The organism is Pantoea rwandensis (genome assembly GCF_002095475.1).
Taxonomy (GTDB): Bacteria; Pseudomonadota; Gammaproteobacteria; order Enterobacterales; family Enterobacteriaceae; genus Pantoea; species Pantoea rwandensis.
The window spans coordinates 1-56,828 of the sequence record NZ_MLFR01000027.1 but is presented as its reverse complement, the minus strand read 5'-3'; the positions used below and the strand labels follow the sequence as shown (position 1 = coordinate 56,828).

Annotated in this window: 55 protein-coding genes, 1 other RNA gene and 1 pseudogene (1 of these 57 running past the window's edge); 35 read left to right on the top strand and 22 right to left on the bottom strand. The window is 52.6% G+C overall.

Annotated elements, in window-relative coordinates:
* Together HA51_RS20920 and HA51_RS20915 are read right to left on the bottom strand one after the other, a co-directional pair.
* A protein-coding gene (locus tag HA51_RS20920; protein ID WP_084936489.1) for an ABC transporter permease crosses the window boundary here: on the bottom strand, positions 1–103 show its start. The gene continues 950 nt to the left of window position 1, outside the view; 103 of the gene's 1,053 nt are visible here — the first part of the coding sequence; the start codon lies at positions 101–103; its stop codon lies beyond the left edge, outside the window.
* Entirely contained in the window at positions 103–1,671 is a 1,569-nt protein-coding gene (locus HA51_RS20915; protein WP_084936488.1) for an ABC transporter substrate-binding protein, read from the bottom strand. The genes HA51_RS20920 and HA51_RS20915 overlap by 1 nt, the downstream gene beginning before the upstream one ends.
* 792 nt (positions 1,672–2,463) lie before the next feature.
* Between HA51_RS20915 and mgtA the strand changes: the two genes are divergently transcribed.
* Positions 2,464–5,190, top strand: coding sequence for a magnesium-translocating P-type ATPase (mgtA, locus tag HA51_RS20910; RefSeq protein WP_084936487.1), 2,727 nt, complete (start codon positions 2,464–2,466; stop codon positions 5,188–5,190).
* Between the two features lie 129 nt (positions 5,191–5,319).
* Here mgtA and HA51_RS20905 read toward each other — a convergent pair whose 3' ends face one another.
* Positions 5,320–5,772, bottom strand: coding sequence for a hypothetical protein (locus tag HA51_RS20905; protein ID WP_084936486.1), 453 nt, complete (start codon positions 5,770–5,772; stop codon positions 5,320–5,322).
* Positions 5,769–6,491: a hypothetical protein gene (locus HA51_RS20900; RefSeq protein ID WP_084936485.1), complete on the bottom strand. Its 723-nt coding sequence runs from the start codon at positions 6,489–6,491 to the stop codon at positions 5,769–5,771. The genes HA51_RS20905 and HA51_RS20900 overlap by 4 nt, the downstream gene beginning before the upstream one ends.
* 234 nt (positions 6,492–6,725) lie before the next feature.
* On the opposite strand from HA51_RS20900, the gene HA51_RS20895 reads away from it, so the two are divergent.
* Complete coding sequence (locus tag HA51_RS20895; protein ID WP_084936484.1) at positions 6,726–7,403, top strand: SDR family oxidoreductase; 678 nt, start codon at positions 6,726–6,728, stop codon at positions 7,401–7,403.
* 39 nt (positions 7,404–7,442) lie between these two features.
* On the opposite strand, the gene HA51_RS20890 is transcribed toward HA51_RS20895, so the two are convergent.
* Positions 7,443–8,099, bottom strand: a complete 657-nt coding sequence (locus HA51_RS20890; RefSeq protein WP_084936483.1) for an epoxyqueuosine reductase QueH — start codon at positions 8,097–8,099, stop codon at positions 7,443–7,445.
* Between the two features lie 118 nt (positions 8,100–8,217).
* On the bottom strand, positions 8,218–8,574 hold the full coding sequence (locus tag HA51_RS20885; RefSeq protein WP_084936482.1) for a hypothetical protein: 357 nt from the start codon (positions 8,572–8,574) through the stop codon (positions 8,218–8,220).
* A gap of 284 nt (positions 8,575–8,858) precedes the next feature.
* On the opposite strand from HA51_RS20885, the gene HA51_RS20880 reads away from it, so the two are divergent.
* Positions 8,859–9,209, top strand: coding sequence for an NIPSNAP family protein (locus tag HA51_RS20880; RefSeq protein ID WP_084936481.1), 351 nt, complete (start codon positions 8,859–8,861; stop codon positions 9,207–9,209).
* Between the two features lie 94 nt (positions 9,210–9,303).
* On the opposite strand, the gene HA51_RS20875 is transcribed toward HA51_RS20880, so the two are convergent.
* From HA51_RS20875 to smpB, 3 genes are all read right to left on the bottom strand, one after another.
* Positions 9,304–10,158, bottom strand: coding sequence for a PA4780 family RIO1-like protein kinase (locus HA51_RS20875; RefSeq protein WP_084936480.1), 855 nt, complete (start codon positions 10,156–10,158; stop codon positions 9,304–9,306).
* A gap of 201 nt (positions 10,159–10,359) precedes the next feature.
* Positions 10,360–10,722: a transfer-messenger RNA gene (gene ssrA, locus HA51_RS20870) on the bottom strand.
* A gap of 43 nt (positions 10,723–10,765) precedes the next feature.
* Positions 10,766–11,248: an SsrA-binding protein SmpB gene (smpB, locus tag HA51_RS20865; protein WP_007886141.1), complete on the bottom strand. Its 483-nt coding sequence runs from the start codon at positions 11,246–11,248 to the stop codon at positions 10,766–10,768.
* Between the two features lie 158 nt (positions 11,249–11,406).
* Here smpB and HA51_RS20860 point away from each other — a divergent pair, with 158 nt between their 5' ends.
* Together HA51_RS20860 and HA51_RS20855 are read left to right on the top strand one after the other, a co-directional pair.
* Positions 11,407–11,841: a type II toxin-antitoxin system RatA family toxin gene (locus tag HA51_RS20860; protein ID WP_084936479.1), complete on the top strand. Its 435-nt coding sequence runs from the start codon at positions 11,407–11,409 to the stop codon at positions 11,839–11,841.
* Positions 11,834–12,124, top strand: coding sequence for an RnfH family protein (locus HA51_RS20855; protein WP_084936478.1), 291 nt, complete (start codon positions 11,834–11,836; stop codon positions 12,122–12,124). The genes HA51_RS20860 and HA51_RS20855 overlap by 8 nt, the downstream gene beginning before the upstream one ends.
* Positions 12,125–12,179: 55 nt before the next feature.
* Here the strand turns inward: HA51_RS20855 and bamE are convergent, their stop codons facing one another.
* The 3 genes from bamE to nadK all read right to left on the bottom strand — a co-directional run bounded on the left by bamE (position 12,180) and on the right by nadK (position 15,337).
* Complete coding sequence (gene bamE / locus HA51_RS20850; protein ID WP_084936477.1) at positions 12,180–12,527, bottom strand: outer membrane protein assembly factor BamE; 348 nt, start codon at positions 12,525–12,527, stop codon at positions 12,180–12,182.
* A 184-nt stretch (positions 12,528–12,711) separates the two neighbouring features.
* Positions 12,712–14,373: a DNA repair protein RecN gene (recN, locus tag HA51_RS20845; RefSeq protein WP_084936476.1), complete on the bottom strand. Its 1,662-nt coding sequence runs from the start codon at positions 14,371–14,373 to the stop codon at positions 12,712–12,714.
* An 85-nt stretch (positions 14,374–14,458) separates the two neighbouring features.
* Positions 14,459–15,337 (bottom strand): NAD(+) kinase, encoded by an 879-nt coding sequence (nadK, locus tag HA51_RS20840; RefSeq protein WP_084936475.1) that lies wholly within the window; start codon positions 15,335–15,337, stop codon positions 14,459–14,461.
* A 122-nt stretch (positions 15,338–15,459) separates the two neighbouring features.
* Here nadK and grpE point away from each other — a divergent pair, with 122 nt between their 5' ends.
* Positions 15,460–16,038: a nucleotide exchange factor GrpE gene (gene grpE, locus HA51_RS20835; RefSeq protein ID WP_084936474.1), complete on the top strand. Its 579-nt coding sequence runs from the start codon at positions 15,460–15,462 to the stop codon at positions 16,036–16,038.
* A 49-nt stretch (positions 16,039–16,087) separates the two neighbouring features.
* Here grpE and ung read toward each other — a convergent pair whose 3' ends face one another.
* Complete coding sequence (gene ung / locus HA51_RS20830) at positions 16,088–16,765, bottom strand: uracil-DNA glycosylase (protein ID WP_084936473.1); 678 nt, start codon at positions 16,763–16,765, stop codon at positions 16,088–16,090.
* Between the two features lie 264 nt (positions 16,766–17,029).
* On the opposite strand from ung, the gene grcA reads away from it, so the two are divergent.
* Positions 17,030–17,413 carry an autonomous glycyl radical cofactor GrcA gene (gene grcA, locus HA51_RS20825; protein ID WP_084936472.1) on the top strand — a complete coding sequence of 128 codons (384 nt, stop codon included), beginning with the start codon at positions 17,030–17,032 and terminating at the stop codon, positions 17,411–17,413.
* Between the two features lie 197 nt (positions 17,414–17,610).
* On the opposite strand, the gene srmB is transcribed toward grcA, so the two are convergent.
* Positions 17,611–18,939: an ATP-dependent RNA helicase SrmB gene (gene srmB / locus HA51_RS20820; protein ID WP_084936471.1), complete on the bottom strand. Its 1,329-nt coding sequence runs from the start codon at positions 18,937–18,939 to the stop codon at positions 17,611–17,613.
* 137 nt (positions 18,940–19,076) lie between these two features.
* Between srmB and trmN the strand changes: the two genes are divergently transcribed.
* Complete coding sequence (trmN, locus tag HA51_RS20815) at positions 19,077–19,826, top strand: tRNA(1)(Val) (adenine(37)-N(6))-methyltransferase TrmN (RefSeq protein WP_084936470.1); 750 nt, start codon at positions 19,077–19,079, stop codon at positions 19,824–19,826.
* Here trmN and nadB read toward each other — a convergent pair.
* A complete protein-coding gene (nadB, locus tag HA51_RS20810; RefSeq protein WP_084936513.1) occupies positions 19,811–21,430 on the bottom strand; it encodes an L-aspartate oxidase in 1,620 nt (539 codons plus the stop codon). The genes trmN and nadB overlap by 16 nt on opposite strands.
* Before the next feature lie 441 nt (positions 21,431–21,871).
* Here nadB and rpoE point away from each other — a divergent pair, with 441 nt between their 5' ends.
* The 11 genes from rpoE to acpS all read left to right on the top strand — a co-directional run bounded on the left by rpoE (position 21,872) and on the right by acpS (position 31,218).
* Positions 21,872–22,450, top strand: coding sequence for an RNA polymerase sigma factor RpoE (gene rpoE / locus HA51_RS20805; RefSeq protein WP_007886161.1), 579 nt, complete (start codon positions 21,872–21,874; stop codon positions 22,448–22,450).
* 27 nt (positions 22,451–22,477) lie between these two features.
* A complete protein-coding gene (rseA, locus tag HA51_RS20800) occupies positions 22,478–23,137 on the top strand; it encodes an anti-sigma-E factor RseA (RefSeq protein WP_084936469.1) in 660 nt (219 codons plus the stop codon).
* Entirely contained in the window at positions 23,137–24,093 is a 957-nt protein-coding gene (gene rseB / locus HA51_RS20795) for a sigma-E factor regulatory protein RseB (RefSeq protein ID WP_084936468.1), read from the top strand. Before rseA ends, rseB begins: the two co-directional genes overlap by 1 nt.
* Entirely contained in the window at positions 24,090–24,554 is a 465-nt protein-coding gene (rseC, locus tag HA51_RS20790) for a SoxR-reducing system protein RseC (protein ID WP_084936467.1), read from the top strand. Before rseB ends, rseC begins: the two co-directional genes overlap by 4 nt.
* Positions 24,555–24,771: 217 nt before the next feature.
* Positions 24,772–26,571, top strand: coding sequence for a translation elongation factor 4 (gene lepA / locus HA51_RS20785; protein ID WP_084936466.1), 1,800 nt, complete (start codon positions 24,772–24,774; stop codon positions 26,569–26,571).
* Between the two features lie 9 nt (positions 26,572–26,580).
* A complete protein-coding gene (gene lepB / locus HA51_RS20780; protein WP_084936465.1) occupies positions 26,581–27,552 on the top strand; it encodes a signal peptidase I in 972 nt (323 codons plus the stop codon).
* 111 nt (positions 27,553–27,663) lie between these two features.
* Positions 27,664–28,344: a ribonuclease III gene (gene rnc / locus HA51_RS20775; RefSeq protein ID WP_084936464.1), complete on the top strand. Its 681-nt coding sequence runs from the start codon at positions 27,664–27,666 to the stop codon at positions 28,342–28,344.
* 53 nt (positions 28,345–28,397) lie between these two features.
* On the top strand, positions 28,398–29,303 hold the full coding sequence (era, locus tag HA51_RS20770; protein ID WP_084936463.1) for a GTPase Era: 906 nt from the start codon (positions 28,398–28,400) through the stop codon (positions 29,301–29,303).
* 3 nt (positions 29,304–29,306) lie between these two features.
* Positions 29,307–30,035 carry a DNA repair protein RecO gene (gene recO / locus HA51_RS20765; protein WP_084936462.1) on the top strand — a complete coding sequence of 243 codons (729 nt, stop codon included), beginning with the start codon at positions 29,307–29,309 and terminating at the stop codon, positions 30,033–30,035.
* A 71-nt stretch (positions 30,036–30,106) separates the two neighbouring features.
* Complete coding sequence (gene pdxJ / locus HA51_RS20760; protein ID WP_084936461.1) at positions 30,107–30,838, top strand: pyridoxine 5'-phosphate synthase; 732 nt, start codon at positions 30,107–30,109, stop codon at positions 30,836–30,838.
* Positions 30,838–31,218 carry a holo-ACP synthase gene (gene acpS / locus HA51_RS20755; RefSeq protein ID WP_034825626.1) on the top strand — a complete coding sequence of 127 codons (381 nt, stop codon included), beginning with the start codon at positions 30,838–30,840 and terminating at the stop codon, positions 31,216–31,218. Before pdxJ ends, acpS begins: the two co-directional genes overlap by 1 nt.
* Here acpS and HA51_RS20750 read toward each other — a convergent pair.
* Positions 31,215–31,463, bottom strand: coding sequence for a YfhL family 4Fe-4S dicluster ferredoxin (locus HA51_RS20750; RefSeq protein ID WP_084936460.1), 249 nt, complete (start codon positions 31,461–31,463; stop codon positions 31,215–31,217). The two genes, acpS and HA51_RS20750, sit on opposite strands and share 4 nt — an antisense overlap.
* 141 nt (positions 31,464–31,604) lie before the next feature.
* On the opposite strand from HA51_RS20750, the gene HA51_RS20745 reads away from it, so the two are divergent.
* Complete coding sequence (locus HA51_RS20745; RefSeq protein ID WP_084936459.1) at positions 31,605–31,868, top strand: hypothetical protein; 264 nt, start codon at positions 31,605–31,607, stop codon at positions 31,866–31,868.
* 19 nt (positions 31,869–31,887) lie between these two features.
* On the opposite strand, the gene HA51_RS20740 is transcribed toward HA51_RS20745, so the two are convergent.
* The gene (locus HA51_RS20740) at positions 31,888–32,727 is read right to left on the bottom strand and encodes a MurR/RpiR family transcriptional regulator (RefSeq protein WP_084936458.1); all 840 of its coding nucleotides are present in this window, start codon (positions 32,725–32,727) and stop codon (positions 31,888–31,890) included.
* A 209-nt stretch (positions 32,728–32,936) separates the two neighbouring features.
* Here HA51_RS20740 and yfhb point away from each other — a divergent pair, with 209 nt between their 5' ends.
* A complete protein-coding gene (yfhb, locus tag HA51_RS20735) occupies positions 32,937–33,575 on the top strand; it encodes a phosphatidylglycerophosphatase C (RefSeq protein ID WP_084936457.1) in 639 nt (212 codons plus the stop codon).
* A gap of 57 nt (positions 33,576–33,632) precedes the next feature.
* Positions 33,633–34,127 (top strand): tRNA adenosine(34) deaminase TadA, encoded by a 495-nt coding sequence (tadA, locus tag HA51_RS20730; protein ID WP_084936456.1) that lies wholly within the window; start codon positions 33,633–33,635, stop codon positions 34,125–34,127.
* Here tadA and mltF read toward each other — a convergent pair.
* Positions 34,124–35,581, bottom strand: coding sequence for a membrane-bound lytic murein transglycosylase MltF (gene mltF, locus HA51_RS20725; RefSeq protein ID WP_084936455.1), 1,458 nt, complete (start codon positions 35,579–35,581; stop codon positions 34,124–34,126). The genes tadA and mltF overlap by 4 nt on opposite strands.
* Before the next feature lie 271 nt (positions 35,582–35,852).
* On the opposite strand from mltF, the pseudogene purL reads away from it, so the two are divergent.
* Positions 35,853–39,742: pseudogene (gene purL / locus HA51_RS20720) on the top strand (phosphoribosylformylglycinamidine synthase).
* Positions 39,743–39,906: 164 nt separating this feature from the next.
* Here purL and HA51_RS20715 read toward each other — a convergent pair.
* Positions 39,907–40,176, bottom strand: a complete 270-nt coding sequence (locus HA51_RS20715; protein ID WP_084936454.1) for a hypothetical protein — start codon at positions 40,174–40,176, stop codon at positions 39,907–39,909.
* A 159-nt stretch (positions 40,177–40,335) separates the two neighbouring features.
* Here HA51_RS20715 and HA51_RS20710 point away from each other — a divergent pair, with 159 nt between their 5' ends.
* The 4 genes from HA51_RS20710 to glnB all read left to right on the top strand — a co-directional run bounded on the left by HA51_RS20710 (position 40,336) and on the right by glnB (position 44,309).
* A complete protein-coding gene (locus HA51_RS20710) occupies positions 40,336–41,763 on the top strand; it encodes a sensor histidine kinase (protein ID WP_084936453.1) in 1,428 nt (475 codons plus the stop codon).
* A gap of 3 nt (positions 41,764–41,766) precedes the next feature.
* A complete protein-coding gene (qseG, locus tag HA51_RS20705) occupies positions 41,767–42,438 on the top strand; it encodes a two-component system QseEF-associated lipoprotein QseG (protein WP_084936452.1) in 672 nt (223 codons plus the stop codon).
* A 2-nt stretch (positions 42,439–42,440) separates the two neighbouring features.
* On the top strand, positions 42,441–43,772 hold the full coding sequence (gene glrR / locus HA51_RS20700) for a two-component system response regulator GlrR (RefSeq protein ID WP_084936451.1): 1,332 nt from the start codon (positions 42,441–42,443) through the stop codon (positions 43,770–43,772).
* 198 nt (positions 43,773–43,970) lie between these two features.
* Positions 43,971–44,309: a nitrogen regulatory protein P-II gene (glnB, locus tag HA51_RS20695; protein WP_039329891.1), complete on the top strand. Its 339-nt coding sequence runs from the start codon at positions 43,971–43,973 to the stop codon at positions 44,307–44,309.
* A gap of 47 nt (positions 44,310–44,356) precedes the next feature.
* On the opposite strand, the gene hmpA is transcribed toward glnB, so the two are convergent.
* Entirely contained in the window at positions 44,357–45,541 is a 1,185-nt protein-coding gene (gene hmpA / locus HA51_RS20690) for an NO-inducible flavohemoprotein (protein WP_084936450.1), read from the bottom strand.
* Positions 45,542–45,880: 339 nt separating this feature from the next.
* On the opposite strand from hmpA, the gene glyA reads away from it, so the two are divergent.
* The gene (glyA, locus tag HA51_RS20685) at positions 45,881–47,134 is read left to right on the top strand and encodes a serine hydroxymethyltransferase (RefSeq protein ID WP_084936449.1); all 1,254 of its coding nucleotides are present in this window, start codon (positions 45,881–45,883) and stop codon (positions 47,132–47,134) included.
* A 331-nt stretch (positions 47,135–47,465) separates the two neighbouring features.
* A complete protein-coding gene (locus HA51_RS20680) occupies positions 47,466–48,605 on the top strand; it encodes a 3-phenylpropionate MFS transporter (protein WP_084936448.1) in 1,140 nt (379 codons plus the stop codon).
* Here the strand turns inward: HA51_RS20680 and csiE are convergent.
* Positions 48,602–49,873 (bottom strand): stationary phase inducible protein CsiE, encoded by a 1,272-nt coding sequence (gene csiE, locus HA51_RS20675; RefSeq protein WP_084936447.1) that lies wholly within the window; start codon positions 49,871–49,873, stop codon positions 48,602–48,604. The two genes, HA51_RS20680 and csiE, sit on opposite strands and share 4 nt — an antisense overlap.
* 156 nt (positions 49,874–50,029) lie before the next feature.
* On the opposite strand from csiE, the gene HA51_RS20670 reads away from it, so the two are divergent.
* Positions 50,030–50,656: a DUF1007 family protein gene (locus HA51_RS20670; RefSeq protein WP_084936446.1), complete on the top strand. Its 627-nt coding sequence runs from the start codon at positions 50,030–50,032 to the stop codon at positions 50,654–50,656.
* Positions 50,647–51,630 carry a nickel/cobalt transporter gene (locus HA51_RS20665; RefSeq protein WP_084936445.1) on the top strand — a complete coding sequence of 328 codons (984 nt, stop codon included), beginning with the start codon at positions 50,647–50,649 and terminating at the stop codon, positions 51,628–51,630. The genes HA51_RS20670 and HA51_RS20665 overlap by 10 nt, the downstream gene beginning before the upstream one ends.
* 41 nt (positions 51,631–51,671) lie before the next feature.
* Here the strand turns inward: HA51_RS20665 and suhB are convergent, their stop codons facing one another.
* Positions 51,672–52,475, bottom strand: coding sequence for an inositol-1-monophosphatase (gene suhB, locus HA51_RS20660; RefSeq protein WP_084936444.1), 804 nt, complete (start codon positions 52,473–52,475; stop codon positions 51,672–51,674).
* A gap of 121 nt (positions 52,476–52,596) precedes the next feature.
* Here suhB and trmJ point away from each other — a divergent pair, with 121 nt between their 5' ends.
* The 4 genes from trmJ to pepB all read left to right on the top strand — a co-directional run bounded on the left by trmJ (position 52,597) and on the right by pepB (position 56,669).
* A complete protein-coding gene (gene trmJ, locus HA51_RS20655; protein ID WP_084936512.1) occupies positions 52,597–53,340 on the top strand; it encodes a tRNA (cytosine(32)/uridine(32)-2'-O)-methyltransferase TrmJ in 744 nt (247 codons plus the stop codon).
* A gap of 135 nt (positions 53,341–53,475) precedes the next feature.
* Positions 53,476–53,973 (top strand): Fe-S cluster assembly transcriptional regulator IscR, encoded by a 498-nt coding sequence (gene iscR / locus HA51_RS20650; RefSeq protein ID WP_084936443.1) that lies wholly within the window; start codon positions 53,476–53,478, stop codon positions 53,971–53,973.
* Between the two features lie 177 nt (positions 53,974–54,150).
* Positions 54,151–55,320, top strand: a complete 1,170-nt coding sequence (locus tag HA51_RS20645; RefSeq protein WP_084936442.1) for an IscS subfamily cysteine desulfurase — start codon at positions 54,151–54,153, stop codon at positions 55,318–55,320.
* Positions 55,321–55,382: 62 nt separating this feature from the next.
* Positions 55,383–56,669, top strand: coding sequence for an aminopeptidase PepB (gene pepB, locus HA51_RS20640; RefSeq protein ID WP_084936441.1), 1,287 nt, complete (start codon positions 55,383–55,385; stop codon positions 56,667–56,669).
* The last annotated feature ends 159 nt before the right edge of the window (positions 56,670–56,828 follow it).

Here is a 56,828-nt window from a genome sequence, read left to right as displayed (position 1 = left end):
AACCTATCAGCGTCACCAGCAGTGATAGCAGGCTGGTGATCAGACGGCTAAAGCGTTGCCAGAGTGGCCGGGCGAACCCGGCCTGTGAAGCGGATACTGCCATTACTTAGAAACCTGCGAGTAATAGACCATATCTGGGTTAATCCCCTGCACATAGCCTTTGAGATTGTCGCGAAGGGCAATCAGATTACGTGCCTGCAAGCCAATCACATACGGTGAATTCTTCAGAACTTCGCGCTGCATCGCTTGGTACAGTTCAACACGCTTGTTGCTGTCAGCTTCGGCAGTGGCGGCCAGCGTCTGCTTGCTCAGCTCTGGAATGTGCCAGTCAGAGCGATACGCGATCGTTTTGCTGCCATCTTCCGGGTTGTAAGCGAAGGAGGCGGCGTTGGTATTCGGATCGAAGTAGTCCGCGCCCCAGGCATTTAGCGTGGCTTCATACTGATGGGCTTTCACGCGGGTTGAGACTTCCGAGCTAAGTCCCGGCTGCACTTCCACCTTCACGCCACCCTTGGCAAAGCTGCCTTGCAACGCCTGTGCAATATCGAGATACGGCGGTTGGTTGCTGGTGGAGAGTTTAAAGCTGACGTTGGTCAGGCCGGCTTTCTTCAGAATCGCTTTGGCTTTTTCCGGATCGTAAGTGTAAGGCGTATCGTTCAACGCACCGAGGAAGCCTTTTGGCAGGAAGGTCTGATGCACTTCGAACTGGCCTTTCAGCAGGTCGTTGGCAATACCTTTATAGTCGAACAGGTAACGCGCCGCTTCCCACAGGGCAGGGTTCTTCAACACTGGATTCTCACCCACGTTGAACTGAATGTAGTAGAGCGATGCCATTGGGATCGCTTCGGTCTTCACGCCTGCTTTGCCTTTCAGCGCCGCAATTTGGTCAGCGCCGAGGTTACGTGCGATATCGACATCGCCCTGTTCCAGCAGCAGACGACGCGCAGCCGGCTCCGGTACGTTCTTGATCAGAATGTTTTTCAGCTTCGGTGCACCCGCCGGTGAGGTTGGGTTAGCGGTCAGCAGCACAACTTCATGCAGCACCACTTTACGAATCTGATACGGGCCGCTACCGGCAGAGTTGGTGCCCAACCAGGCGTGGCCGAAGTCGCCATTTTTCGCGTTGGCCTGTGCGGTTTTCTCATCCACAATCGAAGAGACTGGCGCAGACAGCAAACTCAGCACATAGGCCGGGCTGACGTTGGCGTTCCAACTGATCTGCACGTGGTTATCATCGACCTTCTTCAAGAAGGTATCGACGTTGTCTTTGTTCCAACCGAGCTGCGTCAGAATAAAGGAAGGATCGAGATTCAGTTTCACTACGCGACCCAGCGAGAAGATCACATCTTCCGGACGCAGCGGGTTGCCGCTGGCGAATTGGGCGCCTTTGCGCAGTTCAAAGGTCAGGCTGCGATTGTCACTGCCTGGCGTCCATGAGGTGGCCAGCGTGGGTTTCAGATCGGTAGGATTGGTTGGATCTGACTGCACCAAGCGTTGATAGATGTTAGTGAATGCTTGCACTGTGGTCAGTTCAAAGCCCTGCGCCGGATCGAAGCTATCAGCATCATCGGTCGACTGCGCAATCACCAGCGTATCCTTCGGTGTCGCGGCCTGAGAGGAGAAGGCGGCTACCAGCGACAACGCCAGCAGTGAGGGAATGATTTTTTTCATGTTGTTTCCTTGCCTTAAAAAAGTAACGCGAGTTTACGAGAGCGCCGTAATGAAGAATAGTCAATTTATGGCTATGCATATGCTTTACGGTTCTAAGCGCGAGGGATCGGTTATAAGCCTGTTAATTATGTTGATAATGTTATGCCGCAGCAGAGGATTAATCGCTTGGGGTTTATCAACCAATTCACAACGGAAATTAAACTCGTTGCTAAACGGAAATAATTAACTTTACATCGCTTCGCTCGGGAATATAATGACGCCAACTTCAAACAGGAGAATTCAGTTGGACAGTCACCCTTTTAGATGGCAACACAAGGCAAGCTGACGCGCGAATTCTTTTGTCGCTGCTTGCCAACACGGCGGGCAGCAATCCTCACTTCTCTCTGATGATTGTTCCCTATAAACGTACAGTAACGAGCTGATGCTCGTGGGAATTTCATCATGCACATGATTTTAAACGCACTTTTCCCTCCGCCTCGATGCGCGCGCTGATTTTCAGCGTGCAGAGCTAACCGCTGTCGTCGCGCGTTTTGGCACGTCCGTTGTCTGGCTAACTGGCAAATTTGGACTGCTTCAAGATCGCACGTTAACGGTGAAATTGACATCGTGATCTCTCTTTCTCGTTATTTTAGCGAGCGATTTTCTTCGTCTTTTATTTACGGGAGGTAATATGGAAATTCCCGACAGGTTATTTTTAATCATCTAACGCAACGTCGTTAATTTAATTTATCCCAATTTATGTGCTCCCTGCACAGGGACTTTTATTGCCGTAAGAAATAGAGGAATGTCATCATGACTGACATGAAACTCAACCAGGAAAAAAAAGCCTGGAACAACACCGTGCGCCAACCGCGCCAGAAAACCCCGCGCTATCTGATTGAAGACGAAGCCGGTTTCACCGCCGATGAAACCTTGGTGCGCTTGCGTAGTGATGCGCTGGGCCTCAGTGAACGTGAAGCCGAAGCGCGTCTGGCAGTGTATGGCCGTAATCAAGTGGAACACGACAAAGCGCCACCTGCACTGGTGCAATTACTGCAAGCATTCAATAACCCGTTTATTTATGTCTTGATGGCACTGGCCGCGGTGAGCTTTTTTACCGATTACTGGCTGCCGATGCGTAAAGGCGAGGAGACCGATCTGACCGGTGTCATCATCATTGTGACGATGGTAACGCTCAGCGGTTTGCTGCGTTTCTGGCAGGAGTTCCGCACCAATAAAGCCGCGCAGGCATTGAAATCTATGGTTCGCACCACCGCGACCGTGCTGCGCCGAGAGTCTGCTCAGGAAGCGCCCGTCAAACAGGAAGTTGATATTGCGACGCTGGTGCCGGGGGACATCATCTATCTGTCTGCGGGCGATCTGGTGCCTGCCGATGTACGCCTACTGGATTCGCGTGACCTGTTTATCAGCCAGGCCATTCTGACCGGTGAATCCCTGCCGGTTGAGAAGTATGACGTTACGGGCAATGTCACCAGCAAAGGCGCGGGGGCGAATGATCAGGGTGACTCGCTGCTGGAGTTGGGTAGCGTTTGTCTGATGGGCACCAACGTCTCTAGCGGCAGCGCGAAAGCGGTGGTGGTGGCCACGGGTGGTGAAACCTATTTTGGCAGCCTGGCAAAATCAATAGTGGGTAACCGCTCACAAACCGCTTTTGACCGCGGAGTTAACAGCGTGAGCTGGCTGCTAATCCGCTTCATGCTGGTGATGGTGCCGGTGGTGCTGCTGATCAACGGCCTGACCAAAGGCGACTGGCTGGATGCATCCCTGTTTGCGCTGGCCGTTGCCGTGGGGCTGACACCGGAGATGCTGCCGATGATCGTCAGCTCCAACCTGGCGAAAGGCGCTATCGCCATGTCGCGCCGCAAAGTGATTGTGAAACGACTGAACGCGATTCAAAACCTGGGTGCTATGGACATCCTGTGCACCGATAAAACCGGTACGCTGACCCAGGACAACATCATCCTTGAACATCATCTGGATTGTGCGGGGGTGGAGAACTCTCGCGTGCTGATGCTGAGCTGGCTCAATAGCCACTATCAGAGCGGTACGCCAAACCTGATGGACCGCGCGATTCTGCGTTATGGCAAAGATCGTGTGACGGCTGACATGGGCGAGTACTACGCCAAAGTGGATGAGTTGCCGTTTGATTTTGTGCGCCGTCGCGTATCCGTGGTGGTACGCGATCGTCGCCTCAATCAACAGATGTTGATCTGCAAAGGCGCAGTGGAAGAGATGCTGAGTATCGCCAGTGCTGAGCGCGAAGGCAAACTGATTCAGCCGCTGGACGAAAAGCGTCGTGCAGAATTGCTGGCACTGGCACATCAATATAATGAGCAGGGTTTTCGCGTCCTGCTGGTAGCCAGTCGTGTGCTGGAAGAGCCAGGTTTGCAGCAAGCGCTAAGCGTAGCGGATGAGCAAGGATTAACGGTTGAAGGACTGCTGACGTTCCTTGATCCGCCCAAAGAGAGCGCTGCCAAAGCCATTACCGCGCTGCGCGATAACGGTGTGAGCGTCAAAGTGCTGACCGGCGATAACCCGGTTGTCACGGCGCGGATTTGCCAACAGGTGGGCATTGATAGCGGCGAGATCGTCACCGGCGATCAGATTGCCATGATGAGCGACGAGCAACTGGCTGACGCAGCGGCTCACAGTGCAGTGTTTGCCAAACTGACCCCGTTGCAGAAATCACGTATTTTGCGTGCGCTGCAACAGCAAGGCCATACCGTTGGCTTCCTCGGCGACGGTATCAATGATGTACCAGCGCTGCGTGATGCCGATGTCGGTATTTCCGTCGACAGTGCAGCCGATATCGCGAAAGAGTCTTCTGACATCATCCTGCTGGAAAAGGATTTGATGGTGCTGGAAGAGGGCGTGATGAAAGGACGCGAGACGTTCGGCAACATAATCAAGTATTTGAACATGACGGCTAGCTCTAACTTTGGCAACGTGTTCTCAGTACTGGTGGCGAGCGCCTTTATTCCATTCTTGCCGATGCTGGCGATTCATCTGCTGATTCAGAACCTGATGTACGACCTGTCTCAACTGGCATTGCCATGGGACAAAATGGACCGCGAGTTCCTGCGTAAACCGCGCAAATGGGACGCGCGCAATATTAAACGCTTTATGCTGTGGATCGGGCCAACATCGTCCATCTTTGATATCTCCACATTTGCGCTGATGTGGTACGTATTTGCCGCCAACAAACCGGAAATGCAGTCTCTGTTCCAGTCTGGTTGGTTTGTTGAAGGATTGCTGTCACAGACGCTGGTGGTGCATATGTTGCGCACACAGAAAATTCCGTTCATTCAGAGTCGCGCCGCGCTGCCGGTGCTACTCACTACGGCGTGCGTGATGATTGCCGGCATTCTGCTGCCATTCTCTCCCTTGGGGCATATGGTGGGATTGGTGCCGCTGCCATGGGCGTATTTCCCATGGCTGGTGGCGACCTTGCTGGGCTACTGCGTGGTCGCACAGGGCATGAAAATGCTGTACATCAAACGCTTCGGTCAGTGGTTCTAATCGTATGGAGGCGTTATGCGGAAACGGAATCTCGATAAGGTGGTGTGCCATCTGCTGATCATTATGGTGGTCATCGTCGTGCTAACGTTGGTGTTTCGTTAGTCAACCAAGGGCAGGTTATCCTGCCCTTTAATCATTTAAAGTAATAATAAGCCGCTTGGTAAATCCAGCGTTGCGCTTGACGCCCTTTGGGTCGCCAATGAAAGGAAGGGTGAATTTGGGTGAGTCGGCTACTCTGAGCGACCAGAGCGTGTCCTTAAAAAATTGGAATTGGATGTGATCGTTGTAGATGTTGAGTGCTTCAAAAAATCCGGAGGTGTACGCATGCTCAATATAAATGATTTCCTGGACACCTTCATCGCGTTGGCAAAGCACAATAGTAAGAGACTCTTCATAAGCGATGCCATCCGTTACAAACAGCACATATCTTCCAGGGCTGACTTCGACGGCCGCTTCTAATACCGAACCGGGGATGACGATACCGCTAGGCTGCTGCTCAATAAAGACTTCGCTTCGCGCCTGAGCGGTTTCCGTGGCGGCATGCAGTTGTGCCAGAGAAAGATTAAAAACCTGATGCATCATCGCCAGATTGCTCCCATCTGCCAGGCGGCAAAGGCTGCGCCCACGAAACCGCCAATCATTACACACACGGGTGCTCCAGGACCGCATGCCAATCCCGCTAACGCCCCTCCAGCAGCACCGCCTGCAATGCCTGCGCTATTAATAGCTATTTGCCGGCCTGCTTCTGAAACTTTATTATCTGACTGATAAATCTCGTAAATCGAGATGGCAACAGAGAGGACAATCAGGCCGCGTCCCGCGCGCGACAGTTGCATCATTTTGAGGTTAATTCGTGGATTCGATTTCCCCGCGGACTCGACAATTGCGGCATAGACGCGATCCTGTTGGCTGCTGGATAGTTGATGAAACTGTACTTTGGCGCCATACAACTCTGTGGCCTTCTTAGCGATGAGCGCATTCAACGTTTTGCCAGACATTTTAATTTGTTCTGCCATGGCGCGACCAAGTGGCGTGCTGCGAGTCCGGATCATTTCCATGATTATATTGCGCGTTTCATGTGCTTCCTGCGCGGCCTTTTCCCAGGTAATCAATCCCATATTGGCACGTGAACGTAAGTCATCAGCCATTTTCTTGATAAGCTTTGAGTATTCCAGTCTGAGTTGGGGGTCGATGGAGAGCCGGGTGGCGGCAGTCGAAATATCGCCTTGTAAGACACTGATTGCCTCATCAAATTTTTCACGCCCGTTAATATCGAGCGATTGTAAAAGGGCGACATCCATGCTGATTCCTCGCAGTGAACATTAAATGGACTTTAACAAAGCCGTGTTCAGCGACGCAACAATGAACAATCTTTTGTGGAATGCAGAAAATACGAATAGGTTCACAAACCTGAATTTTAATTAACCTTCTGATTTTAATAATTAAAGTCAGGTGGGAAAGTTAGGTTGATTTGATTTAAGGTGCGTGATTGCTATCACTTTACTCTTTAGATATCAGACAGTTCTGAGGTGAAAATGAGCCAGTTAAAACGCGCGCTAATTATTGGTGCATCGAAAGGGATCGGACTAGCAGTCGTGCAGCAGTTGCTCGCTCAGGGCTGGGACGTCACCGCCACCTATCGCAGCACTGCCGTTTCGTATCAGCATGAAAAGCTGCGCTGGCTGCCATTGGACATCACCGTTGCTACTCAGCGTGAGCAGTTACTCCAGCAGTTGAAGGGTGAACAATTTGATCGGGCGCTGATCAACGCCGGGATCCTTGGCCCGGATTCGATGGGGCTGATCGCCACCAGTGATGATGAGTTGATGCAACTGTTTATGACCAACAGTGTTGAACCGGTACGTATGGCTGAAGGCCTGTTACCCTTGCTGCAGGAAAAGCAGGGCGTGTTGGGTATTACCACTTCTCGCCTCGGTAGCCTGACGGAAAATGCCGAAGCTATTCGACCGTATTACTCAGCCAGTAAAGTGGCGTTGAATATGCTCAGCCGTGCTTTGGTTCAGCAGATGGCTGCGCGGGGCACAACCTTGCTCTCATTGCATCCGGGTTGGGTTAAAACTGATATGGGCGGCGATGATGCGGATATTACCGCTGATGAGAGTGCGCAGGGGCTGGTGGCTCAGATGGATCGGTTTGCCGGTCAGGGTGGACATCACTATCTTGATTACAGCGGAGAACCGTTAGCCTGGTGATCATCAGCGCCTGCTGGTTAAAGCCAGCAGGCGCTACTGTCACTGATCGGGCTCGTAATACTGCACGCCGATCTCAATGCGCTCGCGACCGCTGGCCACGCGATGACGGTTACTGTCTCGCAGTGAATAGATGCAACCGCAATACTCCTGCTGGTAGAAACGTTCGCGCTTGCTGATTTCAATCATGCGCGAAGATCCGCCGCCTTTGCGCCAGTTAAACTCCCAGTAAAGCATGTCCGGATAGTGCGCTGCTGCGCGCACGCCGCAGTCATTGATCTGCTTCATATCCTTCCAACGTGAAATGCCTAATGAACTGGTGATCACCGGAAAGCCATTCTCATGCGCATACAACGCAGTGCGTTCAAAGCGCATATCGAAACACATGGTGCATCGCACGCCACGCTCAGGCTCCCACTCCATGCCGCGAGCGCGATCAAACCAGTTGTCTTTATCGTAATCTGCATCCACAAACGACACGCCAAACTGCTCAGCAAAGCGGATGTTCTCCTCCTTACGCAGTTCGTACTCTTTCAGTGGATGAATGTTTGGGTTGTAAAAGAAGATGGTGTAATCAATACCAGAAGCCAGCATGGCTTCCATCACCTCGCCCGAGCACGGGGCGCAGCATGAGTGCAGCAGCACTTTGTTGTGACCATTGGGTAAAGGCAGTGCTTGGCGTTTGAAGGTGTCAGACATAAGAGAAACGGGTTAATAGGGTGATGGGCGAAGTGTAAGAGGATATCGTTGAGGACGCAAAGACGTAGGCAACAAAAAAGGCCGCAATCGCGGCCTTTCAGGATTTAATCAGAAGACATTACTCGGTGACTTTCTTCTTCAGATCGCTGGCACCTTCTTTGGTTTTATTCCAGCCTTTAGTTGTACCTTCTTTGGTGGCATCCCACCCTTTTTCAGTACCTTCTTTGGTTTTGTTCCAGCCTTTCTGTGCGCCTTCGCTCACTTTGCTGCTGGTGCTGTCACTTTTACCTTCAACAGCATGCTTGGCTTTCAGCTTCTGCTCTTCACCTTGGTGCTGCGCTTGATGCAGCTTCTCTTTGGCGGTATTTGCGCCCGCTTGTGCGTTAGCGACAGTCTCGTCAGTTGCATGTGTGGTAGCGGCAAAAGCCGAAGAAGCCAGCAGCAGGGCAGATACAGCAATAATTGTCTTTTTCATGAATATTCCCTCATCAATCGCTCTATGAGTTATGAGCGTAGTTAACAATGGCACGCTCAGCCAGAATTGGCTCCAGGAATAACCTTAATTGAATCATCGGCTTTCACGGGTGGAAAAATGTGCAATTAGAATCATGTTGCCATGTTGATAGTTCGGAGGCCCTTTCAGCAAGCTAATGAACGTTGTGAATCGCCCCGTTTTGAGGGACATGACACTGCATTTTCATTTAATAACGGGTAAATTTAGGGCCGCAATAATTACAGAAATTATCTTAGGGATGGGATATGCAAAGTAGAGTTGTTGAAATCCTGCAATATCAGTTGAAAACAGGTACAGGCGTAACCTTCGATCACATCATGCGAGATATCAGTGTTCCTCTGCACCTCGAACAGGGGATTGAGGTTGTCACTTATGGTTGTTCTCGCCATGATTCTGATAGCTATTTTCTTCTTCGTGCATTTGAAAATGAAGAGGTAATGCAGAGTGTCCTGGACGAGTTTTATGCCAGCGAAGCGTGGCGTTCAGGACCGAGAAAAGCGATCCTCGAGCGTATTGAGGTGAGCCTTAAATCTGTGCTGCTGCTTTCACCCAACGCAATTGATGAGATAAGAAACAGCTTCCTGGCCCATCAATGAGATTGACGTGCAGCGCAATTTTAAGGTTGAGCAAACGAGATTGTATGAAGAATGGGTTCGCTATCATTTAAAGCCAGCGAATAAGGCTGGCTAACTATTCTTCATCCCGCTCTTTAGCAGCACGCTGGCGATCGTAATACTCATCTTCAGCAGAGATGATTTCGTCCAGCAGCGAATCCATGTCTACGTCATGAATTTCTTCAGCAAACTGTCCGGTTAATACTGTTTCCGGCGTTAGCTTGCCGTCTTCGAATAAATGCCAAATTTCCTTCGCATAACGCGTTTCTAAAATCTGCGGGGCAAACTGGCCGTAGTATTCGGTGATGTTATTCACATCGCGCTCGAACATCGATTCAGCGTGGTTGTTCGCTGAGGCATCCACCGCTTGAGGCAGGTCGATGATTACCGGGCCATGCTCATCTTGCAGCACGTTAAACTCTGACAGATCGCCATGCACAATGCCGGCACATAACATGCGCACAATATTGCGAATCATGGTGGCGAAATCAGTCAACGCTTCCTGTTCTGACAACATCACATCGCTCAGTCGCGGTGCCACTGCGCCATCTGCATCAGTGACCAGCTCCATCAACAGTACACCGTCGAGGCACATATAAGGCTCAGGCACGCGGACACCGGCTTTGGCTAAACGGAACAGCGCGTCGACTTCAGCGGTATGCCAGACTTCTTCTTGCTGCTTACGCCCAAATTTGGACCCTTTCTGCATCGCGCGCGCGCTACGGGAGTTGCGGACTTTACGCCCCTCCTGATACTGCACGGCTTGCTTAAAGCTGCGTTGCGATGCCTCTTTGTAGACTTTGGCACACTGGACTTTGCCACCGCACATGACAGTGTAAACGTCAGCTTCTTTACCGCTTTTTAGGCGCTGAAGCACGTTATCGATCAGGCCGTCATCGACCAGCGGTTGGATTCGGTTTGGAATTTTCATGCGGCTTTATACCTTATTTAAGAGGCTTTCCGCATCAAGAACATGGTGAGTTGCATGGGAAAAACCAAACGAGTATCGATAGTTGCAGAAGCCAGTTACATCATCCCACAAAACCACTGGCACAAAAAAGCCCGCAAGGCTTTCACCATGCGGGCTTTTAGGACTTCATCGGATGACTCTGGTGTCACCGATGGAGAATTTTGGTGGAGCTGGCGGGAGTTGAACCCGCGTCCGAAATTACTACACCGTCGGCACTACATGCTTAGTCAGTCTTTACATTCGCCGGCCAGCTGCGGACAGACACGCCACTGACAAACTAGCCTGATTAGATTTAGTGCTTCAACCCCAGGCAAGGCATCCACACGATCTCTTTTGGGTTTGACCTCTCTTGATCCCCGTCTTAAGAGCGGAAGCTAGGGAGAGAGGGCTTCAAAGCAGGTTATTAAGCTGCTAAAGCGTAGTTTTCGTCGTTTGCGACTATTTTTTTGCGGCTTTTTACGAGGCAAACCGCCCCTCGGCATGCTCCTAAGGCTTCACAATCCCGTCGAGTCCAGAATCAGCCCCAAGACTTTTTATACTACAGAAAGATGACGAACGAATCCAGTGCTTAACGCTTTGAATTCTTCATGATACGCGCTTTATCCATCTTCCATTCGCGTTCTTTCACGTCATCTCGCTTATCGTGCTCTTTCTTACCGCGTGCCACACCGATTTTCAGCTTGGCCCAAGCGTTTTTCCAGTACATCGACAGTGCTACTACAGTAAAGCCTTCGCGATTAACACGACCGTACAGCGAATCGAGTTCACGCTGTTTCAACAGCAGTTTACGGCTGCGCGTGGGATCACACACCACGTGCGTTGAGGCAACGGCGAGCGGCTGAAAGGTGGAACCAAACAGATAGGCTTCGCCATCACGCAGCAAAATGTAGCTGTCGCTGATATTGGCTTTACCGGCGCGGAGTGATTTAACTTCCCATCCTTGCAGCGACATTCCCGCTTCAAACTCTTCTTCAATGAAGTATTCGTGGCGAGCGCGCTTGTTGAGGGCAATAGTGGCTGAACCGGGTTTGTTAACTTTTTTCTTTGTCATAGTGCGGCGTAGTCTACATCACTCAGTCTGTGGGCGCATCCCCCTGTCCTGGGGGCGGTAAAAAACACTCTATTTTAGCACAGCTGGCAAACCCGTGAATTTTGTTTAGTGTCTGAAAATGGTATTATTCATTGGTTTTGTGATGAACAGGAACCATTATGGCCCAGATTAGCCGTTCGGCGTTGGTCCCCTATAGCGCTGAGCAGATGTACCGCCTCGTCAATGACGTTGATGCTTATCCTGAATTTTTGCCAGGTTGTACCGGCAGCCGTGTGTTAGATAACAGCGGAAATCAGATGACCGCAGCGGTAGATGTCTCAAAAGCGGGTATCAGTAAAACTTTTACTACGCGTAACACCTTAATCAGCAATCAAAGTATTTTGATGCAATTGGTCGACGGTCCATTCCGTAAGTTGACTGGTGGGTGGCACTTCACGTCACTGGGTGATGATGCCTGTAAGGTAGAGCTTAGCCTCGACTTTGAATTCACCAATATGTTGGTGGAAATGGCGTTCGGTCGCATTTTCAAAGAGCTGGCAAATAGCATGGTGCAGGCGTTCTCACAGCGCGCCAAAGAGGTTTACCGTGCCTGATATCAGTGTTGAAGTGGTTTATGCGTTGCCTGAAAAGCAGTATTCGCGTTCTGTTACGCTGGATGAAGGTGCAACGGTAGAGCAGGCGATTAAAGCATCGGGATTGTTATCACTGCGCAAAGACATTGATTTGAATAGCAATAAAGTCGGTATTTTTAGTCGCCCGGTGAAATTGGGTGATGCGGTGCAGGATGGGGATCGTGTAGAAATCTATCGTCCATTGATTGCCGATCCGAAAGAGATGCGCCGCCAACGTGCGGAGCGTTCCGCTACAAACAAGTAGCGAAATGGCAGACACAAAAAAAGGCGCTCAGGCGCCTTTTTTTGTTGCCGCTCACTTAGCCCTCTGAGCCAGTGAGTTTCGGTTTGTTGTCGATATTGATCAACGTACCGTTGCTGTCGAAGGTCAGCGTCAGCGTCTGCTGTTTTACACTTTCATGGCCAGGTTCCTGGCGGAAGATGTAGTACCAAACGTTGCTGCCAAACGGATCGTGCATCATCGGTGTGCCTAGCGTGTAGGCTACCTGCTGCTGCGTCATGCCGGTGTGAATCTTCGAAACATCGTTGGCGACCAGGTAATTCCCCTGATTGATATCCGGACGATACACAACGCGCTCAAGGGTGGAACATCCGGCGGTCATCATCAACATTACCACTGCCGCGGCAGTCAGCGTTTTACAGCGCATCTATACATTCCTTTTCTGGGGCCAAACGCCTTTCATCAGGCAGTTTTGTTGCCATCGAAATCTGAACTCTGCTTACGGCAGGCTTTATTATGGCGATATAACTGCCGATGATAATAAACCTTTGTCCTGTTGGAAACCTCTACAGAGCAAGCATATGACCATTGAGCCACAAAAAAGTGCGGTATCAAGCTGCTAAAAGTTCTTTGGCGTTGGCCAAGGTATTGCGCGTGACTTCGCTGCCACCCAGCAAACGCGCAAGTTCTTGCAGACGGGCGCGTTTATCCAACGGCTGCATATGGGTTTCTGTCATCGCGCCATCGGTCTCTTTACTGACGAAGAAGTGCTGATGCCCGCAACCCGCCACCTGTGGCAAGTGCGTCACACACATGACCTGCGTTGATTCGCCAAGCTGACGCAACATCTGGCCCACTACGGCTGCGGTGGGTCCGCTAATACCCACGTCGACTTCATCGAAGATCATCGCAGGCGTTTCCATTTTCTGCGCGGTAATCACCTGAATAGCCAAAGCGATACGGGAAAGCTCACCGCCCGAAGCCACTTTACCCAGCGGTTGTAATGGCTGACCTGGGTTGGTGGTGACACGGAAATCGATACGGGTAGCGCCTTCTGCTGTCAATTGGTCGGCGTTGAATTCCAGCACAATAGCGAATTGGCCGTGTGGCATGGAGAGTGTGCGCATGCTTTGGGTAATCAGCTCGCTTAACTCCTGCGCGGCGTGTTCGCGTAACTGATGCAGCTTTTGCGCGCAAGCCGATGCCGCTTGGTGATGTACCACCACTTCGCTTTGCAGCGTTTCTTGATCGCTCTCTTGCTGTGACAGCAGTTCCGCTTCATCCAGCAACTGCTGATACAGCACCGGTAAGGTTTCAGGGGAAACGTGATGCTTACGGGACAAAGCAATCTGACGCGACAAGCGCTGTTCCAGTTCATGTAAGCGGTTCGGATCGAGATCCAGACGCTCACAGTAATGGCGCAATTCATCGCTGGCTTCACTCAGCTGAATCGCTGCTTCTTCCAGCAGGTTAAATACGCCGCTCACTTTGTCGTCCAGCGTCACGAGCTCGCCAAGCATGTTACGCGCGCTATAAAGCAAGCTTTGCAGATTCGTGTCATCGCTATCGGCGAGGATTTGCAGCGCTTGCTGGCTGGTAGAGAGCAGTTGACCGCTGTTGGCGAGACGCTTGTACTCTTCATCGATTTGTTCAAACTCGCCCGGCTGTGGAGCGAATTCGTTGAGTTCTTTTAGCTGATATTGCAGCAGTTCGCGGCGCGCTTCACGCTCCTGCGACAGTTGCTGATGCTGCGCCAAGGCACGACAACTTTGATGCCAACGCTGATAGTGCTGGCGCATGTCGACAAGCAGGTCGTCATGCGCGGCATAAGCATCGAGCAGGTGTTTTTGATGTTCTGGTTTCAGCAACAGCTGATGTGCATGCTGACCATGGATTTGGATCAGAAGCTGACCGAGCTCGCGCAGCTGTGACAGCGGGACGGCGGTTCCGTTGATAAAACCACGTGAACGACCATCAGCACTGATCACGCGGCGTAGCAGGCATTCTTGACCTTCATCCAGCTGATTATCGACCAACCAACGCTGTGCTGAAGGGGAGGCTTTTAACTGAAAACGGGCGCAGATATCAGCGCGACTGGCACCCTGACGCACCATATCTGCTTCAGAACGACCACCCAGGCACAGGCCCAGCGCGTCAATCGCAATAGATTTACCTGCGCCGGTTTCCCCCGTGATCGCTGTCATACCACGATGAAAGTCGATCTCCAGTTCACGAACGATAGCAAAATTACTGATGGTCAGTTGTGCCAGCATGGAATCACCTGTATGTAAAAACAGATATGGTTTTTCATACAGTATAAACTGGTTTTTTATACAGTAAAGTGCCTGGTGATGATTTTCAGAACAATTTTTTCGACCAGCCAAGTTTTGAGCTTAACGTATTAAAATAATTGTAATTTTTCGGGTGGATCAGGTTGAGGTGATGGGTGCTACGCCGAATCAACACATCCTCGCCTTCCTGGATAGGTAAGGCAATTTGGCTGTCACAACTGATCTCCAAATCACTGCGCAGTGATGAGAAACGCAAGCGAATCGTACTGCTGCTGTTGATGACCAGTGGCCGGGCAGAGAGCGTGTGTGGGAACATCGGCACGATGGCAATCGCATCCAGGGACGGCGTAAGAATCGGGCCGCCAGCAGAAAGAGAATAGGCGGTTGATCCGGTCGGCGTTGAAATAATCAACCCATCTGAACGCTGTGAAAACGCAAAGACTTCATCGATATACACCTCGAATTCAATCATATGCGCTACTTTTCCTGGATGTAGCACCACTTCATTGATGGCGCTGCCAATGCGCGGTGAGCAGGATTCTTTACACACCTGCGCTTCCAGCAGGAAACGGCTCTCCACGAAGTACTCACCTTCCAGCACATCATCCAACTGTTGTTGCGCGTTATCAGGATCAAGATCGGTGAGAAAACCCAGATTGCCGCGGTTGATACCAATCACTTTGATGTCATAACGTGCGAGCACGCGCGCCGCACCCAGCATATTACCGTCACCACCGACCACCACGGCCAGATCGGCGCGTTGACCAATGTCGGCCAGGCTGCCGGTTTCCACATCTTTTAAATTCAGTTCGCGCGCAATTTGCTGCTCGACGATCACCTCATAGCCTTTTGCTGTCAGCCAGCGCCAGAGCATTTCATGGGTGGTTAACGCAGTAGGATGGCGCGGATGGCCCACAATCCCAATGCAGTTAAAGTGTTTGTTCATTTAGCAGGTGTTCCTCATAAGCCAAAACGGCCAGGCAATGTGATGGGTTCACTTGAAACCGTCGAACTGATCCCCATAATAAGCCAACCAGCGAGATGAATGTGCAAAACGCGGAGAAATTCATGAGTAGTAAAGAACAGAACACCCCTAACGAGCAAGTCTCAGACGAAATTCAACAGGATCAACAGCACGTGGACGCAGAGACAGCAACTGAGGTGGATCCGCGTGATGAGCGTATCGCGCAACTGGAAGCGGAATTAGCCCAGTCGCAAGGCGGCGTGCGTGAAGCACAGCTGCGCGCTCAGGCGGAGATTGAGAACATCCGTCGCCGTGCCGAAATGGATGTGGAAAAGGCGCACAAATTTGCGCTGGAAAAATTTGCCAACGAACTGCTGCCAGTGATTGATAGCCTGGAGCGTGCGCTGGAAGTGGCAGATAAAGAGAATGCTGAGCTGGCCTCAATGATTGAAGGCATCGAACTGACGCTGAAATCCCTGCTGGGTGCTGTGCGTAAGTACGGTGTTGAAGTGGTCGGTGAAACCAACGTGCCGTTTAATCCGGATGTGCATCAGGCGATGTCGATGATTGAATCAGAAGACATGGCACCGAACCATGTGCTGATGGTGATGCAGCGTGGTTATACCCTCAATGGCCGCCTCCTGCGTCCTGCGATGGTTGCAGTGACCAAAGCAAAAGGCTGATTGCCCTGCTGAATACAAAAACGGCCGCTGATTGCGGCCGTTTTTATTTCTACGGCAGAACGGGCATCCAGTCGATGGGCGACTGGCCAGACTGGCTTAACAGTGCATTCGCTTGTGAAAAGTGTTTGCTGCCGAAAAAACCGCGGTGGGCTGAAAGCGGAGAAGGGTGCGGTGCTTTCAAAACATGGTGACGCTGGGTATCGATAATGCTGCCTTTCTTCTGAGCATGCGAACCCCACAGCAGGAAAATCACCCCTTCACGATGTTGATTGATCGCGCTAATCACATTGTCTGTAAAGGTTTCCCAGCCGAATCGCGCGTGGGAATGCGCTTTGCTGGCTTCAACCGTCAGCACGGTGTTTAACAGCATCACACCTTGTGTGGCCCAGCTTTCCAGGAAGCCATGCTGTGGACGATTAAAGCCCGCAATATCCTTCTCTAATTCCTTGTACATATTCAATAGCGAAGGAGGAATGGCCACGCCAGGCAGCACAGAAAACGCCAGGCCATGAGCCTGATTAGGGCCGTGGTAAGGATCCTGACCCAGAATCACCACCTTAATATCGCTCAGCTCAGTCAAACGGAAGGCGTTGAACACGTCTTTCTGCGGTGGATAAACGGTCACACCTGCAGCGCGTTCGTTGGCTACCGCTTTTAACGTTTCGACGAAGTAAGGTTTTTCTTTCTCTTCAGCCAGCACGTCGTGCCAGGTCAGCTTCTCAGCCATCTTTAACTCCCTGCAAAAATTTGCGCCTAGCTTAACGTGTCGCACGCGGCAGCAGAAGGGTAAAAATAATTTGATAAAATGCAGAAAAATTTTTCATCCGTAACGGATATAAATCAATTTGTTAGCGTTTGAGCGTATTTCGCTGGTCAGCATAGTTGATACAGGTCAAAACGGCGGCAAACCCTCGGTGGTATATCAATGTGTCAGATCAATGGATACACCGCGTGATATGAGACATCGCGCACTTAAGCCCTGGAGGTCACTATGATTACCGGTATTCAAATTACTCAGGCCAATAACCCACACCTGCTGAACTCATTCTGGTTGCTGGATGATGAGAAAGCGGAAGCCCGCTGCCTGTGTGCGAAAGGCGATTTCACGGAAGATCAGATCGTTGCAATTAGCGATCTGGGCGAGATTGCTTACCGTGAAATCCCATTGGAGCAGAAACCTGAGGTTCGTATTGAAGGCGGCCAGCACCTGAACGTCAACGTGCTGAGTCGCGAAACCCTGGAAGATGCGGTTGAGCATCCGGAGAAATATCCTCAGCTAACGATTCGTGTGTCGGGTTATGCGGTGCGCTTCAATGCGCTGACCCCAGAACAGCAGCGTGATGTCATTACCCGTACTTTCACTGAAAGTCTGTAATTGATCGGCTGACGAAAAGTCACCCAGTTGTGAAAGCCGCACCGATTCAGTTCGATGCGGCTTTTTTGCCATTATTGATTTAAGTCAGGTAGAGCAGATCGTCTGTTGCGCCTAAAAGCGCAGCGTAAGCACGATTTTCATCATTAAACATAAAAAAAACGCCTCACAGGAGGCGTTTTTATTGGGCGAGTGCTGTTTTATTCTGCACTGCTTTCTGGGGTGCTGCTACCGCTTGGCTTGCGGCGCTTACCGACATTTTTAGTGTCGCGGTGGCGCTGTTTAACGCGCGGTTTCTCCGCTTCTTTCTCTTTCAGCTCTTTACGCTTCGCAAGCACCTTTTTCGACGGTTTACCCGTCACTTTGGCGCCTGGTGCGCGCGATTCTGGACGCAACTCTTCAATCACGCGCGCCTTAACCGGCTCATTGATATAACGCGTGATTTTACCCAGCAACACATGGTCATGCGCTTCAACCAGTGAGATCGCTGTGCCTTTACGCCCCGCACGAGCGGTACGGCCAATGCGATGCAAATAGGTATCGGCAGTGCGTGGCAAATCGAAATTAATCACATGGGTAACGTCATCGATGTCGATACCGCGCGCGGCAATGTCCGTGGCAACCATCACGTTAACGCGATTTTCATTGATGCGTTTGATCGCTTCGTTGCGGTTTACCTGCACCATCTCGCCTTCGAGATAGCTGGTACGAATGCCCGCTTCATGTAACCACGTTACCACTTCATGCAGGCGCTCGCGCTTACGCACAAACACGATGACACGCTTGGCTTCTGGCAACTTCAGCAGATGCACCAATAGCTTGGTTTTATGTGCAAGGTCATCAGCACGATAATACCACTGCTGAATTTTTTTACGTTCGCTTTTGCTGGGATCGGCTTCAATCTCCACCGGCTCGTTCAGCAGGCGCTCAGCGAAGTTTTTAATGTTTTCGCCTTCCAACGTGGCGGAGAACAGCAACGTCTGTTTACGCCAACGCGTTTCGGCAGCGATGGTTTCGATGTCTTGTGCGAAGCCCATGTCGAGCATGCGGTCTGCTTCATCAAGAATCAGCGTTTCTACCGCGCGGCAATCGAAGTTCTCTTCTTTGATGTATTGCAGCAGGCGGCCAGTGGTCGCCACCACGATGTCCTGATTTTCGCTGAAGACTTCTGCGTGGTTCATGTACGCCACACCACCGGTGATGGTGGCGATATCGAGATGCGTGTGTTTTGCCAGTTCGCGCGCCTGGTCGGCAACTTGCATCGCCAACTCACGGGTTGGAGTTAAAATCAGGATGCGCGGCGGGCCAGATTTCTTGCGAGGGAAATCAAGCAGATGCTGCAAAGCGGGCAGCAGAAATGCTGCAGTTTTCCCCGTCCCGGTTGGAGCCGAACCCAGAACGTCACGGCCTTCCAGCGCGGCAGGAATGGTCTCAGCCTGAATAACAGTGGGGCGCGTGTAGCCTTTTTCCTGCAAAGCTTGCAGCAGGCTTTCGTCAAGTTCGAGTTCGGAGAATGTGGTTACGGTCATGGTCTACCTCAGTTTGGGGCGCTGATTATAGACAGATCAAACATAATCTTCATCTGTTTGTGCATTTTAGATGCAGGTGAATTACCTGCCAGACCACGTTACACTCCCCGCAGTAATAAATTCAATGGTAGTGAAGAATGTCTCAGGACCAGCCGCAGGCGCGGGCAATGCTAAGAAAAGATGGTTTTACCTTTAAGCAATTTTTCGTGGCGCACGACCGTTGTGCCATGAAAGTCGGTACCGATGGCGTCTTAATTGGCGCGTGGGCTCCAGTAGCCGACACACGTCGCATTTTGGATATTGGCTGTGGCAGTGGATTAATTGCACTGATGTTGGCGCAGCGCACACCCGAGCACGTTACGCTGGATGCAGTTGAACTGGAAGAGAGTGCTGCATGCCAGGCTGACGAGAACGTGCGTGCTTCACCCTGGGCAGATCGTATCACCGTCCATCATCAAGATGTTGTGAGCTGGAGCGAGGAGTGTGAGAAGCGTTATTCGCTGATAGTTAGCAACCCACCGTTTTTTGCCCCAGGTACGACTACCGGCAGCGTAGAGCGCGATAATGCGCGCAGCACCGGTACGCTCGATCATCCCACGCTGTTACGTTGTGCTGCGCAATTAATAGAAGAGGAGGGGATCTTTTGCGTAGTTCTGCCCGAAGAGGCGGGCGAACAGCTCATCTCACTGGCGCTGGCAGAGGGCTGGCATCTGCGTTATCGCTTCGATGTTGCTGCCTATGCGCAACGCCCACCGAATCGTCTGGTATTAGGTTTTTCGCCGACCGCTGGCGAAACGCTGCTGGAACGTCTCGCCATTCGCGATGAAGATAAGAGCTATTCGGCTGACTGGTTAAGCCTGGTAAAAGATTTTTATCTGTTCAGATAGTGATCTGGCAGGAGCTGCGTGGGCAGTGCGTCAGGAAGTTGATCGGGATAATCCGGCGTGTAATGCAGACCGCGACTCTCTTTACGCGCCAACGCACAACGCACCATCAGTTCCGCCACCTGCACCAGGTTGCGCAGTTCCAGCAGATTGTTTGATAGGCGGAAGTGCGCATAATACTCATTGATTTCCTGCTGCAACAGCGTAATGCGGCGTAGGGCGCGCTCCAGCCGTTTGGTGGTGCGCACGATGCCCATGTAATCCCACATAAATAAGCGTAACTCATGCCAATTGTGCTGAATCACCACGCGCTCGTCGGCGTCATCAACGCGGCTTTCATCCCAAGCCGGAAGTTGTTCAACGATGGTGACATCCGGCAGGCGGCGAATCATATCCTCCGCCGCTGACCAGCCATACACCAGACATTCGAGCAATGAATTGGATGCCATACGGTTGGCGCCGTGCAGTCCGGTGTAACTCACTTCGCCAATGGCATACAACCCATCGATGTCCGTACGTCCCTGCTGGTCCACCATCACCCCACCGCAGGTGTAATGCGCAGCAGGCACAATCGGAATCGGCTGCTGAGTCAGATCCAACCCGAAGGTCAGTAATTTTTCATAAATCATGGGAAAGTGCGCGCGCACAAAGCTTTCAGGCTGATGGCTGATATCGAGATACATGCAATCAACGCCCAGTCGCTTCATTTCGTGATCGATGGCGCGTGCAACGATATCGCGCGGGGCCAACTCGGCGCGGCTGTCGAAATCAGGCATGAAGCGTGTGCCATCTGGGCGCAGCAGCCATGCACCTTCGCCACGTAGCGCTTCAGTTAGCAGGAAATTCTGTGCCTGAGGATGGAATAAGCAGGTGGGATGGAACTGATTAAACTCCAGATTGGCTACCCGGCATCCAGCACGCCATGCCATGGCAATACCATCACCGGATGCGACATCGGGATTGGTGGTGTATTGATAAACCTTTGCCGCACCGCCGGTAGCCAGCACCACAGCGCGCGCCCGACAAGTTTCTACCTGCTCGCGATTACGATTCCAGATCCATGCCCCCACCACCCGTCTTGCGCCCGGCAGGCCGACTTTATCTGAAAGAATCAAATCCACCGCGTTGGTACGCTCGATGATGCGGATATTAGGATGGCTCAACGCCTGGCTCACCAGCGTGGTCTCCACCGCGCGGCCTGTGGCATCGGCGCTGTGCAGAATACGACGATGGCTGTGTCCGCCTTCACGCGCCAGGTGGTAACGTGCTTCACCGTCTGGTTGCGGTTCCATATCGAAAGCCACACCATTATCGATTAACCACTGCACGCAATGACGGGCGTTACTGGCGATAAAGCTCACCGTATCGCGCTCGCACAAACCGGCGCCTGCAATTAGGGTATCTTCAACGTGCGATTCAATGCTGTCAGTTTCATCAAACACCGCAGCGATTCCGCCTTGTGCATACAGCGTCGACCCTTCGTTGACCTGTGCTTTGCTAAGTACGGTGACTTGATAATAAGGGGCCAGGCGCAGCGCAAGCGACAGGCCAGCCGCACCGCTGCCCACAATCAACACATCACATTGGTAATCAGGTATCGATGTCATGGTGTTTAATTTACTAAACAAAAGGTGACCTGAGCATAAGCCCGGATGAGGATTGTGTGAAGTATTTTAAACAAATTACGGCGTAAAATTATTCAGGTAGGCGAGATAGTAACGCGATTTCAGTCAGTTATGTCTGAAAATAGGCATATCGTGTTTTTTATACCAAACACTCTGAAAATTCAGGTAATAAAGATGAAAAATAGGGCGTCATAAGGTACTCTGCCAGCGATTATCGGTGCCGCAAAAGACACCAACGGCGTGGCAAGTCGCTACACTGAAAGACAATCAACAACAATGATGTCGTGGTTCCGATACGGAAAATATCTGGTCGTAATGAACTTCAGGCCAACATATGACTCTAAGCGCATGCTTGCTCAGAACAATGAGATGTGCTGGCAGTTCACTTACGCATAAAAGAGATTTGGGGAGACATTACCTCGGATGAGCGAGCAGTTAACGGATCAGGTTCTCGTTGAGCGGGTTCAGAAGGGAGATCAAAAGTCATTTAATTTACTGGTGATTCGATACCAGCATAAAGTGGCGAGCCTGGTTTCACGCTATGTTCCCTCAGGCGATGTGCCTGATGTGGTTCAGGAATCTTTCATTAAAGCGTATCGTGCACTGGAATCTTTCCGTGGCGATAGCGCCTTTTATACATGGCTGTACCGCATTGCGGTCAATACAGCAAAGAACTATTTAGTGGCTCAGGGAAGGCGTCCGCCTTCTAGCGATGTGGATGCCATTGATGCAGAAAATTTCGAAAGTGCGGGTGCACTGAAAGAAATTTCGAACCCTGAGAACTTAATGTTGTCAGAGGAACTGAAACAAATTGTTTTTCGGACCATTGAGGCGCTTCCCGAAGATCTGCGTATGGCCATTACCCTAAGGGAATTGGATGGCTTAAGTTACGAAGAGATTGCCGTCATCATGGATTGCCCGGTTGGTACAGTACGTTCGCGTATCTTCCGTGCCCGAGAAGCCATTGATAATAAAGTTCAACCGCTTATCCAACGTCAGTGATAACGGCTACTGGAAGGGTGCCAAAGCATGCAGAAAGAAAAACTTTCCGCTTTAATGGATGGTGAAACTCTCGATAACGAACTGTTGGCGTCGTTGTCGAAGGATGTCGATCTTCAAAAAAGCTGGGAGAGCTACCATCTAATCCGTGACACCTTACGAGGTGATGTCGGTGAAGTGCTGCATTTTGATATCTCCGCACGAGTGGCGGCGGCTATTGAGAATGAGCCGGCACGTAAAGTGACCCCGCTGATTCCTGAAGCGCAGCCTGAGCCTTCACGCTGGGAAAAAATGCCATTCTGGCGTCGTGGTGGCACCTGGACTGCGCAACTTGCGCAGGTCGGTATGGCCGCTTGTGTGTCGTTAGCGGTGATTGTGGGTGTTCAACACTACAACAATCAGCCGACTGGCGGCGCGACTGAAGCGTCAGACTCTCCTGCCTTCAACACGTTGCCAATGATGGGCAAAGCTTCACCTGTTAGCCTTGGCGTACCGTCCGATGCGTTCGACACTAACAGCTCTAACCAGCAGGTGCAGGAACAGCGTCGTCGCGTAAATGCAATGCTGCAGGATTATGAGTTGCAACGTCGTCTGCATGCCGATCAGGTTCAGTTCGATGAAAAGAACGATCCGCAGCAGGCGCAGGCTAACGTTCCCGGAAATCAGTCGTTAGGAACTCAACAGCAGTAATGAAGCAGCTTTGGTGTGCCGTTAGCCTGCTGGCAGGCAGCCTGCTTTGGTCATCCACCGCCCCGGCGCAGACATCTGCTTCCGGGGCGTTGTTGCAGCAGATGGAGCAGGCAAACCAGAACCTCAACTACGAATTCGCCTATATCAACGTCTCACGCCTCGGCATCGAATCGCTGCGTTACCGCCATGCAGTGATCGATAATCGTATCTTTGCCCAGCTATTGCAGATGGATGGGCCGCGTCGTGAAGTGATTCAGCGTGGAAATGACATCAGCTATTTTGAGCCAGGACTCGATCCTTTCTCATTGCCGGGCAATCACATTATTGATGCACTACCTGCACTGATGTTTGCAGACTTCTCCCGGCTGGGAGAGGCCTACGATTTCATCCCGGTTGGGCGTTCGCGAATGGCCGATCAAATGTGTGAAGTCGTGCGCATTGTGTCTCGTGACGGTACGCGATACAGCTACGTGGTGTGGCTGGATGTCGATACTAAATTGCCGCTGCGCATTGATCTGCTCGATCGTGATGGCGAGACACTTGAGCAATTCCGTGTAATGAGCTTCGCGGTTGATGAAGGCGTGCGCAATCTGATGCAAGGGCTGGAAAAGGCCAATCTGCCGCCAACCTTGTCATTACCGGCTGGCGACAAAGTGCAGCTCAATTGGCAGCCCGGCTGGTTACCTGCGGGAATGACGCTGATTTCCCAAAGCCGCCGCGACATGCCAGCAATGAACAAAACCGTAGAATCTCGTCTGTACAGTGATGGCTTGTTCAGCTTTGCTATCAATATTACGCCTGCAGATAAAAGCAGCGTGTCGCAGTCATTGCGCACTGGGCGTCGTACGGTGCAGACGGAAGTGCGCGATAATCGTGAGATCACGGTGGTGGGAGAATTACCGCCTGCCACGGCCAAACGTATTGCGGACAGCATAGATTCAGGTGCACAAAAATGATGAGAGAATGGGCCACCGTGGTGGCGTGGAAAGAGGGCATTGCCACGCTGCACTCGGAAGCGAAAACCTCCTGTAACAGTTGCTCGGCGCGCAAAGGCTGCGGTAGCCACGCGCTGAACCAGCTCGGGCCAAAAAATGCCCATGTCATGACCATCGCCAGCCCGGAGCCATTGCAGCCGGGTCAGCGCATTGAGTTGGGCATCCGTGAAAGCAGTTTGCTCGGCTCGGCATTGCTGGTTTACATGACGCCGCTGCTTGGCCTGTTTCTGTTAGCGGGCATCTTCCAGATGCTGTTCCACAGCGACTTAGCGGCTGCCTGTGGTGCGCTGTTAGGCGGTATCGGTGGTTTTATTGTGGCGAAAGGGATTTCCAATCTGTTTGGCGATCGTGAAGCCTTTCAACCCGTGATCCTCAGCGTGGCGCTACCGCCCGATGCCTTGCGCGTGGAAAGTGAAGTTTGATCCCTGTCTGGGCCGCTTCCTCGCGGCCTTTTCGTTTTGGCTTAACCGCTGAAATCTGTTGCGATTCCCCACAGTTCCATTCTTTAACGCGCGGCGTTAACAGTGTAATATGCGTCGTCATTAATGAGGCTGACAGGGTTCCGGGTAAAGCTCGCTTTACTGAATGTGTCTGTGCTCAAGTTTTCCACTGATTTTTTACGTGAAGATATTCATATAAATGAAGCACATACGAAATTTCTCTATCATCGCTCACATTGACCACGGTAAATCAACGCTCTCAGACCGTTTGATTCAGATTTGTGGTGGCCTCAGCGATCGTGAGATGGCGGCGCAAGTTTTGGACTCGATGGATCTGGAACGTGAGCGCGGCATTACCATTAAAGCGCAAAGCGTAACGCTCGATTACAAAGCGCTGAACGGTGAAACTTACCAGCTCAATTTTATCGATACTCCGGGTCACGTTGACTTCTCCTACGAAGTTTCCCGCTCGTTAGCGGCGTGTGAAGGGGCGTTGCTGGTGGTCGATGCAGGTCAAGGCGTTGAAGCACAGACGCTGGCGAACTGCTACACCGCAATGGAAATGGATCTGGAAGTGGTACCGGTTCTGAACAAAATCGACCTGCCTGCTGCTGATCCTGAGCGCGTAGCAGAAGAGATTGAAGATATCGTGGGTATCGACGCAACGGATGCGGTGCGCTGCTCCGCGAAAACCGGTGTGGGTGTCCCTGATGTGCTCGAACGCCTGGTTCGTGATATCCCGCCACCAGAAGGCGATCCTGAAGGCCCATTACAGGCACTGATCATCGACTCATGGTTCGATAACTACCTTGGCGTTGTCTCACTGATTCGTATCAAAAACGGCACTCTGCGCAAGGGCGACAAAGTGAAGGTGATGAGTTCGGGTCAAAGCTACAATGCTGACCGTCTTGGCATCTTCACGCCGAAGCAGGTTGATCGTACCGAATTGAACTGCGGTGAAGTAGGCTGGTTGGTATGTGCGATTAAAGACATCCTCGGTGCGCCAGTGGGTGACACCTTGACGTTGCAGCGCAATCCGGCTGACAAGGTATTGCCAGGCTTTAAAAAGGTGAAACCACAGGTTTACGCCGGCTTATTCCCGATCAGTTCAGATGATTATGAAGCGTTCCGCGATGCGTTGGGCAAATTAAGCCTTAACGATGCCTCGTTGTTCTATGAGCCAGAAAGCTCAACGGCACTGGGCTTTGGCTTCCGCATCGGCTTCCTTGGCCTGCTGCACATGGAAATCATCCAGGAACGTCTGGAGCGTGAGTACGATCTCGACCTGATCACCACCGCACCAACTGTAGTGTATGAAGTGATCACTACCGATGGCGAAACGGTGTATGTAGACAGTCCGTCGAAGCTGCCACCACTGAATAATATTGAAGAACTGCGCGAACCGATCGCCGAGTGTCATATGCTGTTGCCGCAAGAGTTCCTCGGCAACGTGATCACCCTGTGTATCGAAAAACGTGGTGTGCAGACCAACATGGTTTACCACGGTAAACAGGTTGCGCTGACCTATGAAATTCCGATGGCGGAAGTGGTACTGGACTTCTTCGATCGTCTGAAATCGACGTCTCGCGGCTATGCATCGCTGGACTATAACTTTAAACGTTTCCAAGCCTCTGACATGGTGCGTGTCGACGTGATGATTAACTCAGAACGTGTTGATGCGCTGGCGCTGATTACCCACCGTGAGAACTCACAGTATCGTGGACGCGATCTTGTGGAGAAGATGAAAGATCTGATCCCACGTCAGCAGTTCGATATTGCGATTCAGGCGGCAATCGGCAACCACATTATCGCTCGCTCAACGGTCAAGCAGCTGCGTAAAAACGTCCTGGCGAAATGCTATGGCGGTGACGTGAGCCGTAAGAAGAAACTGTTGCAGAAGCAGAAAGACGGTAAGAAGCGAATGAAGCAGGTCGGCAACGTTGAGCTGCCGCAGGAAGCATTCCTTGCCATTCTGCATGTCGGTAAAGACAGCAAATAAGGAATTTTAATGGCTAACATGTTCGCCCTGATTTTGGTGATCGCAACGCTGATAACCGGTGTTATCTGGTGTATTGATCGCTTTAAATGGGCACCCGCGCGTCGTGCAAAGCAGGCTGCAGCACAAGCGCAGGCAGGCAACGCATTAGATAGCAAAACGCTGGCAAAAGTGGCTGCACAGCCGGGTTGGGTCGAGACTACCGCATCCGTGTTCCCGGTGTTGGCGGTAGTGCTGATTGTTCGCTCATTCATTTTTGAGCCGTTTCAGATTCCATCAGGCTCCATGATGCCAACGCTGTTGATTGGTGATTTCATCTTGGTGGAGAAATTTGCGTACGGTATTAAAGATCCCATTACGCAAACCACGCTGATCCCCACTGGCCATCCACAGCGCGGAGATGTCGCGGTATTCAAGTACCCGAAAGATCCAAGCGTGGATTACATCAAGCGCGTGATTGGTTTGCCAGGCGATAAAGTGGTGTTTGATCCGTACAGTAAAACGCTGACGGTCAATCCGGGTTGTAGCACCGGCAAGTGCGACACGGCGCTGCCTATCACCTATACCAACGTTGAGCCAAGCCGCTTTATTCAGACCTTTAGTGGTTTTGATGGCAATGAAACTGGCAACGGTTTCTTTGAGGCTCCTCAAGGCGAAACCATGAAAGGCGGGCTTCGTCTGGGTACGCGTAAAGAGACCTTAGGTACCGTTACGCACGATATCCTGCTGGTAAACGAAGCGCAGAGTCAGGCAAGCATGTATTATCAGCAGCCGGGCCAGCCACAGTCCACATGGATTGTGCCAGAAGGCCAGTATTTCATGATGGGCGATAACCGCGACAACAGCGCCGACAGCCGCTACTGGGGCTTCGTGCCTGAGAAGAATCTGGTCGGTAAAGCGGTGGCCATCTGGATGAGCTTTGAGAAACAAGAAGGACAGTGGCCAACTGGCGTGCGCTTAAGTCGCATTGGCGGAATCCACTGATAAAAACGGTCGGCCTCTTTCGGGGGGCCACTGCACACTAAACAGAACGTGTTGGAAGTTCAGCCCTGTTTCGTATGCAGAGTGACAGACGCACAGAATAACTGGAATCGCATGAACCCCATCCTTATTAACAAGCTGCAGCGCAAACTGGGCTACACTTTTACTCATCCAGAATTACTGCAGCAAGCACTGACTCACCGCAGTGCCAGTAGCAAACATAATGAACGTCTTGAATTTCTTGGCGATTCCATTCTCAGCTATGTGATTGCCAATGCGCTTTATCACCGCTTCCCACGTGTGGATGAAGGCGATATGAGCCGCATGCGTGCCACATTGGTGCGCGGCAACACCTTGGCTGAGATGGCGCGAGAATTTGAACTGGGCGAATGTTTACGTCTCGGACCGGGTGAACTGAAGAGCGGCGGTTTTCGTCGTGAATCGATCCTCGCCGATACGGTGGAAGCGCTGATTGGCGGTATCTTCCTCGACAGCAGCATCCAGACGGTTGAGAAGTTGATTCTTGATTGGTACCAGAATCGCCTTGATGAGATCAGCCCAGGCGATAAGCAAAAAGATCCAAAAACGCGCCTGCAAGAGTATCTGCAAGGGCGTCATCTGCCGCTGCCATCTTATTTGGTGGTGCAGGTGCGTGGCGAAGCCCACGACCAGGAATTCACCATTCACTGTCAGGTGAGTGGCATGGCTGAACCGGTGGTTGGTGTGGGTTCCAGCCGCCGTAAAGCAGAGCAGGCTGCCGCCGAACAGGCGTTGATTAAGCTTGGTCTCGAATAAATAAATAGTCACATCGCAGCGTCAACAGTGACGCTGCCCAAGTCAGGACTCGAATGAGCGAACTCGAAACATATAGCGGCTTTATCGCGATTGTAGGCCGACCTAACGTCGGTAAATCCACCTTACTGAACCAGTTGCTGGGGCAGAAAGTGTCAATCACATCGCGTAAAGCACAAACCACGCGTCACCGCATTATGGGCATTCACACCGAAGGCGCTTATCAGGCGATCTACGTGGATACCCCAGGGCTGCACATGGAAGAAAAGCGAGCAATTAACCGCTTGATGAACCGTGCTGCCAGCAGCTCAATTGGTGATGTGGAGCTGGTGATCTTTGTTGTTGAAGGCACGCGTTGGACGCCAGACGATGAGATGGTGCTGAACAAGCTGCGCGATAATAAAGTACCGGTAGTGTTAGCGATCAACAAAGTCGACAACATTCAGGATAAGAGCATTCTGTTGCCTCACCTGCAGTTCCTTAGCCAGCAGATGAACTTCCTTGAAATCGTTCCGATCTCTGCGGAACACGGTAATAACGTCGATACGCTTGCGGCCATTGCGCGCAAGTGTTTGCAAAAGTCCGAGCATCATTTCCCTGAAGATTACGTTACCGACCGCTCACAGCGCTTTATGGCTTCTGAAATCATCCGTGAAAAACTGATGCGTTTCCTCGGTGCTGAACTGCCATATTCTGTCACCGTTGAGATTGAGCAGTTTGTTTCCAACGAACGCGGCGGCTACAACATCAACGGTTTGATCCTGGTTGAGCGTGAAGGCCAGAAGAAGATGGTGATCGGCAATAAAGGCGCCAAGATCAAAACCATCGGCATTGAAGCGCGTAAAGACATGGAAGAGATGTTTGAAGCGAAAGTGCATCTCGAACTTTGGGTCAAAGTGAAATCGGGCTGGGCGGATGATGAACGTGCGCTGCGCAGCTTGGGTTACTCCGACGAAGGCTAATTGATGGAAGGCTGGCAACGCGCCTTTGTGCTGCATAGTCGCCCATACAGCGAAACCAGCCTACTCCTCGATCTGTTCAGCGAAAGCGAAGGGCGCGTCCGCGTCCTGGCTAAAGGCGCACGTTCGCGCCGCTCCCAACTGAAAGGCGCACTGCAACCCTTCACGCCACTGCTGGTGCGCTGGGGTGGGCGTGGTGAGGTGAAAACGCTGCGCAGCGCCGAAGCGGTTTCACTAGCTTTACCCCTGAGCGGTATCACGCTCTACTGCGGACTGTATGTGAACGAACTGCTTTCTCGCGTGTTGGAGCAGGAAATTCCCTTTTCTGATTTGTTCTTCGATTACCTCAACTGCATTCAAATGCTGGCAGCAGGCAACGGCACGCCGGAACCTGCGCTACGTCGCTTTGAATTAGCGTTGCTTGGGCATATGGGTTATGGCGTCGATTTCCTCCACTGTGCAGGCAGTGGCGAAGAGATCGATGACGGCATGACTTACAGCTATCGAGAAGAGAAGGGGTTTATCGCTAGCCTGGTCGTCAACCAACGCAGTTTCACCGGTCGTCAACTGCGCGCACTGTGGGAACGCGATTTCCCCGATGCGGATAGCCTGCGCGCCGCGAAACGCTTTACGCGAATGGCGTTGAAGCCTTATCTCGGCGGCAAACCGCTAAAGAGCCAAGAGCTGTTTCGCCAGTTTATCCCCAAAAAGAAACCCGATGTGGCAAACGACTAGCGCTGGTCGTACCGCCTGATATTCTTAAGCCCGGTACACTGCAAACACACTGAACACATTTAAGGATTGTCATGGCTGAGTTGCTGTTAGGGGTCAATATTGACCACATCGCCACCGTACGTAACGCACGTGGCACGAATTATCCCGATCCGGTGCAAGCGGCGTTTGTCTCTGAGCAGGCGGGCGCGGATGGCATTACCGTGCACCTGCGTGAAGATCGTCGTCACATCACCGACCGCGATGTCCGTATCTTGCGAGACACCATCCAGACCCGCATGAATCTGGAGATGGCGGTGACCGATGAGATGATCGATATCGCCTGTGAAATCAAACCGCATTTCGTCTGCCTGGTACCCGAAAAACGTCAGGAAGTCACCACCGAAGGCGGCCTGGATGTGGCGGGACAGCAGGATAAAATCAATGCGGCGGTGAGACTGCTCAGTGACGCGGGCATTTTGGTTTCCTTGTTTATCGATGCCGATCACCGCCAGATTGAGGCCGCAGTGGCCAGTGGTGCTCCATACATCGAGATCCACACCGGTGCCTATGCTGAAGCGCCAGAAGGTCTGGAGCGTGAGGCTGAGCTGTCTCGCATTCGCAAAGCCGCGACCTTTGCTGCCAGTCTTGGCCTGAAGGTCAACGCTGGCCATGGTCTGACCTATCACAACGTACAGCCTATCGCTGCATTGCCAGAGATGCATGAACTGAACATTGGTCACGCCATCATTGGCCGCGCACTGTTCAGCGGTTTAGCGGATGCGGTGTCTGAAATGAAACAGCTGATGCGAGAAGCACGTCGCTAATGGCTATCCTTGGACTCGGTAGCGACATCGTCGAAATTGAGCGCATCGCCGGTGTAATTGAGCGCTCCGGCGATCGTCTGGCGCGTCGAGTGCTCAGCGAAGCCGAGTGGCAGCAATATCAAGCGCACCAGCAACCGGTGCGTTTTCTGGCTAAACGTTTTGCGGTAAAAGAGGCGGCAGCGAAAGCCTTCGGTACCGGCATTCGCGGTGGTTTGGCGTTTAATCAGTTTGAAGTGTACAACGATGCGCTGGGCAAACCGGGTTTACGCTTCTTCGAACAGGCCAAAGTGATTGCTAGCCAACTCGGTGTCAAACATGTGCATGTTACGCTGGCGGATGAACGTCACTATGCCTGCGCTACGGTGATTATCGAAGATTAGTGGTGCAACACCACAAATTTCTCCCACAGCGCCTCACGGCTTTCCTGGTGCTGTGGGTCAGAGATGATCGTGTTATCAATAGGGCAGACGCTCTGGCAAGTTGGCACATCATAATGACCCACACACTCGGTGCAGCGATCAACATCAATCTCATAGATTGCATCCCCTAAGCTGATGGCCTGATTAGGGCACTCAGGTTCGCACATATCGCAATTAATGCATTTCGCGGTGATCAATAACGCCATAGTGGTTTTCAGTGTGGTGAGCAGGCGCGCACCTTACCACAGTTCGCCTCATTTTAACGGCGGGGTTATTGGCCTCGATCAAACAAAGATGGAATAAAGTCACTGAAGTATTTTTCATCAATGCGTCGTGAAAGGGGAGTAGTGCGTGGGAATTATCCGAGTTATCATTTTGTGCTGATGATGATCAGCAAAAATGCTTGTCCTATAAGCATGAAAAATAATAACGGCGTGAAGAATATCTTTTTAAAACAGATTTGTATCAATTGCGGCACCGCACGCGGATTCTGGACACGGCTCATCTCCACTGACCAATCCCTCTGCGAAGAGTGTTTGCATCTGCTGCAGCGGGACACACGCGAAGCCTGTCGCCAGACGATAGAAAACAATGACAAAAAGGCCGATTAACGGCCTTTTTTATTGGCCGTCAAACCAGCTTTTTTACCAGCTCTTCACTGTGGCGAATGTGGCTCGAGGCGCGTTCCGGGTCGTTTTGTACTAAGGCCATGAACAGCAGGTCGGTGAGCGCCAGTTGCGCGCTGGTCGATGAGATGGCGGCACTGCGTGTGCTCTGTTCCTCTGCCACGGTATAAAGGCAGATTGATGCACACTGCTGCAGCGAGTTTGGCGTAAATCCGGTAAACGCCAATACATCGACACCCAACTGAGCTGCTTCCTGCGCCGCAAGGTTAATTTCACGCCGCTCGCCAGTGTAAGAGATCGCCAACAGCACATCGCCTGGCGCCATAGCTTGCACGCTGGCTAACAGCGCATGCATATCCTGCTCGGCAACCGCGTTGATACCGATCTTCATCAATTTCCACGAAAAATCTTTTGCCACTAAACCCGAAGCACCGATACCGACCAACAGAATGCGGTTGGCATTTTTCAGCAGGTGCAGCGTTTCCAGCAGCTTCTCTTCACTGTTGATATCCAACGTGGCGCGGATCGCAGAGATCTTCTCTGCTAGTAACTTTTCACCCACCACTTTAAGGGGGTCATCGCTGAGAATATGGTTGTGGACGGTAATAGCGTCACGATCTGCCAATGATTCGCTCAGGGCCAGCTTCAACGCCGGAAAACCCTTATATCCCAACTTTTGGGCGAATTTCACCACGCTTGATTGGCTGACACCCGATTCCTCAGCCAATTTTTGTGAACTCAGATGCCGTGCCCGATCCGGCTGCGACAGCAAAAAATCCGCCAGCCGACGCTCATTTAGCGCCAGTCGAGGGTAAAGCTGGCGAATTCGCAGCAATGAACTCATGTTCGATCCTTAATCCAACAATTCCCGGTTGAGCTTAGTCTCTTTTCGCGCCATCACTCGTTAATGACAGCACACCGATACAGAGAATAAACTATTCAGCTGGCATTGTAGCCATTGGAATTAAAAATGACTGCTTTCGCCTCCCTTGATGAAGCTGGCTACACTGTAGGGCAAGCCGAAGAGTTGAAAGGATAGATAAGGAGTGGAGTTTGACTAAGGGTACGCATCGCCGCGTGGTTTTTTTTGATCTGGATGGCACGCTGCATCAGCAAGACATGTTTGGCACATTTATGCGCTATTTGTTGCGCCGTCAGCCGCTCAATCTACTGCTGGTGGCGCCACTGCTGCCAGTGATCGGTTTAGGGATGCTGGTAAAGGGACGCGCAGCGCGCTGGCCCATGAGCCTGTTACTGTGGGCCATTACTTTTGGCCACAGTGAACAGTGCCTACGTCAGCGAGAGGTGGAGTTCGCTGCCTGGTTCCGTTTGCGGGTGACGGCATTCCCGGTCGTACAGCAGCGTCTTACCGACTATCTCAGCAGCGATGATGCCGATGTCTGGTTGATCACCGGGTCGCCGCAATCGCTGGTCGAGCAGGTGTACTTTGATTCTGCTTTCCTGCCGCGTGTGCAATTGATTGCCAGCCAGATGCAGCCAGGTTTGGGCGGGCGGGTGCTGGCGATGCGTTGTCTTGGGCATGAAAAAGTAGCGCAGCTTGAAGAGAAGATTGGTACGCCATTACAACTCTACAGTGGTTACAGCGACAGCAAGCAGGACAATCCACTGCTGTTCTTCTGCCAACATCGCTGGCGCGTCACGCCACGAGGCGAGCTGCAACAGCTGGAGTGAATCAGGTAGCGATTCCGTCTATAATGCGCCGCCTTTTCTATCCGCAGGAGTTGCCCAGTGAACCCACAAACTGATGAATTTTGGATGCGCCATGCGCTTGAGCTGGCGCGCCGCGCGTGGGAGCAGGGTGAAGTGCCGGTGGGTGCCGTGCTAGTGCAGGGCGATAAAGTCATTGGCGAGGGCTGGAATCGTCCGATTGGACAGTGCGATCCCACCGCACATGCTGAAATCATGGCGCTACGGCAGGGCGGTAAAATCCTCGAAAATTATCGCCTGCTGGATACCACCCTATATGTCACGCTGGAACCCTGCGTGATGTGCGCTGGTGCGATGGTGCACAGCCGCATCACGCGACTGGTGTATGGCGCGAAAGATGAAAAAACCGGTGCCGCAGGATCATTGTTAGATGTGATTGGTCACCCAGGCATGAATCATCAGATTCAGATTGATTGTGGTGTGTTGGCAGAGGAGTGCGCCGGGATGCTGAGTGATTTCTTCCGCATGCGTCGCGAGCAAAAGAAAGCGCTGCGGCAGGCGCAGCGCGAAGGTTAATTCATCGCAATTTTTGGTTCAACCGCCGGGTAGCCGGCGCCTAACTCCGCTTCCAGCGCAGACTGCTGCGCGAGCCGCTTATCCTGCTCTTGCAAATATCCCACCAAGCTTATCTGATACTTACGGATATTCTCCACGTAATTGTAGGCTTCATGGCCGCGCGCATAGCCATAGGTGGTTTGCGCGTAGTAGCGCTTCTGGCTCAGCATCGGCAGGCGCAATTTCACATCGGCCCAGCTATCCGGGTTACCCCCCTGTTTCGCCGTGAGCTTACGGACATCTAACATGTGCGCATAGCCCATGTTGTAAGCCGCTAGTGCGAACCAGATGCGCTCATCATCAGGAATGGTATCCGGGACTTTCTCCATCATTCGTTTCAAATACTCGCTGCCGCCACGAATGCTTTGTTCCGGGTCAAGGCGATCATTCACATCGAGACTGTCTGCTGTGTTGCGCGTCAGCATCATCATACCGCGTACGCCGGTAGGGGAGGTCGCCTGCGGATTCCAGTGCGATTCCTGATAAGAAATCGCGGCCAGCAGACGCCAGTCCATGCTCGCGGCGTACTTCTCAAACAGCGGCTTGATATCTGGTAGGGTGCTGTCGATAGCGCGCAGGAAAGTGCGGGTATCAACATAATCGAAGGTGCCCACGTGGCCGAGATACTTCTCTTCCAGACGTGCCATCGCGCCTTCTTCACCCATTTGGCTGTAGAAGTCGAGCATCGCCGCATTCAGGCTGTCATCATCATTACGCGGCAAATACCACGTTACCGGCTCTTCATCGGTGACGTCGAACGCTACAGCTAATTGCGGATGGATGCGTTGTAGCAGGCCGATAGTCACAGAATCACCCACCGTGTAATCCAGCTTGCCATCAGCGACAGCTTCCAATAGCGCTTTTTGCCCCTGATCGGTGGAAATCGCCCAATCGAGATCGGGATAGCTGTCAGCTTTTGCGGAACGTAAAGTTGACAGATATGCCGAACCGGACTGCACAATCAGGCGGCCTTTGAGATCGCCGAGATTCTTCGGCCGGGGCTTATCAATGCGGTACACCAACTGCTGCGAAACGGAGTAGTAACTCGGTCCACTTTGATAGTGGGCAAGGCGTTCACCGTTGTAGATCAGTCCAGCGGCGAGCAAATCCGCCTTACCATCATCCAGATCGTCAAACAGATCGCCGAGGTTAGGACGCACCGTGACCTCGAGTTTGACGCCAAGATAATCGGCGAAGCGTTTCGCCAGCTCGTAATCCATACCGGCTGGTGCATTATTGATGGTGTAGTACGTCAGCGGGGAGTTAACGGTACTGATGCGCAGTACTCCACGTGATTTGATCTGTGATAGCGCGTCTTTTCCGCCCCCGTACCAGGGGATGGAAGGCCACAGTGCCAGCGCAAGCAGCACGGTGATCAGACCGATCAACAGATAGTTTATTTTCAGGCGTTTCAAATAGTTGTCTCGTAATGGCTCACAGGCCTCTGTCTTTTAAAAGGCAGTATTTATGTTGTTTTCACTCCCAGAGCGATGGGCATTTTGCGCAACAAAGCGCAGCAGGGCAACTTTTATAGCAAGAATTGTGCAAAATTCAGCCAAATGCTGAGTGCCAGATTTTATGCGCAAACGGTTTCGTTACCCGCGCGCTTTCTCTATAATACCGCCCGTTTTCCCCTGTTGCGCCCAATGAAGCGTCGCCCGGCGCTTCAAAGACGAGAGATCTTTGATGATGGAAATTCTGCGTGGTTCGCCCGCTCTGTCGGCATTTCGTGTAAACAAACTGCTGACCCGCTTTCAGGACGCTCACCTGCCAGTGAGTGATATTTACGCCGAGTACGTCCATTTTGCCGATGTCAGCGCACCTCTCAGTGCGGATGAACACGCCCGCCTGCAGCGTCTGCTGAAATACGGTCCTTCTCTCGCCGAGCACGCGCCACAAGGGCGTCTGTTACTGGTCACGCCACGTCCTGGCACCATTTCTCCGTGGTCGTCTAAAGCCACCGACATTGCGCATAACTGCGACTTGCCTCAGGTGATTCGCCTGGAACGTGGCATGGCATTCTATGTGCAGGCACCGCAGCTGACCGAAGCACAATGGCAACAGCTGGCCAGCCTGCTGCATGACCGTATGATGGAAACCGTTTTTGCTGACCTCAATGACGCACAGCAACTGTTCGCTCACCATGAACCCCAACCACTGAAAAGCGTTGATGTGCTGGGTGTCGGTCGTGCTGCGCTTGAGCAAGCCAATACCACGCTGGGCCTGGCATTGGCCGATGACGAGATTGACTACCTCTTGGATGCATTTACCAAGCTGGGTCGCAATCCTAACGACATCGAGCTCTATATGTTTGCTCAGGCAAACTCCGAGCACTGCCGTCATAAAATCTTCAACGCCGATTGGATTATCGACGGTGAAAAACAGCCGAAGTCGCTGTTTAAAATGATCAAAAACACCTTCGAACATAATCCTGAGCACGTGCTGTCTGCGTATAAAGACAACGCCGCCGTGATGGAAGGTTCGGAAGTGGGCCGCTTCTACGCGGATGCGCAGAAGGGCGAATACGCTTTCCATCAGGAAGATGCACATATCCTGATGAAAGTAGAAACCCATAACCACCCCACCGCCATTTCCCCGTGGCCAGGTGCGGCAACCGGTTCTGGCGGTGAAATCCGTGATGAAGGTGCAACCGGTCGTGGCGCGAAACCAAAAGCGGGATTGGTCGGTTTCTCGGTTTCAAACCTGCGTATTCCAGGCTTCGAACAGCCATGGGAAGAGGATTTTGGTAAGCCGGATCGCATTGTCACCGCGTTGGACATCATGACCGAAGGCCCGCTGGGCGGCGCGGCATTCAACAACGAATTTGGCCGTCCGGCTATCAACGGCTACTTCCGTACCTATGAAGAGCGCGTGAACAGCCATAATGGCTCAGAACTGCGTGGTTACCACAAACCGATCATGCTGGCGGGTGGTATTGGTAACATCCGTGGCGATCACGTGCAAAAGGGTGAAATCGTCGTGGGCGCGAAACTGATCGTGCTCGGCGGCCCTGCTATGAACATCGGTTTAGGCGGCGGTGCGGCTTCTTCGATGGCGTCTGGCCAGTCTGATGCTGACCTCGATTTTGCCTCTGTACAGCGTGACAACCCAGAAATGGAACGTCGTTGCCAGGAAGTGATTGACCGTTGCTGGCAGCTGGGCGAAGCAACCCGATTCTGTTCATTCACGATGTGGGCGCTGGTGGCCTGTCTAACGCCATGCCAGAGCTGGTGAGTGATGGCGACCGTGGCGGTAATTTCAACCTGCGCGATATCCTGAATGATGAGCCGGGTATGAGCCCGCTTGAAGTGTGGTGTAACGAATCTCAGGAACGTTATGTGCTGGCCGTTGCGCCTGCGCAGTTGGCGCTGTTTGACGAGCTGTGCAAGCGTGAGCGTGCACCTTATGCCGTGATTGGTGAAGCCACCGAAGAGCTGCATTTGAACCTGGCGGATAGCCACTTCGACAACAACCCGATTGATATGCCGCTGGACGTACTGCTGGGCAAAACGCCGAAGATGACGCGTGATGTTGCCACTCAGCAGGCCAAAGGCGATGTACTGGTGCGTGACGGTATTACCGTTGCTGATGCCGTTAATCGCGTACTGCATCTGCCAACCGTGGCAGAGAAAACCTTCCTGATCACCATCGGTGATCGTTCGGTAACGGGCATGGTCGCGCGCGATCAGATGGTCGGTCCATGGCAGATTCCGGTCGCTAACTGTGCGGTGACCACCGCGAGCCTGGACAGCTATCACGGTGAAGCCTTCTCACTGGGTGAACGTGCGCCAGTGGCCTTGCTGGACTTCGCGGCATCTGGCCGCCTGGCCGTGGGTGAAGCGCTGACCAACCTGGCGGCAACGTCGATTGGTTCGCTGCAGCGCGTGAAGCTCTCTGCAAACTGGATGGCCGCAGCAGGTCACCCAGGTGAAGATGCGGGTTTATATGCCGCCGTCAAAGCCGTGGGCGAAGAGCTGTGCCCAGCGCTGGGCATCACTATCCCAGTCGGTAAAGACTCCATGTCGATGAAAACTCGCTGGCAGCAGGGTACCGAAGAGCGTGAGATGACCTCGCCGCTATCGCTGGTGATCACCGCCTTTGCGCGTGTGGAAGATGTGCGTCGCACCGTGACGCCTCAGCTGCAAGCTGATCAGGATAACCTGCTGATGCTGGTTGATCTGGGCAATGGCGCCAACACCCTTGGAGCTACTGCACTGTCACAGGTTTATCGCCAACTGGGCGACAAGCCTGCAGATGTGCGCGATGCATCACAGCTGGCAGGCTTCTTCAATGCCATTCAGGCGCTGGTCGCTGAACAGAAACTGCTGGCTTACCACGACCGTTCTGATGGTGGTTTGCTGGTGACGCTGGCAGAGATGGCCTTCACTGGTCACTGCGGTATCGAAGCGGATATCGCCGCGCTGGGCAGCGATGCGCTGGCAGCCCTGTTCACTGAAGAACTGGGTGCCGTGATTCAGATTCAGGCAGCAGATCGTGCAGCCGTGGAAAAAGTGTTTGCCGACCATGGCCTGAGCAGCAACGTGCATGTGATTGGTAAAGCGTTAGCGGGCGATCGCTTTGTGATTCGTTCTGGCGACAGCGCGGTGTATAGCGAAAGCCGCACCACGCTGCGTACTTGGTGGGCAGAAACCACCTGGCAGATGCAGCGCCTACGTGATAACCCAGCCTGTGCCGATCAGGAACATGAAGCGAAGAAAGACGATAACGACCCAGGTCTGAATGTCCATCTGACCTTCAAGCCTGAAGAAGATGTTGCCGCACCGATGATTGCCACTGGCGCGCGTCCACGTGTTGCCGTGCTGCGCGAGCAGGGCGTCAACTCACACGTTGAGATGGCGGCTGCCTTCCACCGTGCGGGCTTTACCGCTGTTGATGTGCACATGAGCGATCTGCTGGCGGGCCGTCGTGGCCTGGAAGAGTTCCAGGCATTGGTGGCTTGTGGTGGCTTCTCCTACGGTGACGTACTGGGTGCAGGTGAGGGGTGGGCGAAGTCGATTCTGTTCAACGGTCGCGTGCGTGACGAGTTTGAAAACTTCTTCCACCGTCCACAGACGCTGGCGCTGGGCGTGTGTAACGGCTGCCAGATGATGTCGAATCTGCGTGAGCTGATCCCAGGAAGTGAACTGTGGCCGCGCTTCGTACGCAACCAGTCAGAGCGTTTTGAAGCGCGCTTCAGTTTAGTTGAAGTGGCGGCTAGCCCATCACTGCTGCTGGACGGCATGGCCGGTTCTCATATGCCAATCGCGGTATCGCACGGGGAAGGTTTTGTGGAAGTCCGCGATGCTAACCATCTGGCACAGTTGGAAAGCAAAGGTCTGGTGGCACTGCGCTTCGTGGATAACTTCGGTAAAGTCACCGAAAACTATCCAGCGAACCCGAACGGCTCGCCAAACGGTATCACTGCGGTCACCAACGAAAGCGGTCGCGTCACCATTATGATGCCGCACCCAGAGCGCGTGTTCCGTACGGTGAGCAACTCATGGCACCCGGCAGAGTGGGGCGAAGACAGCCCTTGGATGCGTATCTTCCGCAATGCACGTAAGCAGTTGGGCTAAGTCTTGCCATCAGCATAAAAAGTCGCCTTCGGGCGACTTTTTTTTGCGGAAAATAATTTTATAAGGCGAGTTTTTGCGAGTGTCGAAAATAGGCGACATTACCCACTATTGACTGTCGCTGATTGGTGACATTTAACTTTATGATTTTAAAGGGTGAGTTTTTTTCAGTTTTTAAAACGTTGCCGATTAGCGACACCTTTTTCAGACCAGCCGGTCCGCTTTCTCTCAAAAACGCCTTTTTGCGCCCGCATTACTCTGATTATCCAAGCTATTTCATTTGTGGCACGATAGTTGCTATACTTACTGCGTTGCTCATTCTCCTGTCTATGATTGCCCCGCAATGCGGTTGAGCTCATAAAATCTGAATGACGCACCAAACGGAGCCTGCCGTCCACCCAACCGATAATCGCTTGCTTTGCAACGTTATCAAGCATCGGACGCAACGTTGAGTTAGGCTCCACCTATTCTTACAGCGATGCTGCGGCGTCGCTCTCACGGCAGGCCAAAAGGCCTGCCGTTTTTCATCTCCCCACTTTCTTACCTACAGATACTTCGTTAGCATGCCTGCAGTTCACCTTGAAGGAAGCGCAGTTGTGAAGAAATGGCGTCTGTTTCCCCGGTCATTGCGGCAGTTGGTACTGCTGGCATTTCTGCTGGTACTGTTACCGTTGCTGGTATTGGCGTGGCAGGCTTGGGAAAGCCTTTCAGCACTGAGCGACCAGGCGGCGGATACCAATCGTAATACCTTTACTGATGTACGCCGTAGCGAAGCCATGGCGCGTACCGCGCTGGAGCTAGAACGTAGCTATCGCCAGTACTGTGTGTTAGGCGATGCCTCGTTGCTGAAGCTGTACCAGACACAGTGGACCCGTTACGGCCAGATGCTCACCAGCCATGCCGCCAGCTTGCCCGATCTCCCCTCATTTAAAGTGCTACAGAATGCCCTGCCGCAGTTGGCTAGTGTGCAATGCGACAATGGCAATCCGGTCGCCAGCGCGGCAACAGCATTGGAGCACTTTTCTGATGCCAACACGCTAATGGTGCAGGCCACACGAGAAGTGGTGTTCTCACGGGGGTTACAGCTACAGCGTGAGATCGCCGATCGTGGACAGTTCTTTGGCTGGCAGGCGCTGATTCTCTTCCTGATTAGCCTGGTGTTGGTGCTGTTGTTTACTGGCATGATTATCGGCCCCGTCAAACGGGTTGAGCGCATGATTAATCGCTTGGGGCAGGGCAAGGCACTGGGCGATAGCGTCAGCTTTCGCGGCCCGCGAGAAATCCGTTCACTTGGGCAGCGCATCGTCTGGCTGAGTGAGCGTCTGAGCTGGCTGGAAGCACAACGACACGAATTTTTGCGCCATCTCTCGCACGAACTGAAAACCCCGCTTGCCAGCTTGCGTGAAGGCACGGAATTGTTAGCCGACCAAGTGGCTGGACCGCTCAATGCCGAACAGCAAGAAGTGGTCGCGATCCTCGATACCAGCAGCCGCCATTTACAGCGTCTTATTGAGCAACTACTTGATTACAATCGAAAGTTGGCGGATGGTCCCATGGCGTTGGAAGCCGTGGCGCTGCCTGACATCATTCATTCTGTCGTTAAAATTCATTCTCTACCCGCTAGCGCGCGACAAATGACAACGCATGTTGATCTGCAGGTGGCACATTGCCTGGCGGAGGCCACGCTGCTGCAAAGAGTTATTGATAACCTATACTCGAACGCCGTGAACTACGGTAGCGAATCCGGTAACATCTGGCTGCAGAGCCAGCAGAAAGGCAACCAGGTGTGGATAGAGGTGGCTAATACGGGCACACCGATTCCGGTTGAAGAACAGGCGATGATCTTTGAACCCTTTTATCAGGGTAGCCAGCAACGCAAAGGACCTGTTAAGGGGAGCGGGCTGGGTTTAAGTATCGCCAAAGATTGCTTGCGCAGGATGCAAGGCGATTTGCAATTGGTGACGCGCAAGGATGCTGATGTCTGTTTTCGTATCATTTTGACTACCAGCGCCGGGAATGCCTGATTAATGAAACACGCTTTAGTGAAAATTTTCGGTTGCGCGCTGATGGCGTTAGGCCTCAGTGCCTGCCAAACCCCTTCATCGAGCATCACATTACATGATGGCAGCAACCTGGCTGAGCCGGAGGTGCGCCTGCCTGATTATCTCGCAACCGATTGTCAAAATGTCTGGAAGATTGAAACCCCAGCAGCCATGAGCAATCCACTGTACTGGCAGCGCGCTATCGACTGCGCAGAGCGCCTGGCACCCGCTGAAGCGCGGGCTGAAGCACGTCGCTGGCCAGCGCAAGGGTGGGCGAGGGCCTACAAACAAGGCATCTTGCTGGCAAACGGCAACGTGACGCCAATTGAGCGCCGCCAATATCTGGATACGTTGGACGGTTTTAGCGCAGCGTATCCCACTGCAGTTCGCCCGCTATTACAGCTATGGCGCAGCAACCAGGCGGCGCAATTAGAGCTGAGTGGTGAACGTAGCCGCTATGCCGCGTTGCAGCAGAGCAATGATGCTGAACTCGATAGCTTGCGACAGCAGCAGACTAAACTGCGTCAGTCGTTGGAGGACACCCAGCGTAAACTTGAGCGTCTAACGGACATTGAACGTCAGCTGTCATCGCGAAAAGCCCCTGATAGCAGTGACGCATCGCACGGTGCCAGCGATGCACAAAGCGAGGATCAGTAACCATGAAACAATCCGCACGTTTACTGTTGGTCGATGACGACCCAAGTTTGCTTAAGCTGCTCGGTATGCGCCTGAGCAGTGAGGGTTACCAGGTGGCGACCGCCGAAAGTGGTCCAGAAGCGCTGCGCCATTTGCAAAAAGAGAAAGCGGATTTAGTCATCAGCGATCTACGCATGGATGAAATGGATGGTCTGGCGTTGTTTGGTGAAATTCAGAAACGCCATGCTGGTTTGCCGGTGATCATCCTGACTGCACATGGCTCCATTCCTGAAGCCGTATCGGCAACGCAGCAGGGCGTGTTCAGCTTCCTGACGAAACCGGTGGATCGTGACGCGCTATATAAAGCGATAGATGAAGCTTTGGCCCAGCGAGCCCCTATTAGCGATGATGCCTGGCGCGAGGCGGTTGTGACGCGCAATCCACTGATGTTGCGCTTGCTTGAGCAAGCCCACATGGTGGCACAATCCGATGTCAGCGTGCTGATCAACGGCCAAAGCGGTACAGGCAAAGAAGTGCTGGCCCAAGCGATTCATGCCGCCAGCCCGCGCGCAAAGAAAGCGTTTATCGCTATCAACTGTGGTGCATTGCCCGAGCAGTTGTTGGAATCGGAGCTGTTTGGCCATGCCAAAGGGGCTTTCACTGGAGCGGTCAGTGCACGTGAAGGGCTGTTCCAGGCGGCAGAGGGAGGCACACTGTTCCTCGATGAGATTGGCGATATGCCGCAGGCGTTGCAGGTAAAGCTATTGCGTGTCTTGCAGGAGCGTAAAGTTCGTCCGCTGGGCAGCAACCGTGACGTTGATATCAACGTGCGTATCATCTCGGCCACCCATCGTGATCTGCCAAAAGCGATGGAGAAGAAGAGTTTTCGCGAAGATCTCTACTACCGACTTAACGTGGTAACTCTGAAGATCCCCGCCTTACACGAGCGCGCTGAAGATATTCCGTTGTTGGCGAATCATCTGTTACGGCAGTCTGCTGAGCGGCATAAACCTTTTGTTCGCAGCTTCTCAGTGGATGCCATGAAACGTTTAGTGGGGGCAAGCTGGCCGGGCAATGTGCGCCAACTGGTCAATGTGATTGAGCAATGTGTCGCGCTCAGTACTTCTCCGGTCATCAGCGAAGCGCTGGTTGAACAAGCGCTGGCGGGAGAAAATACCGCATTGCCGACGTTCGTGGAGGCACGTAATCAGTTTGAACTGAATTATTTGCGTAAGTTACTGCAGATGACCAAAGGAAATGTTACGAACGCCGCGCGTCTGGCTGGACGTAACCGTACTGAATTCTATAAGCTGCTGTCACGCCATGAGCTAGACGCCAGCGAATTTAAAGAGTAGTTTGCTGCGGCATATTTATTCATCAACTGACTACCCTAAATCATTCGAGTTGCAACAAGGCAGCAAACGAGAACCCCGAGAAGCTTAGAGAAGTGACTCGGGTGAAAGAGAGCAGCCAATGCACCTGCAACTTGAAGTAGGACGGGTATATACTCACTGTATCCGTCCATCATGGAGGGAGTGAAAAAAGGATCTGTCATGAAAAAGATCGATGCAATTATTAAACCATTCAAACTCGATGATGTTCGCGAAGCGTTAGCGGAAGTCGGCATCACCGGGATGACAGTCAGTGAAGTGAAGGGCTTTGGTCGTCAGAAAGGCCACACTGAGCTGTACCGCGGCGCGGAGTACATGGTCGATTTTCTGCCAAAAGTGAAAATCGAAATGGTCGTCGGTGATGATATCGTCGACACCTGCGTTGAAGCGATTATGAAAACTGCACAGACCGGTAAGATCGGCGACGGCAAAATCTTCGTCTTTGATGTGGCGCGCGTTGTCCGCATTCGTACCGGTGAAGAGGACGAAGAGGCTATCTAAGCCCCTCCATCACCCGCTAAAAGCCTGCACTGCGCAGGCTTTTTTGTTTACAGCACTTTATGTGGACCAAACACCTCATAGTGAATGCGATCGGCAGTGATACCCGCATCAATCAACTGGCGCGCGATAAACTGCATAAATGCGAGTGGACCACATAGCCAGAATTGACGTTCGGGCTGATTTAATTCGCTCGAGACTCGAGCCAGGTCCATCAACCCCTGCGCATCGTAACGGTCATTATCCGTGCTTTCCGGCTGGCGATACCAAATGTGGCTGCTGAAATGCGACAGGCGTGAACCCAAATCCTTCACCTCGTTAGCAAAAGCATGCTGCGAACCATTTTCAGCGGCATGCAGCCAATTAACTGCGCCAGCATGTTGCTGTTCGGCAAGGTTGGCTAGCATCGCCAACATAGGTGTTTGACCGACACCAGCGGAAATCAGGGTGACGGGGGTAGCGGGTTCGGTTTGTAGATAGAAATCACCGGCAGGTGCCGCACACTGGATGATATCACCCACTTTCGCGTTGGCGTGCAGCCAGCCAGAGACGCTGCCGTGTTCTTCGCGCTTCACCGCAATGCGGTAGGACTGACCATTCGGCAAATGCGTCAGGGAATATTGGCGATGTTGGATATTTTCGTTTCCTGCTGGACGCAGGCTGACGGCCAGATATTGCCCTGGTAAGAAATCGGCCACCGGTTGACCGTCGTTGGGTACCAGTTCGAAGCTTTTGATCACCGCGCTTTCCGCGTGGATGGCGCGGATACGGAAATCACGCGGCCCACGCCAGCCACCCGCTTTCTCTTCAGAGGCTTGATAAATCGCCTCTTCACGTTGAATAAACACATTAGCCAGCACCCCGTAGGCTTTACCCCAAGCTTCAAGGACCTCATCACCGGGGTTAAGCAGCTCTTTGATGGTCGCCAGCAGCGTTTCCCCCACGACCGCATACTGTGCGGGTTGAATATTCAGACTGGTGTGCTTCTGCGCAATTTTCTCTACCGCAGGCAGCAACACCGCCAGATTTTCCAGGTTACTGCCGTAGGCCACAATGGCATTAAACAGGGCTTCACGCTGATTGCCACTACGCTGATTGTTCATGTTAAACACGTCTTTAAGCTCAGGATGCTGAGTCAATAAACGCTGATAAAAGTGGCCAGTAAGTTCAGGCCCAACCTGAGCAATGGCAGGCAATGAAGATTTTACGGTAGCGATTGTTTGCGCATCGAGCATGGTGAATTCCTCACAGTGATTTTAAACATGTATTTTAAATGCATCTTATGATCGTTCACCTTGCCTGTAAATCCCCCGTTTTGTTTGCGGGTAAAGCGATAAAGCTGGAATCTGGCCCACAAACCTGAAAAGTTTTCTCCTTCAGATTGAAGGAATATCCTGTTTTACAAGCTTGCAAAAAAGCGTAAAAAACCCGTTCCAGCGCCATGCCAATCGTTTGCGTAAAAAGAGCGGATTGACGCTACCGTCACCTGACAAAACCGTTTACACTGTTGGCCTTCGCCCCCTAGCCGGGGCCTAAACTGCCGTTAAAAAAGTTAGCTAGTCAGGAGATGCCGGATGTTAAAGCGTGATATGAACATTGCCGATTATGATGCCGAGTTGTGGCAGGCTATGGAGCAAGAGAAGGTGCGTCAGGAAGAGCACATCGAACTGATTGCTTCTGAAAACTACACCAGCCCACGCGTTATGCAGGCGCAAGGTTCACAGCTCACCAACAAATACGCGGAAGGGTATCCGGGCAAACGCTACTACGGCGGATGTGAATATGTTGATATCGTTGAGCAGTTGGCTATCGACCGCGCTAAAGCGTTGTTCGGCGCAGACTTTGCTAACGTGCAGCCGCACTCTGGTTCTCAGGCTAACTTCGCGGTTTATACTGCGCTGCTGCAGCCGGGTGACACCATTCTGGGTATGAACCTGGCGCACGGTGGTCACCTGACCCACGGTTCTCCGGTTAACCTGTCAGGCAAACTGTACAACGTTATCCCTTACGGCATCGATGAAACAGGCAAAATTAACTACGACGAACTGGCTGAGCTGGCGAAAACCCATAAGCCAAAAATGATCGTAGGCGGTTTCTCTGCGTATTCAGGCGTGTGTGACTGGGCAAAAATGCGTGAGATCGCTGACAGCGTTGGCGCGTACCTGTTCGTTGATATGGCACACGTTGCGGGTCTGATCGCTGCGGATGTTTATCCAAACCCAGTTCCTCATGCGCACATCGTGACATCAACCACCCACAAAACCCTGGCGGGTCCACGTGGCGGCTTGATTCTGGCGAAAAACGGCGACGAAGATCTGTACAAAAAACTGAACTCTGCGGTGTTCCCGGGTGGTCAGGGTGGTCCTTTGATGCACGTGATCGCCGGCAAAGCCGTCGCTTTCAAAGAAGCGATGGAGCCAGAGTTCAAAGCTTACCAGCAGCAAGTGGCTAAAAACGCAAAAGCGATGGTTGAAGTACTGTTGGAGCGTGGCTACAACATCGTTTCAGGCGGAACCTATAACCATCTGTTCCTGATCGATCTGGTGAGCAAAAACCTGACCGGTAAAGAAGCCGATGCCGCACTGGGTCGTGCCAATATCACCGTGAACAAAAACAGCGTACCGAACGATCCTAAGAGCCCATTCGTGACCTCTGGTGTGCGTATTGGTACCCCAGCAGTGACCCGTCGTGGCTTCAAAGAAGCAGAAGTCCGCGAACTGGCTGGCTGGATTGCTGACGTGTTGGATAACATCAACGACGAAGCAACCATTGAACGCACCAAGCAAAAAGTCCTCGATATCTGTGCGCGTCTGCCAGTTTATGCCTGATTTGGCATCACTCTGATGTGACAAAAAAAGGATGGCGATGGCCATCCTTTTTTATGCGCGTGACCGATCCTAATTTATGCGTGTGACCGATCCTAAATAGCGTCAACACAGTTTACTCGTACACAGGAATGTGTGCATAACCAGCAAGTTAAACGTACACATTGTGACTAGGCGCATCTTGTTATTGCGGCGTCTTTTAACCTCTTCCAATGCGAAGCTTGTCGCATAACAAAAGATATTCCCCGACCTTTCATTTCACTTTTGCTCAAGCCTCTGACAAAGTAGCGGCCCAATGGGCTGCGGGCGCAGCGACATGCCTGCGGGAGGCAACATGACCATCGGATCGGCCAGATGGCTGGGACTTAGCTACTTCACCTATTTCTTCTGTTACGGCATCTATTTACCTTTTTGGAGCGTTTGGCTGAAAGGTATTGGCTTAGATGCGGAAAAAATCGGCCTGCTGCTCGGATGCGGTATGGTGGCACGATTCGTTGGCAGCTTGCTGATTGCCTCACAGGTAAAAAATCCCTCACAGTTGATTCTGGCACTGCGTCTGCTGGCGTTGATGACGTGTTTCTTTGCCATAGGCTTCTGGTTTGGCGGTCAGTGGTTATGGCTCTTGTTGGTGATGGTGGGCTTTAATCTGTTCTTCTCGCCACTGGTCCCGTTAAGCGATGCGCTAGCCGCAACCTGGACACAGCAAATTGGACTGGCCTATGGTCCGGTGCGGTTATGGGGATCGCTGGCCTTTGTCATCAGCTCTGCGCTGACGGGGATGCTGGTCAGCGCATGGTCTTCGCAGGCGATTCTGACGTTATTGAGTGTCGGCGTGTTGATCATGCTAAGCGGCATGATGCTGACGCCAAAAACGCAGCCTCAGGGAGATGCACGGCAGGGGGCCAGTGAAGGTGGGTGGGCGGCCTGGCTCGATTTGCTACGTGAAAATGCCGTGTGGCGTTTCATGCTGTGTGTAACCTTGATGCAAGGTGCTCACGCAGCCTATTACAGCTTCAGTGCGATTTGGTGGCAGGAGGCGGGCTATTCCGCTTCGGTGATTGGTTATCTATGGTCGTTGGGGGTGGTGGCAGAAATTGTTATCTTTGCCCTCAGTAATCGTTTGTTCCGTCGCTGGAGTGCACGTGATTTGTTGCTGCTCTCCTGCGTCTGTGCCTTGGTGCGCTGGGTGATGTTGGGTTCCAGTACGGCCTTACCCTTATTGATTGCCGCACAGATTCTGCACTGTGGCAGCTTTACCGTGTGCCACCTGGCGGCCATGCGCTTTATCGCATCTCGTCAGGGAGCAGAAGTGATTCGTTTGCAGTCGCTCTATTCGGCATTGGCGATGGGCGGCGGGATTGCGGTAATGACAATGATCTCCGGTGTGCTGTTCACTCACTTGCAGGGACATCTTTTCTGGGTGATGGCGCTGGTGGCGCTTCCGGCATTGTTCCTGCGCCCGCGGGCTGCTTAAGCTTCTAACAGCTGGCGAATACGCTGCTGCTGATGATAACTGAGTGGTAGTTCAGCATGTATCAGCGGGGGTGAAAACAGCGGTAGTGACGTCGCGTAAGGAGTGATGACCAGCGCGACATCGCGCGGGGCACCTTCACGCTGGAAATGCAGCATGTCCTGATAGGTGATATTGATCGGCAGCAGCGTCATCTCGCGGATCTGCTGCTCCAGCAATTGTTCCAGCGCAGCATCTGCGCCCGTTAACAACAGCACCTGCTTTTCCTGCAATGCGCTCTCCTGCATCAACCATGCACCAAACAGCACAGCCACTAAACTTACTTCCTCGGCACTGAATTGTGTGCCGAAATCACTGCTGAAGTGATACAAAGCGCGTTCGGTGGTGCGTAGGAGACGTGGGTAAAGCCGCGCCACATCCAGCGCGACACTGTTATCAATGCCGATAGAAAAATGGCTGCGATCAAGCGCCTGCGCCAGATGCGTAAACAGCTGTAATTTCAGCTGATGTTGATTCTTAATGCGCGTTTGAGCCAGCTGCTCGAAGCGGGCAATCAGCGCTTCCACCGCCATCATTAACTTTTGAGCCTGCTCATCATCTTCGAGTTGATGTCCATCTGGGGCATGGATCAAGCTGAACAGCAGCGTCCAAAAGTCAGTTTCGCTGACATCTGGCACGATATGGCAGCGTTTCTGCCAGTGGTGAATCACATCATCCGCTGTACCGCGCTCGATTTTCACTGCCAACCATGCGCGCTGCGCGTCGTTAAAGAGGGCGCTTTGGCGTTGGCACAACGCATATTTCATAAAGATTTGCAGGAACAAGCGGTCACGCGGGCTGAAGTCACGTGCCAGCTTAAGGCTACAGTGCTGAATCAGTGCCTGCAGATTGGTCTCATCCCACAGGGCTTTTTCGATATTGAGAACTTTAAGCCGCTGACGCAGCACCGGGGCAAAATTTTCGCAGACGAAATCCTGCGACAAGCGCAGCGCGCGTCGCAGCCAGTGAAGTAAGCAGAGCCGCCTGTCCAGTTCCGTCCCGTGTATGCGAAAGCTGCCATCGACCATCTGGTGTAGTTCCAGTTGATGGAAGCGCTGTATCTCATCACCGACATCCGCGATATCCTGTCTGGCAACGGCAGGAACGACGCCATTTAACTGGCAGAGTTTTTCAAGCGTTAGCGCGGGAGCGGGTAGAAACAGCAGCAATAGCAGATGGCAACGACGCTGGGAGCGGCTGAAGAGTGGTGCAGATGAAGGTGCAGAACTCATCAATAGAATTACCCGCAGGTCATTTTTGAGCTAAGAATAGCTAACTCCGCGCGGTAACCCTTCACTTTGTCGTGACTTTTGCTCAGAGCTTTTAGGCGGGTCACAGTTTTTCTGGACCAGTATAATCTTCACTTGAGAATTGTTACTTTATAACACATGAAAATTGCGCTCATTACTTTTACGCTGTTGTTTAGCACGCTGGCTTGGTCCCATCCACACAGCTTTATTGATATGAAAACCGAATTTATCAGTGACAACCAACATCTGACGGGCATGAAGATGGTGTGGACCATGGATGAAATTACCTCGGCCGATCTGCTTTACGATGCGGGCAAGGCAAAACCGGGTGATGTGGTATGGAAAAAGCTGGCCGCTCAGGTGATGGCAAATGTGTTAGGGCAGCACTACTTCTCAGAAGTGTGGCAGGACAAAACGCGGGTGAAGTTTCTGAATTTACCCAAAGAGTACAACCTGTCGCGCAACGGCAATAAAGCGGTACTGGAATTTATTGTGCCCTTTGGTGAGCTGCAGTTGTTAAGCGCCAAACAGTATCGCATCCAGACTTTTGACCCGAGCTATTTTGTTGATATGTATTACGATAACCCACAGGCATTAACCATGGATGAGACCGTGAAAGCGCATTGCCAGATTGACTTACATACCCCGAAGCCAGATGACTCGCTCAAACAATACGCGCTGTCGCTGGATAAAGCCGATGCACCATCGGAAGATATGGATCTGGGTCAGCAGTTTGCACAGACGGTCACCCTCACATGTCATTAATTTCTTTGCCATCCCGTTCACGCCGCTTATGGCCACTGTGGTTATTGGCGCTAGTGATGTTGGCTGCGGGTATGACCTTGTGGCAACACTGGTCACAAATCTTGCTGCAGAGTGTGCTGTGGCAGAAAGTCCTAAACCGAGAGATGACACAGTTGCTGCAGCAGGTTGCAGAACAACCTTTGCAAGCGGGCGTAACATTGATGCTCTTCAGCCTCGCTTATGGCGTACTGCATGCACTGGGTCCGGGTCATGGCAAAGTGGTCATCAGTACTTTTCTGGCGACCCATCCGACTAAGCTGAAAACCAGTATGAAGTTGACGCTGCTGGCCGCACTGTTGCAAGGCGGCGTGGCGATTGGCTTAGTGACCGTGACGCTGGTGGTGTTGCAAACGTCATCCCGCCAGATGCACCTTGGAAGCTATTGGCTGGAGAAGGGCAGTTATTTACTGGTGATGGCGCTAGGTGTCTGGGTGGGCTGGCGCGCACTGCGTGCGCTCTATCAGGCGCTACGTCCCGTTGCACAGAAACTGCAGATTCATGCTATTCGCCCGCATCATCAGCACCATGCGGATTGCGGATGTGGTCATGCCCATCTGCCAAGTGCGGAACAAATGGAGCAAGCGGTGAGTGGCAAAACCCAGGCGTTGGTGGTGTTTTCCATGGGCATGCGTCCCTGCTCTGGCGCAATTATGATGTTGCTGTTTGCCAAAGTGATTGGTGTCTATGCGTGGGGCGTGGCATCGGCGATTGTCATGGCCGCGGGGACAGCCGTCACGGTGTCAGCGATGGGGTTGCTGGTACAACGATCGCGTCGATTGGCCGAAAGACTGGGGTCGGCTAACAGCGATACGCGCATGGCCAAGATTGTCATGCCTGCATTGGGATTACTCGGAGGGTGCGTGCTGGTTCTGGCAGGATGGTTACTATGGCAAAGCGCTCAACCCATGATGAGTAGCGGTTTACGTCCGTTTTAACGGCGAAAAAAAGGCGGATAGGATATCCGCCTTTTTTATGCTTAGCGCTTCAGCGCTTCGCTCAGTTCTTCACGCATGGTTGCCAGCATCGCTTTCACAACGCGTGGGTTACCAGCGACGAGGTTACCGGACAGTATGTAACCATGGTTGCCGGTGAAGTCAGTGACCAGACCGCCCGCTTCACGTACCAGCAGTTCGCCCGCAGCAAAATCCCATGGCTTCAGGCCGATCTCAAAGAAACCGTCCACGCGGCCAGCCGCCACGTACGCCAGATCCAGCGCAGCAGAGCCGGTGCGACGGAAATCTGCACACTGAGTGAACAGTTTGCCAACGATGTTGATGTAAGGGGTAGCGTGCTGTTTCAGCTTGAACGGGAAGCCGGTCGCCAGGATGGTGCCATCGAGGTCACGTGCGGTGCTGCCACGCAGACGGTAGCCATTCAGCTGTGCGCCCTGACCGCGTACAGCGGTGAACAGTTCGTTGCGCATTGGATCGTAAACCACCGCCACTTCGGTGCGGCCTTTGATGCGCACAGCGATAGAAACAGAGAAGTGGGGTAAACGTTTGATGAAGTTGGTGGTGCCATCCAGCGGATCGATTACCCATTGAATGTCCTGATCATCGCCCGCCAGTTCACCGCTTTCTTCGGTGATGATGGAGTGTTGCGGGTAGGATTTACGAATTACTTCGATAATCAGACGTTCTGCGTCACGGTCAACATTGGTAACGAAGTCGTTGCTGCCTTTCTGGCTGGCTTCGACTGCGTCCGGGGTTTCATAATTCTTGGCAATTAAATTTCCGGCCTTGCGCGCTGCGCGCACGGCGATGTTGAGCATCGGATGCATCGGTATCTCTCGCTGGATGTTAAAGAACGGGGAAAACGGCGCGGAGTATATCAGCGCGTTCAGCAAATGTCCTACTTTTATGTTAGGATGCGCGCCATCATTTTCTCACCTGCTCACTAATATGCTGCATAACATCCGAATCGTACTGGTAGAAACCTCGCACACTGGCAACATGGGTTCTGTGGCCCGTGCCATGAAAACCATGGGCTTAACCAACCTTTATCTGGTCAATCCGCTGGTGAAGCCTGATTCACAAGCTATCTCTCTTGCTGCGGGTGCCAGCGATGTGATTGGTGAGGCAAAAATTGTTGATACGCTGGATGAGGCTATCGCCGGTTGTAGTTTAGTGGTGGGCACCAGCGCACGTTCACGTTCACTCCCATGGCCAATGCTTGATTCTCGCGAGTGCGGTATCAAAAGCGTGGAAGAGGGCCAGCAGGCACCGGTTGCCTTAGTCTTTGGTCGTGAACGCGTTGGCCTGACCAATGAAGAGTTGCAGAAGTGCCACTATCACGTGGCGATTCAGGCTAACCCAGAATACAGCTCACTGAATCTGGCCATGGCGGTGCAGATCATCGCTTACGAAGTGCGTATGGCATGGCTGGAGGCGCAGGAAAAGGCCGACCCTCAGCCGCAAGAAGAAGAGTCCCCTTATCCTTTGGTGGACGATCTGGAGCGCTTCTATCAGCACATTGAAAAGATGATGTTGGACAGCGGCTTTATCCGTGAAGGTACGCCAAGCCAGGTGATGAGCAAACTGCGACGTCTCTATACCCGTGCGCGCCCTGAACGTGATGAATTGAACATTCTGCGTGGCATGCTGGCGTCGTTCCAAAAGCCTAAAGGTGATAAGGGTAATAGTTGAGTAAAATAGTTGGTTAAATAGTTGAGTAAATTACTTGGTTAAATAGTTGACCGTTTTACTCAGGAATGGCAGACTGGCGTCAATTCATCAGATAGCCCGCCGATACCCGGACGGACGCTTACGAGGTTGTATGCTATGAGACTGACATCCAAAGGACGTTATGCCGTAACCGCTATGCTGGACGTTGCACTGCACTCTAATGAGGGCCCAGTGCCGCTGGCTGATATTTCTGAGCGTCAGGGCATTTCGCTCTCCTATCTGGAGCAGTTATTCTCGCGTTTACGTAAGCACGGTTTAGTCGCCAGCGTCCGTGGTCCAGGCGGTGGTTATCTGTTAGGTAAAGCCTCTGATGCCATTGCGGTTGGTGCAGTGATTACCGCTGTTGACGAATCCGTTGATGCCACCAAGTGCCAGGGAAAAGAAGGCTGCCAAGGTGGCGAGCGCTGCCTGACTCACGTTCTGTGGCGTGACCTGAGCGAGCGTATCAGCGAATTCCTCAACAACATCACGTTGGCTGAGCTGGTAAACAACCAAGAGATTCTGGATGTGGCCGATCGCCAAAATATGGCTGATAACCGTCGCTTCCAGCAGCACCGTATGCAGGACACCATCAACGTCAATCTGCGTGCTTAATCCCGTCTGATCCCCAATCCGTCACGCTTCAAACTGTCCCCAGCCACTTACTCAGGTAAGCGCCTGGGGAATCAGCCACTTGCTGCCTTACTGCATCTTCGAGCATGACGGGTTTAAACTGTAGCGACCGAATCGTGCTATAAAGTCGTATGATTTTTTATACGGAGTTTTAGCGCAATGAAATTACCGATCTACCTGGATTATGCAGCGACGACGCCTGCCGATCCGCGTGTTGCCACCAAAATGATGCAGTTCCTTACTTTGGATGGCACCTTCGGTAACCCCGCTTCCCGTTCTCACCGTTTTGGCTGGCAGGCTGAAGAAGCCGTTGATGTGGCACGCAATCAAATTGCTGAGCTGGTCAACGCCGATCCGCGTGAAATTGTCTTTACCTCAGGCGCAACAGAAGCTGACAACCTCGCCATTAAAGGTGCGGCCCAGTTCCATCAAGCGCGTGGCAAACACGTCATTACCAGTCAAACCGAGCATAAAGCAGTGCTGGACAGTTGCCAGCAACTGGAGCGTGAAGGTTTCGACGTCACCTATCTGCAACCCGGCAGTGATGGCATTGTCACGCCCGCGATGCTGGAAGCTGCGCTGCGCGATGACACCGTGCTGGTTTCTCTGATGCATGTGAACAACGAAACCGGCGTGGTACAGGATATCGCAGCGTTCGGCGCATTGTGCCGCGCGCGTGACATTCTGTTCCACGTGGATGCCACTCAAAGTGTGGGTAAGTTGCCGATTGATGTCAGCCAACTGCCCGTGGATTTGATGTCGTTCTCGGCGCATAAGATTTACGGCCCAAAAGGTATTGGTGCGCTGTGGGTTCGTCGTAAACCTAAATTACAGATTGATGCTCAGATGCATGGTGGCGGCCATGAACGCGGTATGCGTTCCGGAACCTTGCCGGTGCACCAGATCGTCGGTATGGGCGAGGCGTATCGTATCGCTCGTGAAGAGATGAGCAGTGAAATGGCGCGTCTTGCGGCATTGCGCCAGCGTCTGTGGCAAGGTATCAGCCAACTGACTGATGTAAACATCAACGGTTCGCTGGAGCAGGGCGCACCGAACATTCTTAACCTCAGTTTTGCTCAGGTTGATGGTGAATCGCTGATTATGGCGCTGAAAGATTTGGCGCTGTCGTCCGGTTCTGCCTGCACCTCGGCCAGTCTTGAACCCTCTTATGTGCTGCGTGCCATGGGCGTAGAGCAGGAGCTGGCACACAGCTCTCTACGCTTCTCACTGGGACGTTTCACCACAGAAGAGGAAATTGATTACGCCATTGAGCTGGTCAACAAAGCGGTCAGTCGTTTGCGGGCACTTTCGCCCGCGACATCCCGCTAATTCATGCACCCCTTGCGCCGGTTCTGGCGCAAGGTGACACCTAATGCAAACGGAGCCACGCGATGACAACACAACCGATGACAATTACGCTCAGCTCCCAGGCCGCTGATGCGCGCTGGGGTGAAAAAGCACTGCTGAGCAGCACTGAAAATGGCATGACGATTCACCTGACTGGCGCAGATGCGCTGATGAGCATCCAGCGCGCGGGGCGCAAGCTGGACGGTCAGGGTATTCGCCATGTTGCACTGAGTGGCGATGACTGGGATCTGGAGAAGTGCTGGGCTTTCTGGCAAGGCTATCGCAGCCCAAAAGGCAAACGCCAGGTGGCGTGGCCAGCACTCAGCGAAAATGATCAGGTAGAATTTGATCGTCGCCTGAAGATCGTTGATTGGGTGCGCGACACCATCAACCTGCCAGCGGAAGATCTTAGCCCAGAACAGCTGGCGCACAGTGCGGTTGATCTGATCAATGACGTCGGCGGCGATGCCGTCAGCTATCGCATTACCAAAGGCGAAGATCTGCGCGAGCAAGGTTATGCCGGTATTCATACCGTAGGCCGTGGATCAACGCGCGCGCCGGTGCTGTTAGCACTCGACTTTAACCCAACAGGCGATGAAAACGCGCCGGTTTATGCCTGTCTGGTTGGCAAAGGTATCACCTTTGATACTGGCGGCTACAGCATGAAACAGAGCGCCTTTATGGACTCGATGAAATCCGATATGGGCGGAGCCGCAACTGTCACGGGTGCGCTGGCACTGGCGATTTCTCGCGGCCTGACCAAACGTGTAAAACTCTTCCTGTGTTGTGCTGACAACATGGTCAGCGGTAACGCGTTCCGTCTTGGCGATATTATTCGCTATCGTAATGGCAAAACCGTTGAAGTGATGAACACCGATGCCGAAGGGCGTCTGGTGCTGGCGGATGGTCTGATTGACGCCAGCGAGCAGAATCCAGAGTTGCTGATTGATGCGGCGACCTTGACCGGTGCGGCGAAAACCGCGTTGGGTAACGATTACCACGCGCTATTTACCTTTGATGATGTGTTGGCGGAATCGCTGTTAGGCAGTGCAACCGGTGAAAACGAAGCTTTCTGGCGTCTGCCTCTGGCGGAGTTCCATCGTGGCCATCTGCCCTCTAACTTTGCCGATCTGAACAACATCGCCAGCCCAGCCCATGCGGCGGGTGCCAGCAGTGCGGCTGCTTTCCTCTCGTATTTCGTGAGCAAGTATCAGCAGGGCTGGCTGCACATTGACTGCTCAGCGACCTATCGCAAAAGTGCGGTGGATCAGTGGTCTGCCGGTGCGACCGGTCTTGGCGTGCGTACCATCGCCAATCTGTTACTGAAATAAGGCCGGTGCGCATAAATGCGCACCCTACGTCAGATCGGCAATCCTTCGCACCCTACATCATTACTGTGTAGGGCCGCGATTTAGCCGCATCCTTCGTCAATATGGCGTAGGGCCGTGAATCATTCGCACCATTCATCAGTATTGTGTAGGGTCGCGATT

What these genes read in the sequence shown, in the direction of transcription:
- recN (WP_084936476.1), bottom strand. Translation starts at nt 14,373, where the DNA reads ATGCTGGCACAACTGACCATCAGTAATTTTGCTATCGTTCGTGAACTG.
- rseB (WP_084936468.1), top strand. Translation starts at nt 23,137, where the DNA reads ATGAAGCAGCTTTGGTGTGCCGTTAGCCTGCTGGCAGGCAGCCTGCTT.
- smpB (WP_007886141.1), bottom strand. Translation starts at nt 11,248, where the DNA reads ATGACAAAGAAAAAAGTTAACAAACCCGGTTCAGCCACTATTGCCCTC.
- HA51_RS20740 (WP_084936458.1), bottom strand. Translation starts at nt 32,727, where the DNA reads ATGAGTTCATTGCTGCGAATTCGCCAGCTTTACCCTCGACTGGCGCTA.
- grcA (WP_084936472.1), top strand. Translation starts at nt 17,030, where the DNA reads ATGATTACCGGTATTCAAATTACTCAGGCCAATAACCCACACCTGCTG.
- trmN (WP_084936470.1), top strand. Translation starts at nt 19,077, where the DNA reads ATGTCTCAGGACCAGCCGCAGGCGCGGGCAATGCTAAGAAAAGATGGT.
- nadB (WP_084936513.1), bottom strand. Translation starts at nt 21,430, where the DNA reads ATGACATCGATACCTGATTACCAATGTGATGTGTTGATTGTGGGCAGC.
- HA51_RS20890 (WP_084936483.1), bottom strand. Translation starts at nt 8,099, where the DNA reads ATGTCTGACACCTTCAAACGCCAAGCACTGCCTTTACCCAATGGTCAC.
- recO (WP_084936462.1), top strand. Translation starts at nt 29,307, where the DNA reads ATGGAAGGCTGGCAACGCGCCTTTGTGCTGCATAGTCGCCCATACAGC.
- bamE (WP_084936477.1), bottom strand. Translation starts at nt 12,527, where the DNA reads ATGCGCTGTAAAACGCTGACTGCCGCGGCAGTGGTAATGTTGATGATG.
- HA51_RS20885 (WP_084936482.1), bottom strand. Translation starts at nt 8,574, where the DNA reads ATGAAAAAGACAATTATTGCTGTATCTGCCCTGCTGCTGGCTTCTTCG.
- qseG (WP_084936452.1), top strand. Translation starts at nt 41,767, where the DNA reads ATGAAACACGCTTTAGTGAAAATTTTCGGTTGCGCGCTGATGGCGTTA.
- HA51_RS20880 (WP_084936481.1), top strand. Translation starts at nt 8,859, where the DNA reads ATGCAAAGTAGAGTTGTTGAAATCCTGCAATATCAGTTGAAAACAGGT.
- glyA (WP_084936449.1), top strand. Translation starts at nt 45,881, where the DNA reads ATGTTAAAGCGTGATATGAACATTGCCGATTATGATGCCGAGTTGTGG.
- suhB (WP_084936444.1), bottom strand. Translation starts at nt 52,475, where the DNA reads ATGCATCCGATGCTCAACATCGCCGTGCGCGCAGCGCGCAAGGCCGGA.
- lepB (WP_084936465.1), top strand. Translation starts at nt 26,581, where the DNA reads ATGGCTAACATGTTCGCCCTGATTTTGGTGATCGCAACGCTGATAACC.
- HA51_RS20915 (WP_084936488.1), bottom strand. Translation starts at nt 1,671, where the DNA reads ATGAAAAAAATCATTCCCTCACTGCTGGCGTTGTCGCTGGTAGCCGCC.
- rseC (WP_084936467.1), top strand. Translation starts at nt 24,090, where the DNA reads ATGATGAGAGAATGGGCCACCGTGGTGGCGTGGAAAGAGGGCATTGCC.
- srmB (WP_084936471.1), bottom strand. Translation starts at nt 18,939, where the DNA reads ATGACCGTAACCACATTCTCCGAACTCGAACTTGACGAAAGCCTGCTG.
- trmJ (WP_084936512.1), top strand. Translation starts at nt 52,597, where the DNA reads ATGCTGCATAACATCCGAATCGTACTGGTAGAAACCTCGCACACTGGC.
- rnc (WP_084936464.1), top strand. Translation starts at nt 27,664, where the DNA reads ATGAACCCCATCCTTATTAACAAGCTGCAGCGCAAACTGGGCTACACT.
- nadK (WP_084936475.1), bottom strand. Translation starts at nt 15,337, where the DNA reads ATGAACAAACACTTTAACTGCATTGGGATTGTGGGCCATCCGCGCCAT.
- HA51_RS20905 (WP_084936486.1), bottom strand. Translation starts at nt 5,772, where the DNA reads ATGATGCATCAGGTTTTTAATCTTTCTCTGGCACAACTGCATGCCGCC.
- HA51_RS20670 (WP_084936446.1), top strand. Translation starts at nt 50,030, where the DNA reads ATGAAAATTGCGCTCATTACTTTTACGCTGTTGTTTAGCACGCTGGCT.
- glnB (WP_039329891.1), top strand. Translation starts at nt 43,971, where the DNA reads ATGAAAAAGATCGATGCAATTATTAAACCATTCAAACTCGATGATGTT.
- grpE (WP_084936474.1), top strand. Translation starts at nt 15,460, where the DNA reads ATGAGTAGTAAAGAACAGAACACCCCTAACGAGCAAGTCTCAGACGAA.
- HA51_RS20900 (WP_084936485.1), bottom strand. Translation starts at nt 6,491, where the DNA reads ATGGATGTCGCCCTTTTACAATCGCTCGATATTAACGGGCGTGAAAAA.
- pepB (WP_084936441.1), top strand. Translation starts at nt 55,383, where the DNA reads ATGACAACACAACCGATGACAATTACGCTCAGCTCCCAGGCCGCTGAT.
- HA51_RS20875 (WP_084936480.1), bottom strand. Translation starts at nt 10,158, where the DNA reads ATGAAAATTCCAAACCGAATCCAACCGCTGGTCGATGACGGCCTGATC.
- HA51_RS20645 (WP_084936442.1), top strand. Translation starts at nt 54,151, where the DNA reads ATGAAATTACCGATCTACCTGGATTATGCAGCGACGACGCCTGCCGAT.
- rseA (WP_084936469.1), top strand. Translation starts at nt 22,478, where the DNA reads ATGCAGAAAGAAAAACTTTCCGCTTTAATGGATGGTGAAACTCTCGAT.
- HA51_RS20750 (WP_084936460.1), bottom strand. Translation starts at nt 31,463, where the DNA reads ATGGCGTTATTGATCACCGCGAAATGCATTAATTGCGATATGTGCGAA.
- rpoE (WP_007886161.1), top strand. Translation starts at nt 21,872, where the DNA reads ATGAGCGAGCAGTTAACGGATCAGGTTCTCGTTGAGCGGGTTCAGAAG.
- glrR (WP_084936451.1), top strand. Translation starts at nt 42,441, where the DNA reads ATGAAACAATCCGCACGTTTACTGTTGGTCGATGACGACCCAAGTTTG.
- mgtA (WP_084936487.1), top strand. Translation starts at nt 2,464, where the DNA reads ATGACTGACATGAAACTCAACCAGGAAAAAAAAGCCTGGAACAACACC.
- HA51_RS20715 (WP_084936454.1), bottom strand. Translation starts at nt 40,176, where the DNA reads ATGCTTGATAACGTTGCAAAGCAAGCGATTATCGGTTGGGTGGACGGC.
- era (WP_084936463.1), top strand. Translation starts at nt 28,398, where the DNA reads ATGAGCGAACTCGAAACATATAGCGGCTTTATCGCGATTGTAGGCCGA.
- ung (WP_084936473.1), bottom strand. Translation starts at nt 16,765, where the DNA reads ATGGCTGAGAAGCTGACCTGGCACGACGTGCTGGCTGAAGAGAAAGAA.
- iscR (WP_084936443.1), top strand. Translation starts at nt 53,476, where the DNA reads ATGAGACTGACATCCAAAGGACGTTATGCCGTAACCGCTATGCTGGAC.
- lepA (WP_084936466.1), top strand. Translation starts at nt 24,772, where the DNA reads ATGAAGCACATACGAAATTTCTCTATCATCGCTCACATTGACCACGGT.
- HA51_RS20680 (WP_084936448.1), top strand. Translation starts at nt 47,466, where the DNA reads ATGACCATCGGATCGGCCAGATGGCTGGGACTTAGCTACTTCACCTAT.
- csiE (WP_084936447.1), bottom strand. Translation starts at nt 49,873, where the DNA reads ATGAGTTCTGCACCTTCATCTGCACCACTCTTCAGCCGCTCCCAGCGT.
- HA51_RS20860 (WP_084936479.1), top strand. Translation starts at nt 11,407, where the DNA reads ATGGCCCAGATTAGCCGTTCGGCGTTGGTCCCCTATAGCGCTGAGCAG.
- acpS (WP_034825626.1), top strand. Translation starts at nt 30,838, where the DNA reads ATGGCTATCCTTGGACTCGGTAGCGACATCGTCGAAATTGAGCGCATC.
- HA51_RS20665 (WP_084936445.1), top strand. Translation starts at nt 50,647, where the DNA reads ATGTCATTAATTTCTTTGCCATCCCGTTCACGCCGCTTATGGCCACTG.
- HA51_RS20895 (WP_084936484.1), top strand. Translation starts at nt 6,726, where the DNA reads ATGAGCCAGTTAAAACGCGCGCTAATTATTGGTGCATCGAAAGGGATC.
- pdxJ (WP_084936461.1), top strand. Translation starts at nt 30,107, where the DNA reads ATGGCTGAGTTGCTGTTAGGGGTCAATATTGACCACATCGCCACCGTA.
- hmpA (WP_084936450.1), bottom strand. Translation starts at nt 45,541, where the DNA reads ATGCTCGATGCGCAAACAATCGCTACCGTAAAATCTTCATTGCCTGCC.